Source organism: Lujinxingia vulgaris (assembly GCF_007997005.1).
In the GTDB taxonomy this organism is placed as follows: Bacteria; Myxococcota_A; Bradymonadia; order Bradymonadales; family Bradymonadaceae; genus Lujinxingia.
The window spans coordinates 1-57,671 of the sequence record NZ_VOSL01000010.1; the positions used below are offsets into that span (position 1 = coordinate 1).

A 57,671-nucleotide genomic window follows, 5' to 3' on the forward strand; every position below is an offset into this window, starting at 1 on the left:
ATCCTCTCAACCTCGATCGGACGACTGGCACCCGATCTTCTCATCCACGATCGAACGCCTGGCACCCGATCTTCTCATCCACGATCGAACGCCTGGCACCCGATCCTCTCAACCTCGATCGAACGCCTGGCACCCGATCCTCTCATCCACGATCGAACGACTGGCACCCGATCTTCTCATCCACGATCGAACGCCTGGCACCCGATCTTCTCATCCACGATCGAACGCCTGGCACCCGATCCTCTCAACCTCGATCGGACGACTGGCACCCGATCTTCCCATCCTCGATCGAACGCCTGGCACCCGATCTTCTCAACCTCGCTCGAACGCCTGGCACCCGATCTTCTCAGCACCCGACCGTCTCAATCAGGATCGAACCCCTGGCACCCCTTCCCCACCCTCAATACACCGCCTCAAACACCCACATCGCACGCCACTCTTGCAACGAACTCACCACCTCATCGATCGCCCCCTCTCTCCCCCGACGCTCCAGCAACGCCCCCAGACGCACCGTCTCCACAGGCCACGACGTCAGTAGCTCCACTCGACCCACATCCACCCGATCGGTGAGCGTCCAGTCCTCATCGATCGACGCCTGCAACCGGTCCGCTCCCCGCGTCGACCACACCCGATGCGAACGCCAGCCCGCCCCCAGATGCACCCGCGCCAGATCCACCTCCAGCCCCAACTCCTGGCTGAACCCCCACCCGAAATAATACCCCTCGGCCAGCACCCCGCGCTGCCCCGAAACATCCCCATCGGGCGCCACCACCGGGAGCGCCCGCGAATCGATCGCCGCAAAATCCGGCGTCACCCCGTAACTCAACCGCCAGCGCAGCCGCCCCCGCTCCCCCCAGTGCTCCGCCCGAACCCCGGGAAGATGCATGATCCCAAAGCGATCCAGCCCCTCATCATAACGATGCTGCTCATGACGGTACGCAAGCCCCGTGCTCACCAGGGCTCCCACCCCTCGCCCCCCCGAAGCGCCACGCGACAACGACTGCCCGTACCACCCCGCCAGCTCCACTCGCCCCAGAAACCCCCACCGATGCGTGCCCGACGCACCTCCGGCGAACTCCGCCCGCAGCTCCGAGGCCAGCACCCCCGCCTCCCAACCACCCGAGACCCCGGCACGGCGATAGCCCCCCAACCCCACAAGCTCCGAGCCCACCTCCAGATGCACATCCTGGCGCGCCCCCTCCGGCGTTCCCCCCTCCCAGCGCGCCTGCGGCGTCGACGCCGCCGCCCCCAGCCTCAACCTCAGCCGATGCCACTCCTCGACCGGCCATCCCCACCGATCCACATCCGCCGCCCGCACCGGCCTCCGACCATCAGCCCAGTCATGAAACTGCGACGGCGCCCCAAACACCCACGCCAACGCCTGATTGAGCCTCGTCGGAGAGCTGCGACGAAAAAACTCCCCAAGCTGGTAGTAGGCCTCGCCAAGAGGCACCCCGGCCACACCGGTCAACACCAGATCATTGAGACTGACGATCTCTTTATACTCAATGGCCGCCTCCCAGATCACCGTCGCCAACATCGCCGCGGCAAAGGACTGCCACAACGTCAGTTCATTGGCCCGCGCCAGCGTATAATACGCCCCCCCGGCCAGCGGGTGCAGCGGCGTATTGAGGTACATCGCGTTGGAATCCCACCGCCACCCCTCAAACCTCCAATGCCGCTCCCCCTGCGTGGCCAGCGTATAATCCCAGTCCGCCGAATTGATGTCCGTATTCAACCAGTACCAGGCCGTGCCCACCCCCAGCGCCAACCCCACCTCCAACGCCGCCCGATCGTAGCGCCTGGGACCGCGACCGGCCTCAACCTCCTCGGCTGGACTCTGCACCAGCCCCTCCTCAAAGCTGCGCGCCACCCACCCCAGATCTCCTCCCTGCCCCGGCTCCCGATACGCCGCGTAGAGCACCTCATCATCACGGTGGGTCGGGTCCCAGTCGACCACCTCCACCTGCAACGCCCCCGCCTCATCGCGCTCCAGCCGAAGATGGTAGCGATACCTCCCCGAACGCCTCGCCAGCACCACCCCCTGGTCACGCTTGCTCACAAAACGCCCCGGCAGCGCCACACACCCGTCGGCCACCGTCGAGCGCAGCTCCCAGCAGGTGCGCACACTCCACCCCGGCTCCCGTGTCAGATCGCGCACCGAAACGAAGAGCCGCGCCCGCTCTTCAGCGCTCGCCACCGCCTCAACCTCGGCCCCGACCTCCTCGGCAACAAGCAACGTCGCCGCGCCCTCCCCCACCCCGTCGTCAACCTCCTGGGCGGCCGCCTCCCCTCCTCCCAGCACCAGCCCCCCGACCAGCGCGGCCCACACCACCGACCAACGCCTCTCCCCTCGCTTCACCGCAACGCTACTGCACGCGAACATCACCACTCCCAACACCATCCGGCGGCGCTCGCGCGCTCACTTCACACACATCCCATCACGAACTACGCGCCCACATGCACCACAAGCTCACGCTGCATCGGACCGTCGCGATGCTCCCACAAAAAAATCCCCTGCCAGCGCCCCAGCACCAGCGCCCCGTCCACAATCGGTATCCCCAGACTCGTCGACGTCAGCGCCGCTTTAATATGCGAAGGCATATCATCCGGCCCCTCGGCCGTATGCGTGTACAGCGCGTCATTCTCCGGCACCAGACGCTTCAACCACGCCTCCAGATCCCGCCGCGCCGACGGGTCCGCGTTCTCCTGAATCGTCAAACTCGCCGAAGTATGCCGGATAAACACCGTACATATCCCCTCCTCAACCTGCGCGCTGGCCACCGCCCGCATCACCTCGGCGGTCACCTCATAGAGCCCCTGGCCCCGCGTCTCATGCACCCATCTCGCAATCATGTTCGCTCCTTATTCACCATCTCCATCATCACCACTCCGACGCGCCGCCCCCCTGCAAACGCCCGACTCCCGTTTATCTTCCCGAGACGGATCGAACGCCTGGCACCCGCTCTTCTCAACCTCGTCCGTATGCCTGTCACCCGATCCTGCACCCGATCCTTTCAACGACGATCGAACGCCTGGCACCCGCTCTTCTCAACCTCGTCCGTATGCCTGGCACCCGATCCTTTCAACGACGATCGAATGCCTGGCACCCGATCACGAGCACCCAATCCTTTCAGCAACGATCGAACGCCTGGCACCCGATCTCCCCCCTCGAAACTCGCGCCCGGACAACCTACCTCCCACGCTCGCGCGTCAACGCCCCCAGCCGCTGATACACCCTCTCATCCTCCAACATCGCCTCGCTCATCCTCCAGTTCCAGTTATCCTCCGCCTTCCCCGGCACGTTCATCCGCGCCTCACTGCCCAGCTCAAAAAGATCCTGCACCGGCACCACCACCAGATCGGCCTTTGAGGCCCACAGTCGCTCGATCATCGCCCACACAATCCCCTCATCCCCGTGCGAGAGGTAGGTGCGCACCCCATGCTTACCCAGCTCATCGAGCCCCTCATACCATCCCTGCGTCGTATCGTTATCGTGAGTGCCCGTATACGCGGCGCAATGCCGCGGGTAGGTATGCGGCAAGAAGGGATGATCCTCGCTGCCATCAAACCCGAACTGCATCACCCGCATCCCCATCAACCCCAGATCGTCGCGCAGATCGCGCACCTTATCGGTGATGATCCCCAGATCTTCGGCCACCATCGGCACCTCCCCCAGCTCGGCCTCAATCGCCTCAAACACCGCCCGGCCCGGCCCCTTCTCCCAACGCCCCTCCACCGCCGTGGGTGCCTCGGCCGGGATCCGCCAGTACGACTCGAACCCCCGAAAATGATCGATACGCACCGCGTCCACCATCGTCATCACCTGCCGCACTCGCCATACCCACCAATCGTAGTCGCGCTCGGCCAGCCGATCCCACGCGTAGAGCGGATTGCCCCAACGCTGCCCCGTCTTCGAAAAATAGTCCGGCGGAACCCCGGCCACCGCCTCGGCCTCCCCTTCCGCGTTAAGCTCAAAAAGATCGCGCTCGGCCCAGACCTCCGCGCTATCCATCGCCACGAAAATCGGAACATCCCCGAGCACCCGCACACCGCGATCGGCCGCATAACGCCTCAACCTCGCCCATTGATCGGCAAAGACCCACTGCTCAAAGCGTACCTGCTCCATCGCCCTGCTCAGCCCCCGCTGCGCCTCGGCAATCGCCTCCGGCTCGCGCCGCACAAGCGGCGCCGGCCACTGCTGCCAACCCCGCCCCTCATGGCGATGTTTGAGCGCCGTGTAGAGCGCAAAATCCTCCAGCCACGCCGCGTTTCGCTTTGAAAACGCCTGAAACGCCGCCCCCGACGCCCCCCCCGCCTCCTTCCACCCCTCACAGGCCTGCACCAGCAGCTCGCGCTTCGCCTCGCGGATCACCTCCACATCAAAGCGCTCCGTCGATCCCGCCGCGCACACCCGCCGGTACACGTTGAGATCCGCACCCGAGAGCCACCCCGCCTCCACCAGCTGCTCCCCGTCGATCACCATCGGATTGCCCGCAAACGCCGAGCTCGCCGAATACGGCGAACCCCCATGACCCGGCGGGTTAAGAGGCAACACCTGCCACCAGCGCTGCCCCCCCTCGGCCAGCCGCTCCACCCACCGCCTGGCATACCTCCCCAGACACCCCACCCCGTCGGGCCCCGGCAAACTCGTCGGATGCAACAACACCCCCGAAGATCGCTCCCACGCTCCCATCATCGCTCCCATTTTAAAGTCATCACACCGCCAGACGCCCCCTCCCCTCCCACACGCCACACATCGAGCGCGAAAACTAGTTCCCATTCGACATTGGCAAACATCTCCCCCCTCTTTTCTTCCATACCTTCCCCCCCTGCCTTACCCTCCCACCTCAGCCTGTTGCCCGCCAGCCGACGTCGTTCTGGCGGAATGAAACCCACGCCCTCCGGGGGTTTTGACCTCGACCCCGATGGCCACCTCCCCCGATGGAGCGTAGTGCTTCTCATCGTCGCCCTCGTCACCGAGCTCCCATGATCCGCAACCTCCCAACGATCACCCTCGCGCTGGCCGCGCTCCTGACCCTGGCGCTCCCGCTCCCCGCTTACGCCCAGTCCCGCGGCGACGCCCCACCCACCGAGCTTGCGCAATCCACCCCGCGCGAGGCCGGCTCCAGCGCACACTTCCGCGTCATTGAGCGATTCCCCGAACGCGACCCGGCCCCCCCTCAGATCCCGGCCATCGCCCCCTCAAGCCCCTTTGCGCCCATCATCGAAGACGTCGAGCGCGAGAGCTGGGCCTCCGCTCACCGCAAACTCCAGAACCCCGAACTTCGGCCCCTGCTCAACGACGACGCCTCGTTGCGCTTTCTGGCCGCGACCGTCGCCATGCAGGCCGGCCACCCCGCACAGGCGCTGACGATCCTCAACGATCTCGATCCCGCCCGCGATCTTCCCATCCTCGCCGACTACGCCTCCCTGCTCAAAGCCCGCGCTGCTCTGGCCTTAGAAGACGCCCACACCGCCACACTCGCTGCGGCCACCGTCGACGATAAGAGCCTGCTCTACCCCGACGCCCTCACCCTCCTGGCCGACGCCCTCCAGATGGCCGGCCAGCCCGAAGATCACGCCCGCGCCGTCGAAGTCCTCGAGCTCTTCCTCAACGCCTACCCCCGCCACAGCCAGGCCGCTGCAGCCCGCGAGCAGCTCGCCACGCTCCTCGAAGAGTCCAACCCCACCCGCGCCGCCGAGCTCTACCTCAATATCCGCCAGGAGCGCCCCTTAAGCCCGGCCGCCACCCGCGCCACACAACGACTTCGCGCCCTCGACGCCCACCTCACCGAGGCCCGGCGACGCCTCCTCGATGACGCCACCCCCGAGCGCGCCCTGACCCTGGCCCGCGCACGCTTCGATCGCCACCAGAGCGAGCGCGTCATCAACGACTTAAGCAACGCCCTTCAGCAGTGGCCCGACGCCGCCGACGAGCGCTGCGAGGCGCTCTATCTTGTCGGTCGCTCCCACACCAAACTGCGCCAGCACACCGCCGGCACCCCCGTCTACGACCGTATCTTAGAAACCTGCCCCGACACCGACTGGGAGCTTCGCGCCCTCTACCTGGGCGGCCGCGGCCGCTGGAACGCAGGCGATCGCCAGGGTGCCTTAAAGCTCTTTGAGCGCATCTGGCAAGAATATGCCGACCACTCCTACGCCGATGACGCCATGTACTTCGCCGCCCGCATCCTCCGCTCCGAAGATCGCCCCGAGGAGGCTCGCGCACGCCTGCGCGACCAGCTTCAACGCTACCCCGAGGGCGACATGGCCAAAGACGCCCACTGGCTGCTCTTACGCGAATACTTCGACCGCGGCGACTTCCAGGCCATCATCGACCACGTCGACAACCTCGATAAAACCGGCGAAGACGACCTCTACACAAAGGGGCGCCTGCACTACTTCCGCGCCCGCGCCCTGCTGCAATCCGGCAAAAAAGACGAGGCCGCCGCATCCTTTATCCGGGTCGCCCACGACCACCCCATGAGCTACTACGCCCTGCTCAGCTTCAACCAGCTCGCCAGGCTCCAGGGCAGCACCGAGGGCCTGGACATCTGCGCCACCGTCGGGCCGGCCTGCGAAGATCACCTCCCGACAAACCTTCAGGCCACCCCCGTCGAACTTCCCGACGAGCTTGAGCGCGACACAGGCTTTCAAAAAGCCTCTCAGCTCCTCACCCTCGGCCTGACCTCGCTTGCCCAGCGCGAGCTCACCGCCCTTCGCACTCGCCACGCCTCCACCCCCTCCACCCTCTGGGCCCTGGCCTCCCTGCTCGACGCCGCCCACGCCTACCCCATCTCCCACGACCTGGCCCGCCGACACATCCACGGCTGGATGGACGCCTACCCCACCGCAGAAACGCGCCGACACTGGTCCATCGCCTACCCCACCCCCTTCAAAGACACCCTGACCCGCTACGCCGAGCAGCGCGATCTGAACCCCGCCATCATCTACGCCATCATGCGCGAAGAGAGCGGCTTTAACCCCCGCATCGAAAGCTGGGCCAACGCCCGCGGCCTCCTCCAACTCATCGAGCCCACCGCCCGCCGCATCGCCCAACGAGACGGCCTCGAAGACTTCTCCTTCGATCTTCTCTTTGACCCTACCCTTAACATCCGCCTGGGCTCAGCCTACATGCACGAGCTCGCCAGCCAGACCGCCTCCCACCCCGCGCTCATCATCGCCGGCTACAACGGCGGCTTCGGCAACGTCTCCTCCTGGCTCGACGACTTTGGCCACGAAGATCTCGATCTTTTTGTCGAAAACATCCCCTTCGGCCAGACCCGCGACTACACCAAACGCGTCCTGATGAGTTTTTGGATCTACAGCTACCTCTACGGCGACGCCCGCGTCCCCGCCCTCCCCTTCACACTCCCCTCCCCCTGAACCGCACGGGTGCCAGGCACTCGTGCATATCTCAGACACACGGGTGCCCGCCGATTCTATTACCGCGCACCACCATACCCGAGCGCTTCCAGGGCGGCGATGGCAAGGAGTGAGGGATGAAGCTGTAGCAACGCTACCGCGAATCCCTCACGACGCAGCCAGCGTCGTTCTGGGGCGCTCGGCACAGGTGCCAGGCGTTCGATCATCGGGAGTCCGATCATCATTGAATACGATCAGGTGCCGAAAATGAACGGGTGCCAGGCCTCCGAGCTTCGCGAAAATAATCAATTGCAATTGCTCGGGTGCCAGGCCTCCGAGCTTCGCGAAAATTATTCGGGTGCCAGGACATTGTTAAAACACTCCCCTCCTCCCCCTTATCGCCCCACCAATTAAACCTCCTCATTGATTCGTGTTTTTTGTGATGCTAACACTTGTCGGCCCGCCTTCGCCCCCAGAGGCCCCCGATGATGTTGCGCAACACCCTCCCTCCCTGCCTGGCTTTTTTGGTCCTCTTCGTGGCCTGCGTTCAGCCCGAGGCCGGCACGCTCCCTCCGGATATGCCCGATGTCGATCTCGAGGACGCAGCCGAAGACGCCTCCGAGCCCGAAGACACCTCCGAGCCCGAAGATACCGCAGAGCCCGAAGACACCTCCGAGCCCGACGATACCGCTGAGCCCGAAGACCTGCCCGAGCCCTGGCCCTGCGACCCCGACCTCGATCTCAACGATCGACGCTACCGCCACCTCAACGGCTTAAGCGACGCGCAGATCCAGCGCGGTCTTCTCAACATGGTCTCCGGCCACCGCGCCCTCTACTACTCCACCGCGCGCCAGCACCTGATGAACGACATCGAGCCTCACGACGACGGCACCATCGAATGCGCCTACACCGGCCGCATCGCTGAGCCCGATGGCTCGACCACCCCCGAGGGTTTCAACACCGAGCACGTCTGGCCCCAGAGCCGCGGCGCCGATCAGGAGCCCCCCCGCAGCGACATCCACCACCTCCTCGCCGTCGATGGCGGCGTCAACTCCGCGCGCAGCAACCACCCCTACGGCACCACCTCATGCTCCGGCAACAGCTGCCCCTGGCACGAAAACGGCTCCGAGCGCGGCCCCTCCACAGACGGCCGCGACCCGGTCTTCGAGGTCCGCCAGGAGTTCCGCGGAAACGTCGCCCGCGCTATGTTCTACTTCGCGCTCCGCTACGAGATGCCCATCGAGGCCCGCGAAGAAGCCGTGTTGCGCCAGTGGCACTGCGAAGATCCTCCCGACGACTACGAGCGCGGCCGAAATGATCTCATCCAGATGCTCCAGTCCAACCGCAACCCCTTCGTCGATCGGCCCGACTTTGTCGATAACTTCGACGACTTCTAGTTCCCCCCCATCAGCCCACCGGGGCGACTCCACGGCAACGCGGCAGCAGCGCGACGCCACATGATGCGTCGCGGTGAGCTTTTGTCTGGCCCCCGGTTCTCTCTAACATCTTCCCGCATGTCATCAGGCCCCCTATGCGTCATCTCTCCTCCATCGGCACGCTCACCCTCCTCGTCGCCCTGCTCGGCGCCTGCGGCGATAACGGCCCGCGACGCGGCGAACCCACCGACACCGGCATCATCGACATCATCGACGTCGGCGACACCGACGCTCTCGACACCGACATCGAGGTTCCTGATGCGGACGCCGACGATCTCGACGCCGACGCCAATGCACCCGACGCCGATGCCGACGAGCGCGACACCGACGTTGAAGAGCCCGACGCTGACGCCGATGACCTCGACGCCGATCAGCCCGACGCTGACGCTGACGAACCCGACGCCGATCTGCCCGATGCCGACGCCGATGAACCGGACGCCGATGAACCGGACGCCGACGCCGACGAACCCGACGCCGATGCCGATGAACCGGACGCCGACGCCGACGAACCCGACGCCGACGCCGATCTGCCCGACGAGGGCTGGAGCTGCCACCCCGACGCCCCCCTCGACCAGACCCGCTACACCCACCTCGAAGGCGCCTCCGACCAGACCTTAAAAAACGGCCTCTTCCTGCTCGTCGACGGCCACACCTTCTACGATTACTCCGGCGCCCGCGACTTCATGTACGCCACAGTCGACGGCATCGACACCCAACCCGACGGCTTCATTCACTGCCCCTACACCGGCCGCCTGGCCACCGCCGACGGCTCCCGCACCCCCGACGGCTTCAACACCGAGCACTCCTGGCCCCGCTCCGACGGCGCCCAGAATCCGCCCCCCGAGAGCGACATCCACCACCTCTACCCCACCTGGATGGCCTCCAACTCCGCGCGCGCAAGCCACGAGTTCGGCAACACCAACTGCACCTCCAACTGCTCCTGGCAGGAGGGCGGCTCCAAACTCGGTCCGGGAACCGACGGCCGCTCCCCGGTCTTTGAAGTCCGCATCGAGAACCGCGGCGACATCGCCCGCGCTCACTTCTACTTCTCGGTCCGCTACGGCCTGCCCATCTCCGCGCAGGAGGAAGTCGTCCTGCGCCAGTGGCATTGCGAGGATCCCCCCGACGCCTGGGAGCGCCTGCGCAACGACCGCGTCGAGCTCGTGCAACAAAACCGCAACCCCTTCATCGACCGCCCCGACTTCGTCGACCACATCGCCGACTTCTAACATCGTCGGCTCCAGTACAACATCGAAGGCCTGGCACCCACCTCGGTGCCAGGCCTTCGATCTTCTTGATCATCATGATCGAACGCCTGGCACCCGATCATTTCGATCACACCCATGATCGAACGCCTGGCACCCGATCGTGACATCACCGGATCAACGCACCACACCATTGCCCGGGGTGGACATGATTTCCGGCGATGACTATCGTTCCTGCCCACAATGACATGTTCGACGCGTTGTCGATCCTTGAATCAAAAACCATCCTGGTACGAGACTGCCCATGCGCTCTTTGCTCGCTTCGCCTCTTCGCCGCGCCCTGGCCATCTTCCTGATCGCCGCGCTCCTCATCCCCACCGGCTGCCAACGCACCCCCGAAGACCTGGAAGTCTGGCGCACCGCCAAAGGCGGCACCGAGCAGCTGACCACCTGGGCCGAGAGCGAAGAGGAGCCCCTGGAGGTGCGCGTTCGCGCCGTGCAGATCCTCATCGAGGAGGGTGAGCACGCCCGCATCCCCCGCACCCTCGACCGCGTCGAAGATGAAGCTGCCCGCCAGGCCATGGCCGACGGCGCCATCCCCACCATCGAGACGATGTGGGCCGCCAACGACATCCCCGAGCTCACCGAAGAGATGAAGGAGCAGGGCGCCGAGCTCGTTATCGGCGACTCCAAGTCCACCCGCGCCAAAGACGCCGCTTACATGCTCTACCCCTACTTAAGCGAGGGCGCGCAGCAGAAAGCCCAGGCCATCCTCAAAGCCTGGCTTGAAAAAGACCTCGAGCTACGCGACCAGCTCGGCGACGCCACCGTCGCCCAGATCGTCCCCCTGGCCGGCGACGGCGCCGTCGAACTCGTCGCCCCCTGGCTCAAAGAGACCTTCCAGCCCGGCCGTATCGCCGCCGCCATGCGCGAGTTCGTCCCCGAAGAAGATCAGGGCCCCCTCGACGCCGCCCTGGCCGAGCGCGCCCGCGAAGAGCACCCCGAGCTCAAACGCGATCTTCCCCAGGCCATCTTCAACGCCAATACCGCCGAGGCCGCCCCCTACTTTGAGTTCGCCATCTTCGACGAAAACACCTCCACCGAGCACATCCAGGCCGCCATGGAGGCCCTGGCCCGCGTCAAAGGCAAAGACGCCACCGAGACCTACCAGAAGATCATCACCGAGCGCCCCGGCCTGATGCGCTGGGTCGCCGCCAACTACATCATCGACACGCAGAAGCGTGAGAGCCTCCCGCTCATCGCCTCCGCCCTGCCCACCACCACCGAGGGCTGGGACATCCCCCGCGAAGACAGCTTTGAAGCGGCCACCTCCCAGGTCTGCAACCTCTACAAAGGCACCATGGAGCGCGAGAAAGTCACCGACTTTGAGCCCATCATCAAAGAACTCCTCGCCATGGAGAGCTGGCCCGCCCAGACCCTGGGCGTGGTCTGCGCCGGTGTCACCAACGCCACCTCCCTTCAGCCCGATGTCGCCGCCCTGAGTGGCGAACGCCAACGCCTCCCCGGCTGGAGCAGCCGCACCACCCTGGGCCAGCTCGCCAGCCAGATCGCCTCCGCGCTCGAAGAGACCTGATCCCCATCACATCACCCCCGCCTCCCCGGAGGCCCCCGAAGGCCTGGCACCCATCTCGGTGCCAGGCCTTCGCGCATGTCCGGCTTCTCATCCCCTCACCCGGCACCCGATCTTGAGCAACAGGTTCGTACGCCTGGCACCCGATCTTGAGCAACATGTTCGAACGCCTGGCACCCGATCGTAGCCAACATGTTCGAACGCCTGGCACCCGTTCCTGGCTGGCTGTTCGAACGCCTGGCACCCGATCTTGAGGAACATGTTCGAATGCCTGGCACCCGATCTTGAGCAGCACCCGATCTTGAGCAACAGGTTCGAACGCCTGGCACCCGATCTTGAGCAACAGGTTCGAACGCCTGGCACCCGATCTTGAGCAACAGGTTCGAACGCCTGGCACCCGATCTTGAGCAACAGGTTCGAATGCCTGGCACCCGATCGTCTCGAACCTCCACACCATCTCCTCACGCGATTTGTCCTCGTGCGCGGATGCGTTAAACTCGCCATCGCACCACCCCCGATCCCCCTCGCCACGCGAGCGCCATGCTCTTCGCCGTCATCAAATCCCTGCTCGGCCGCCGCCCCTCCGGCGACGCCGCCGAACCGCGGCTCGACGAGCTGAGCGACGAAGAACTGATGACCCGCTACGCCGGTGGCAACCAGCAGGCCTTTGCGCTGCTCGTTACCCGCCACCAGGGCCCCCTCTACAACTTTATTCTGCGCAGCTGCCGCCAGCCTCCCCTGGCCGACGAACTCCTCCAGGAGACCTTCCTGCGCATCATCAAGAGCGCCGGCTCCTATTCACCCGACGCAAAATTCACCACCTGGGCCTACACCATCGCCCGCAACCTCTGCATCGACCACGCCAGAAAGCACAACCGCGCCCACACCCTCTCCTTGCAAAACAGTCTGGGCGACGATGAAGGGGCGACCCACCAGGACGCCCTCGTCGACGAACACGCTCGCTCGGCCTCCGTCGACCACGACCGCCTCATCTTCCGCGACCGTCTCGACCAGGCTTTGGCTAACCTCCCCGAAGATCAGCGCGAGGTCTTTATCCTGCGCGAGATCTCCGGACTGAAGTTTCGCGAGATCGCCGACATGCTCGACTGCCCCGTACCCACCATCAAAAGCCGCATGCGTTATGCCCTTCAAACCCTGCGCGGCGAACTCGCCGACTTCGCCTCCCGCAGCTTTGACGCCGACGAAGCCTCCGAGATGTTGCCCTGACGGACCCGCCGACACGGGAATTAGATCTTTTCAACACCCCTTGCGTTTACAGAATCAGAACCCGCCCTCACCGGGCGCTAACCCAACGACTTCTCCCTCACGGACCTTCTTGCGATGAGCGCGCACGCCCCCGACGACAAACTCCTCGACCTCCTCTACGGCGAACTTCCGCCCGAAGAGGCCCGAGCGCTGCGCGCCGAGCTCGACGCCGACCCCGAACGGCGAGCGACCTATGAGGAGCTGCGCGCGTCGCGGGAGCTTATCGCTCAGCACACCTCCCAGCCTGCCCGCGTCCCCTCCGCGCTGACCGACCGCATCCTGGAAGACGCCCGCACCCACGCGCCCTCCCCCACCCGCTCCGCTCCCGACCCTCGCCAGTCCCTCTGGCGTCGCGCCTGGCACAGCCCGGGCTTTCGCCAGAGCCTCGTCGCCGCCGCGCTGCTCGTCGGCGTCGCCGGAATCCTGCGCGCCCTGCAACTCGACACCGCCCCCCGCTCCCACGATCCCCTGGCCGAGCACGGCATGGCCGCCCCCGTCTCCTTTGAGACCTCCACCCCCGAGCCCACTGAAAGCGCCGAAAGCGCCGAACAGGAAGCGACGCCTGCCGACGACGAAGTCGCCCCCCCCGCCGAGCACGCAACCTCCGAAGGCGCCACCTCTGAAGCCGCCGACGCCATCAAAGCCGAATCGCCGGCCTCCACCCGCGCGAAAAGCGCTGGGCCTCAACAGGCCCGCGAAGGCGCCGCATCGATCGTCACCACCGATCAGCCCCCGGCGCGCGCAGCCGAACCACGTCCTGGCCGCGAACCCCGCGCCAGCCGCCGCGCCGAAGCCTCCGACACCTCCATGACCGACCTCTCCACCGGCAGCGCCCCTCGTGCCCGCCAACGCGCCGCGTCTGCACCCACGGCCGCCGGCCGCGGCCTCAGAAGCGGTGCTGGCATCGGTGGCAACGGGGGCATCGGCGCAAACACCGCCCCGGAAGCCCCCCGCGAGCATGACGACGCCTTCGCCCGCGCAGAGGACCGACGCGACGCCGCACCGATGCGCGAGCGCGCCGAAGCCCCCTCGGAGGAACTCGCCCCCCTGGCAACCTCCGAAGGCACAGCTCTTAAACGGCGCGCCGCTTCTCCCTCCGCGGCCAACGCGCTCGCCGATGGCGAGGCCGCCCCGTCGAGCGCCGAAGCCGAGGTCGCCGATGAGCTCGCCGCGCCCCCTCTCTCCCCGCTGCAACGCGCCCGACAGGCCCGCGCCAACAACGACGCCGACGCCACACTCACACTGGCCACCAGCGCCCTCTCCTCAGAACGCAGCCCCCGCGCACGCGCCGAAGCCTACGCCCTCATCGCCTGGGCCCACACGCAACTCGGTGACGACGAAGCCGCGCAACAGGCCCTCGACCAGCAAGCCTCGATCCTTCGCGAACTCGACGCATCCACCCCCTGATCGAACGCCTGGCACCCGATCCTCTCAGGCGCGATCGAACGCCTGGCACCCGATCCTCTCAGGCGCGATCGAACGCCTGGCACCCGATCCGCTCAGTCGTGTTCGAACGCCCGGCACCCGATCCGCTCAGTCGTGTTCGAACGCCTGGCACCCGATCCTCTCAGGCGCGATCGAACGCCTGGCACCCGATCTTCCACAACAGGTTCGAACGCCTGGCACCCGATCGCCTCCCTCCTCCCCGCACAAAAAAACCCCGATGCCACAACGGGCATCGGGGTTTCGCTACCTTCTAACTTCAAGAATCACGCTCCCTCCCGGGAGCAGGTGATTACTTGAGTTCGACGGTGGCGCCGACTTCTTCAAGGGCAGCCTTGACCTTCTCGGCCTCATCCTTCTCCACGCCTTCTTTGACGGTCGAGGGCGCGCCTTCGACCAGATCCTTGGCGTCCTTAAGACCCAGACCGGTGAGCTCGCGGACGGCCTTGATGACCTTGATCTTCTGGTCGCCGAAGCTGGCCAGAACGACGTCGAATTCGGTCTGCTCAGCGGCAGCTTCCGCACCACCCGGGCCGGCAGCCATCATCACCGGAGCAGCAGCGGCGGCGCTCACGCCCCACTTCTCTTCCAGCTCTTCGACAAGACCGGCAAGGTCCATCACGCTCATGTTGCTAAGAAACTCAACGACTTGCTCTTTGGTGACATCAGCCATGGTGTTCTCTCCTTAAGTGCTCGCCAGCACGCGAGCTTTTCTGGTGTGTTTCGTAATGGGTGAAGAGGTCGTCCCTCTCCGATCAGGCGCTCTGCTCGATGTCCTGCTTGCGGGCCGTAAGAACCTGCAAGAAGGAGGTCGGCGCGGCGTTGAGCGTGCGAACAAACTTGGTGGGCACCGCCGTGAACAGGCTGAGCACTTTCGCGCGCAGCTCGTCTTTGGTCGGCATATCCGCCAGACGCTTGACGCCATCAATATCCAGCGCCGTACCGTCCAGGTAGCCACCACGCACCTCATAGGCGTCGTGATCCTTGGCAAAGTCTTTGATCACTCGGGCCGGGCTGACTGCATCCTCCGCGCTGAACGCGATGGCCACAGGACCCACAAACATGCCCGAGATCACTTCCATGTCGGTGCCCGAGATCGCCAGCTTCGCCAGCGTATTCTTGACCACCCGGTACTGAACGCCCTCGGCGCGGAACTTCGAACGAAGTTCGTTGACCGTGTTCACGTCCATACCCACATGACTCGCCAGGATGACGGACTTCGCCTGCTCGAGATCGGAGCGGATCGACGCGATTTCTTGTTCTTTTTCCGCGCGATTCATCGCATCTCCTTAAAGTCTCGCTTCGAACTCCCGCCCGCTTGCCGCGATCCGGAAATTCGACGCCATCCAACAACAAAACCCTCGGCACCGAAGGTGCGGAGGGTCTCAGTCAACGTCATCCAGTCTGCCGGCAAACACACCGGCACTGCAATCGGTCGCATCTGACAATCTCCGCGGGACATTAAGAGCGCGCTACGCGCTCACCTGCTTCTTCGATGTCGAAAGCAACTCTATGTCTTCGCTCCGCGCAAACTCGCACAGACGGAGCGTTATCGCCGGGGTGACCCGACTGACGGCGCTCTTCGTAGTCGAGCCCGAAGGCCCCGTCAAGCACCATGTCCTGCTTTGTATAAAAAAGACGCCGGCCCACCGTGGGCCGGCGCCTTTTCATCGATCTTAGAGCATGTCGCGGGCAAACGAGGTGTCCAGCTTGACCGAGGGGCTCATCGTCGAGCTCAGCGCGATGCTCTTGAAGTACGGCGCCTTCGAGCTGGCCGGCTTCAGAGACGCAAGCATCTTGAGCAGCGCCACGACGTTCTCCTGGAGCTTGTCCGCATCAAAGCTGGTGCGGCCCACGCCGATGTGGATGATGCCGCCCTTGTCCACGCGGAACTCCACGCGACCGGCTTTGAGCTCTTTGACGATCTTGGCCACGTCGAAGGTCACCGTGCCGGCCTTCGGGTTGGGCATAAGACCACGCGGCCCGAGCACACGACCGATACGACCGACCTGGCCCATCATGTCCGGGGTGGCCACGGTGACGTCCCAGTCGGTCCAGCCGCCGTTGATCTTCTCGATCAGCTCGTCGCTTCCCACAAAGTCCGCGCCGGCTTCTTCGGCCTCTTTGGCCTTCTCGCCCTTGGCGAAGACCAGCACGCGGGTGTCTTTGCCGATACCGTGGGGCAGCGACACAGCACCACGAACCATCTGGTCGGCGTGACGGGGGTTGACGTTAAGGTTGATCGCCGCGTCGACCGACTCGTCGAACTTCGCAAACGACATCTCTTTGACCAGCGAGACGGCTTCTTCGAGCTCGTAACGCTTCAGGTTATCGACCTTCGCCGACGCCGCTGCGTACTTCTTTCCGCGCTTAGCCATTATCCACCTCCATACCGATCACATCCACACCCATCGAACGACACGTCCCGGCCACCGTACGCGCGGCCGCGTCAATGTCATCGGTCGTCAGGTCGGGGAGCTTGATCTCCGCGATCTTCTTGACCTGCTCATAGGTGAGCTGACCCACCTTATCGCGGTTCGGCACGCCGGAGCCCGAGGGAATCCCCAGCTCCTTGAGCACCAGCACCGCCGCCGGCGGGGTCTTGGTGATGAAGTCGAACGAGCGGTCGCCGTACACCGTGATCACAACCGGAATGATCATCCCGGGCTGATCCTGAGTCCGCGCGTTAAACGCCTTGCAGAACTCCATGATGTTAACGCCGTGCTGGCCCAACGCCGGACCGACGGGCGGCGAGGGGTTCGCCTTGCCCGCAGGTACCTGCAGCTTGATCTGTCCTACGACTTTCTTAGCCATGATTCTCCTCTTCTCCGCCCGTCTTCTGCGGACGTGCAGTCAGCGTCTGCCTCTCATCAGGTGACCTCACCCGACGTGGCAGACTCCTGCCATAAAAAATCCCCGACCCTTCTGCCTGGCCACAATGGCCACAGCCGGTGCGGGGAGCGCTCAACTACAACAAAAAAAGCGCCGGATCAAGGACCCGACGCTTCTTTCTTTCATCGTCGTGCGACTTACTCGTCGGCGACCGATTCGACCTGGTTGAAGTCGAACTCCACCGCGGTCGGGCGACCGAAGATCTCCACGAAGACCCGCAGCTTCTCCTTCTCCTCCATGACCTCTTCGATGTTGCCGGTGAAGTCCTTGAAGTTGCCCTCGATCACGCGGATCTTATCGCCCTTCTGGAAGTTGTAGGTCGGGCCGGTCGACATCTTGCCTTCTTCGATCCGCTCGGTGATCTTGCGGAACTCCGCCTCCGGCACCGGCGTGGGCTTGCGCTGATTGCCGCCCACAAAGCCCACGATCTTCGGCGTGTTCTTAACCACGTGCCAGGCCCTGTCGCTGAGCACCATCTTCACAAAGATGTAGCCCGCGTAGAACTTCTTGGTACGCTCGCGACGCTTGCCGTTTTTGACCTCCACGACCGTCTCAGTCGGAATGAAGATCTCGCCGATATCGTCCTCGACCCCTTCCGAGCGAATGCGCTCCTCGAGGGCGAGCTTCGCCTTATTCTCGTATCCGGAGTAGGTCTGGACGATGTACCACTCTTTGGTGTCCGAAGATGCCATGCGTGTTCGTCCTTAAATGCCGATCGTGAGGATGTAGTCGGTAACGCGCTTCCAGATCTGGTCCGATCCCCAGAGGAAGAAGCTCAGAATGATGCTGAAGATAATCACCACCACCGTCGAGCGCTGGGTATCTTTCCAGCTCGGCCAGGTGACTTTCTTAAGCTCAATGATCACTTCGGTCAGGAAGGGATCGACCTTCGGGTGACGCTTCATCCACATGATCAGACCGATCACCGACGCGATCGCCAGCGTCGTGGTCAGCGTCAGAATCGGCGGGATCACCGTAAACTCGGACAGCGCGTCAAACGACGCCCAGATCCATTTGAAGGTCTTGTCGAAAATGACGAACGCCACCACCGCAGTGGAGATATACGTCAGCGTGACCAGGCGCGAAACGTCCATAATTGCTCTCGTTTGGCGCGCTTTCTTAGCCTGCTCATCGCTTTGATGAGCTGCCGGCGCCGGGAACAAAGACGGGGCTCTCGTAATGAGGCCCCGCGCGTAACATCCCGATTCCTTCGGGAAGCAGGCCAGGAGGGACTCGAACCCCCGACCGTCGGATTTGGAATCCGATGCTCTACCAACTGAGCTACTGGCCTAAACCGCGCTACAGGATAGAACAGGGCGCATGGGGCGCCCTGTTCTTCATCGTTGCTGGTAACGATGGCCCATTGCGGGTCTATATCGCGCCTCCCGAAGATACTCCGGGAGGCGCGTTATCATCTTATTCGATGATCTTGGTGACGACGCCGGCGCCGACGGTACGGCTACCTTCGCGAACCGCGAAGCGCAGACCTTCTTCCATGGCGATCGGGGTGATCAGGTTGGCGGTAACCGTGATTCGGTCGCCAGGCATGACCATCTCAACGCCTTCTTCCAGGATGATCTCACCGGTAACGTCGGTGGTGCGGAAGTAGAACTGCGGGCGGTAACCGGCGAAGAAGGGAGTGTGACGCCCACCTTCTTCTTTGGTCAGCACGTAGATCTCGGCGGCGAACTTGGTGTGCGGGGTCACGCTGCCCGGCTTGGCCAGAACCTGGCCGCGCTTGACATCTTCCTTCTTGATACCGCGAAGGAGGCAACCCACGTTGTCGCCAGCCTGACCGGCGTCGAGGAACTTGCGGAACATTTCGACGGCGGTAACAACCGTCTTCTCCGGCTTGTCCTGAAGGCCGACGATTTCAGCTTCGTCGCCAGGCTTGACCACGCCACGCTCGATGCGACCGGTAACGACCGTACCGCGACCCGAAATCGAGAACACGTCTTCGATCGGCATCAGGAAGGTCTTGTCGGTGTCACGCTCGGGCAGCGGAATGTAGCGGTCGACTTCTTCCATCAGCTTGAGGATGGCGTCGGCACCGTAGGGGCCCGACTCGCCTTCCAGCGCCTGCAGCGCCGAACCGATCACGATGGGGATGTCGTCGCCGGGGAAGTCGTACTTGCTCAGAAGCTCGCGAACTTCCATTTCGACCAGCTCAAGCAGGTCCTCATCGTCGACCATGTCGGCCTTGTTGAGGAACACCACCATCGCCGGCACACCGACCTGACCGGCCAGAAGGATGTGCTCGCGGGTCTGCGGCATGGGGCCGTCAGCGGCCGAAACCACCAGAATCGCGCCGTCCATCTGCGCCGCGCCGGTGATCATGTTCTTGACGTAGTCAGCGTGACCCGGGCAGTCGACGTGAGCGTAGTGACGGTTGGCCGTCTCGTACTCAACGTGAGCGGTCGAGATCGTGATACCACGCTCGCGCTCTTCCGGGGCCTTATCGATTTCGTCGAACGCCATACCTTTACCGCCAGACGCCTCGGAGAGCACTCGGGTGATCGCCGCGGTCAAGGTGGTTTTCCCGTGATCGACGTGACCGATGGTCCCGACGTTCACGTGGGGTTTCGTGCGCTCGAATTTCTCCTTGGCCATGATTCTCAACTCCTCTGGCGGTTTGGACGCCAAATGTACGTTTGGACAAATGCTTGGGTTGGACGGGCAGCGCCTGGTCACTTTGGACCGCACGACGTTGCCACCTGACAACATCGCTGAGCCCCTGTCTCCAGGGGCTCATGCGTCCAGTGGCTTTGCCGTAAGCCCTCGATCGGATTCGAACCGATGACCCCTTCCTTACCATGGAAGTGCTCTACCTGCTGAGCTACGAGGGCATGAACGCTCATCAACGTCGCTGCATCGTTGACTCGCTATGTTTGAGAGCGGGAGACGGGACTCGAACCCGCAACCCTCAGCTTGGAAGGCTGATGCTCTACCAATTGAGCTACTCCCGCGCTGACTGACCCGGTTTTTCGTTTCGGTCAGAACGTCTCTCATGGTGGGGGCAGGATTCGAACCTGCGAAGGCTGAGCCGCCAGATTTACAGTCTGGTCCCTTTGACCGCTCGGGAACCCCACCGGGCGCGATTCCTACTATGTGACTTCGAGAGCCGAGTCAACCTCATTTCTCGAAAAAGCTGGCGACGGGACTCGAACCTGCAACCTACTGCTTACAAGGCAGTTGCTCTACCAATTGAGCTACGCCAGCAAACGCTGTCGGTTACTTCGATGACCGCGTCGTGCTTTGTGCGGCCCCGTCAGCAGGGGCAGATAGATATAGCTCCCTCAGAAGAGTGTCAAGCGAAAAGCGACCGCTTTTTTCGCTCGGCGTAAATTCCTTCATTTCGGCATCATTCCTAGCGATCGCGCACGATCATAGAGCCCGATCGCCGCCGCTACCGACACATTTAGACTCTCCACACCCTCGCGTAGCGGGATGGTGACGCGAAAATCGCACTCTTTGGCCACATTGGGCCGTATCCCGCGATGCTCACCGCCCATCACCAGAGCGGCCCGCAGCGACCAATCCTGCTCCCACATGGGCTGCCCCCCTTCAGCGAGTGTGCCAATCGCCCAGAAGTTCGCCTCTTTGAGCTCTCGCAGCGCCCGAGCAATGTTGGTGACCTGCACCACAGGCACATGAAAGGCCATGCCGGCTGAGGCTCGCACCACCGCCGCGCTGACGCCGGCCGCACGATCTTTGGCCACGATCACCGCGTCGACATCAAAGGCCGCCGCGCTGCGCAGGATCGCGCCCAGGTTGCCCGCGTCCTGAACCTGCTCCAGCACAAGCACACACGCCGGGCTGCGCTCACCAATGCGCTCAATCACCTCACCGAGGCTCGCATAAGGGAAGGATCCAACGCGCGCGGCGATCCGCTGATGGTTCCCCTCACACAGCGCATCCATCTCCTCAGCGCTCACCGTACGCACGCTCAGCCGGCGATTCTCGGCCACCTGCGCGATCTTCTCAAACTTCGGATCGCCGAGTTGACCGACGACATAGAGCTCCTCCACCGAACGGGGAGCCCGCGCCAGCACCTCCTCGACCGGGTGCACACCAAAGACAATCATTGAATCTCCTCCAGCCAGCTCAGCACCGACTCGCACACCGCATCGACCGCCGCGCCCGGATCGGGAGCCTGATAGATCGGGCGACCGATCACCAGGTACGTACTCCCGGAGGCCATCGCGCGCCCGGGCGTCATCGTGCGCGCCTGATCATCACCGGCGATATGCACATCTTCCAGGCGGATGCCCGGGGTCACCAGCACCGGATTTTGTCCCACGCGGGCTCGCAACCCCTCGGCCTCATGCGCCGAGCAGACCACGCCGTCCACCCCTGATTTCAACGCCAGCGCGCCGAGCTTCTCCGCCCAGTCGGTCACCCCCATACCAACGCCCACCGAGGGCAGCTCCCGGGACTTCAAGCTGGTCAGGGCGCTCACCGCCACCACCAGCGGTGGGTCTTCAGGCCGACCGCGCTCCGCGCCCCGCACCGCCTGACGCAACATCGCCTCACCGCCGCTGGCGTGCACCGTCAGCATAAACACCCCGGGGTGCTCCGCCGCAGCCGCACACGCATCGCTGACGACGCTGGGGATATCGTGGAACTTCAGGTCCAGAAAGACCTTCGCGCCCCGGGCTTTCAACGCATTGAGGATCTCCGGGCCATAGCGCGTAAACAGACGCATCCCCACCTTGTAGCGCGCGACGCGATCGCCAAGTGTGTCGACGAGCCCCACCGCTTCATCCAGCGTATCGAAGTCCAGCGCCACTACGACGCGCTCGCGGACAAGCTCGGCGGCCCGAGCTCCCAGATCATTCATCGCTGCCCTCGCGCGTCCTCGATCAACGCTTTGATCCGATCCACAACCTCACTCAGGGGGACCATCTCGTTCTCGGATTGATGGCGCATCTTCAGCTCCGCCTCGCCATTCTCCACACCGCGGCCGCCCAGCGTCACGCGCACCGGAATCCCGATCAGGTCGGCATCCTTGAACTTGTTGCCTGCCCGAAGATCGCGATCGTCGAGGACCACCTCCACGCCGGCAGCCTGAAGCTCGCTGTAGATGCGCTCCGCCTCCGAAACCACAAGCTCATTCTTGAGGTGCAGCGGGCAGATCACCACCTGATACGGCGCCACCGCCATCGGGAAGATGATGCCGTCGTCATCGTGATTCTGCTCGATCACCGCCGCCAGGATCCGCGTCACGCCGATCCCGTAGCAGCCCATCTGCATCGGCCGATGATCGCCGTTTTCGTCGAGCACGTTGGCGTTCATTGCTTTGGAGTACTTGTCGCCCAGGAAGAAGACGTGGCCCACCTCAATGCCGCGATGCGCCTCCAGCGTCCCTCCACAGCGACCGCAGATATCGCCCGCGCCCGCCTGACGAAGATCCACAAAGGCGCTGACCTCAAAGTCGCGACCGTGGTTGACGTTGACGTGGTGCTTGTCCTTGAGGTTCGCACCGACGATGAAGTCGACCATCGGCTCCACCGCCAGATCCGCGAGGATCTCGACGCCTTCAACCCCCACCGGCCCGGCAAAGCCCACCGGCGCCTTGGTCAACGCCTCAACTTCAGCGTCGCTGGCCAAACGCAACTCCTGAACGTCGCGGCCAAGCTCCCCGTTGAGATAGGCTTTAAGTTTGAGCTCGTTGACCTGATGATCACCCCGCGTCAGCACGATCAACGCGGTCTCATCGGCCATATACACAAGCGTCTTGACGATGAGCTGGGCCGGCCGCTTCAGATAGGTCGAGACCTCCTCGATCGTACGCGCCTTCGGGGTGCGCAGGGTCGCCAGCTCCGAGCCACTCGGCTCGCCGGCCTCGGCGACCTCCAGGCGAATCTCGGCCTTCTCCACGTTGGCCGCGTAGCCGCACTCGGTGCAGCTGACGATCTCGTCTTCGCCCGTCTCCGCCAGCACCTGGAACTCGTGCGAGCGACTCCCGCCGATGTTACCCGTGTCGGCCTCCACCGCGCGGTACTCCAGCCCCAGCCGCTTAAAGATGCGATGGTAGGCGTCAAACATCACATCGTAGCTCTCCAGCGCTCCCGCCTCATCCACATCAAAGGAGTAGGCGTCTTTCATGATGAACTCCCTGCCCCGCATCAACCCGAAGCGGGGGCGAGTCTCATCGCGAAATTTGGTCTGAATCTGATAGACGTTGAGCGGGAGCTGCTTGTAGCTCTTCACATCGCCGCGGATCATATCGGTGACGACCTCCTCATGGGTCGGCCCGAAACAGAACTCCGCACCTTTACGATCGCGAAAACGCAAGAGCTCCGCGCCGTAATGCGTCCAGCGTCCCGACTCCTGCCACAGCTCCGCTGGCTGCACCGCAGGGAGATGAACCTCCTGAGCGCCGGCGCGATCCATCTCCTCGCGCACGATCTGCTCGATCTTGCGCACGCTTCGCCAGCCCAGCGGCAGAAAGTCATAGATCCCTCGCGCCAGCATGCGGATAAACCCGCCGCGGACCAGGAGCTGATGGCTGACAACCTCGGCATCCGCCGGATCTTCTTTTCGAGTAGGGACAAACATCGTGGAGAGTCGCATAAGCTCCGTTCCATCTTCTGCAGTTGTGTTGGGCCAGTACGGGCGCACCGGTGGCGCGAGCAGGCGCATATAAACGCCTGCCGCCGCGTCGTGTCAATCACGCCCGCCCCGCTTCACCGCACTACAACGCGCCCGTCGACGGGCGCGCTCACTTAGAGAATCGCAATCCCCAGCGCCATCAACCCGAAGAAGGCGATCAGCGCAAACACTGTCAGTACCACCCCCGCTACCTGCACATACCCCAGCAGCATGCCCACCGTGGCCACCGTCAGACCGGCCGAAGGAGCCTCCCCACGCTGAATCTTTCCACGCTCAATATGCCCGCAGATCACCGCCGCGATCGCCGCAGCCACCGGCAAGAGCGTCCACGCCCCCACCCCGCAGAAGAGCGCCGCCCATGCCATCTGCGAGGGCTTATTCTCCGGCGTTCCCTGCTCCGGGCGAGGAGGATGATGGGGCGGCGGCGAATGGTGAGGTGTCTGTGTCATAAACGCAAATCCGGTCGATTTCGAGGCGATCGTCGGTGTCGGACAGCCCCCATGGCCCCCGACCCGTCTCATCGGCTTCAGCCACCACTATAACGAATGGCGCACTGACTTTCATTCGTCCTACCCTGAGGTGTCGCTCGAAAAGTTTGAGCACCCCTGATCAAACGTCTAGTCAGATTCGTATTCGTGCTAAATATTTGATGCTCCGACGACGTTAAACCGGTCCGATCACTTCGCCGAACTCCTCTTCTTTCGGTGCCTATGCCTTCCTCTGAGCCTCGCCCAACACAGGATGTGCCCGCCGTGTCGACCTCGGATGCGACGCCGCCAGCAAAGCACAAAGGCCGCGTGACGTTGGTTCGCGCGCTGGCGCTCAGCTTCGTGCTGCACGCCCTGGCCGCGCTGCCGGTGCTCTTCGCCGACGCCGCCCCCGAGGCGGGCCTGGATAGCGAGTGGATCGGGCGCTTTGCTGAGCTTGAGGGCATCGGTCACGGCAGCGAAAGCTTCGACCCGCAGCGCGAAACCGACTGGGAGGAGCCGCAGATGCACAGCGCGTTGCTCGCTGAGGAGGAGCCATCCGAACCCGAGCCCCCCGTCGAGGAGCCCGAGCCCGAACTCGATGAAGAGGAGCCCCCGGTTGAGGAAGCACCGGAGGCTCAGGCTCCAGAGGAGCCCGCCGAGCCCCAACCTCAAGACGATCGCCCCGCCCCCCCCTCTCCCACTCCCGAAGAGACAGAACCGAAAGACGAGGATCGCAACGCATCACGCGATGCGTCGGCGCCTCCCGAAGAGCCCGCCCCCCCGGCAACCGTTGACACGCCGGCGGTACCCGCCATCGACCGCTCCAGCCCGAGCAACCTCCCCGACATGCGCCACTACGGGCCGGGCAACGCCCGCATGACCGCCCTGGTGCGTCTCGATCGCCTGCGCGGCGCGCCCTACCAGCACCAAGCCTCGCAGCTGATTCAGGCCGTTCCCGACTACCGCATCCTGCTCGAGACCACCGGCCTCGATCCGATCACCGAGCTCGACGCTATCTTTATGGCGTCGGCCAACCCCAACCATCTCCACGAGACCTTTCTGGCGGTGCGCCACCGCTACGACGATCGCCAGCTGCGCGAACTTCTCGACGGTCGCTTCGCCGAGCCGCCTCCCTGGAGCGAAGGCCGACGCCCCTCCCGCGCGCTCGTCCCGGACACCGGCCGCTACCGCGATCCTCGTCAGGTCGTGCTCGCCGCACAAGGCCTGGCTCTGGTCGGAAAGCCCGGCTGGTTCGGCCACTTCGACCGACGCATTGATGCCACCTCCGAAGTCGCTGCAGGTAACGAGCTCCCCGAGAACTTCCGCCTCCTCGACGGCCTGCGTCGTATTGAAGAGGTCGCCGAAGATCAGAATACCATCGCGCTGATCAGCGCCTCCGGCCTCGTCTACTACGCTCCCGGCATCGGCACTCTGCCGCGCTTTGAGGCGGTGCGTCTGAGCCTCTCGCACCCGGCCAACCCGCGCCTGACCATCGACCTGCGCTTCCGCGACGCGTCGCAGGCCGCCTCATTCGCCGAGAGCTGCCCCTCCCTTCAGCGCCGCATCATCGGCGGCATCCCCGCCGCGCGCATGTTCGGCATCGCCGCGCTGATCGAACGCCTGGAGTGCGCCCACTCCGAAGACTATGTCACCGTCACCGGCCAGTACTCCGCCCGCGAGCTCACCACCATCCTGCAATTCGCCACCCCCTTTGTCCCACGCCCCCCCTCGCTCACCGGGCTCCCCCAGGCTCCCCCTCCACCCGTTCCCCCGGAGGCATCCCCCGCTACTCACCACGAGGAGAGTGACGCCGGGGGCGACACCGACCCCACGCCCACATCGCCTTCTGACGACGCCACCCCGCGGGACGAGTGAGGATCGAACGCCTGGCACCCGATCCTCTCGCACCCGATCTTCTCATTCGCGATCGAACGCCTGGCACCCGATCCTCTCATTCGCGATCGAACGCCTGGCACCCGATCTTCTCATTCGCGATCGAACGCCTGGCACCCGATCCTCTCATTCGCGATCGAACGCCTGGCACCCGATCGCACCTTTGCCACATCCCCTGCCCGCACGGTATATCCCCAGCCACGAAGACATCATCCCCCCACACGCCCCCTCGACCTTTCGGAGCGACCATGCCCACCCCCGGCCTTACTGACCACGATCGCGGTGACGCGCGCCGCGTCGCGGATCTTCTTCGAGAGCGCTGGAGCCTGGATGCCGAACTGCGGCCTTTTCAGGCCTTCGCCTACGACTCCCATGCCGCAGACTGGCCGCATCTGCACCTGGAAGATGTGACGGGCATCCCTTTCTTAGACGGAGTCGTGGGCATCGAGCAGTACCAGCACCGCGCCCGGGTGCGTGCGCAACACGGCGACCTCTTCGCCGCCGGCACCACCCCGGCTCCCGGCTACGAAGACTACTGCCAGCAACGCCTGGCCCTGGGTGCTCCCGAGCTCATTCTGGCAACCGACGAAGATCCTCGCGCCATCGCGCAGGCCTGCAACACCCCGGACGTCCTCGATCGCCTCGCGGACCACGCCCGCCACGCCGGCGGTCTGGTCATTCACCCCTACATGGCCATTGCTTCAGTCTGGGAGCTCGCCGACGCGCTTCGCGCCCGCACCGACTCGCCCTGCGCGGTGCTCGGCCCGCCTCCGCCCACCCTGTGGATCGCCAACGACAAGAGCCACCTCTCCACGCTCGTTGAAGAGCTCCTGGGCCCGGAGTGGATCGTCGAGACTGCGCGCGCAAAAGACGCCCCTGCCATCGCGCAGGCGCTCTCCGATCTGGCCACGCGCTGCGACTGGGTTGGTCTCAAACGCACCCGCTGCGCCTCGGCCATGGGCAACCTTGTGCTCGACGCCCGCGAGCTGCGCGCGGCCTCACCAGATGAGCTGCGCACCCTGGTGGAAACCTTCCTCACCCGCACCCAGTGGTGCGAGGGCGAAGACGTGCTCATCGTCGAGTGGCTTCAAACCGATCTCTCCCCCTCCACTCAGGTCTGGATCCCGCCAGCCTCCCAGGGGGCCCCTCGCCTCGACGGCGTCTACGAACAACTTCTCGAAGGCCCCGAGAAGATGTTTTTGGGAAGCCGCCCCTCCACCCTGCCCGATGCCCTCAACGCAAAGATGGGGCAGGCCTCCCTCAAGGTCTGTGACGCGCTCCAGCAGCTGGGCTACGTCGGCCGCTGCTCCTTCGACTTCATCGTCTCCGGCGATCCGCTTAGCCCCGATGCCCACCCGCGCATCACCGAGTGCAACGGCCGCTGGGGGGGCACCTCCACCCCGATGCACCTGGTCGACAGGCTCTTCCCCGCGCGCCGCCCTCACTACGTGGCCACCGACTTCTACCTGCCCCCCTCCCATCAGGGCATGACCTTCCCCGAGCTCTGCGAGCAGCTCGGCGACGATCTCTACGACGCGTCCACCGGCACCGGCCGCTACATCCTCTACAACGTCGGCCCCCTGGCCGAGCGTGGAAAGTTCGACATCATCGCCCTGGGAAAGACCCCGGCCATCGCTCGCCAGAACCTCGAAGATCACCTCCCCCAACGCCTCGAACTCTGATGTTCGAACGCCTGACACCCGATCTTCTAAACCATGATCGAACGCCTGGCACCCGATCTTCTAAACCGCGATCGAACGCCTGGCACCCGATCGGCTCCACCGTGTTCGAACGCCTGGCACCCGATCGGCTCCACCGTGTTCGAACGCCTGGCACCCGATCTTCTCACCCATGTTCGAACGCCTGGCACCCGATCGGTTCCAGCACCCGATCTTCTAAACCGCGATCGAACGCCTGGCACCCGATCTTCTCAAACACGATCGAACGCCTGGCACCCGATCGAGGCCTTACCACTCCCAGGTGATCGCCTGCGGGCCCCCAACCTCGCTGACGCCTGGCTGGGAGCCCAGCCGTCCGTGTTCGGCGCTTCCCCAGCAGAACAAGCGCCGTGTTTCATCCTCGATGGCGCAGCTATGGGAGTCTCCCGCCGAGACCTTTTCCCACGCCCACCCGGCGGCGATGCGCGTGACCGGCGCGACGCTTGCGCTTACATGACCGCTGACCTGATCGTGCTCGTTGCTTCCCCAGCACCGCAGCACCTTGCGCGTATCGATCGCGCAGATATGTCCGCGTCCGCCGCTGAGCACCGCCACCTCGGAGACACCGGTCAACGTGCGAACCTCCGTCGACGCCACCGCCTCTTCGCCGGGCACCATCCCCCAGCACCGCACATCGCCAGCGGCGCTCACACCACAGCTGTAGCGCTCCCCGGCCACAAGCTGCGTCACTCCCGCGGCGCCGCTTAGCTGGCGAACCTCTCCCAGGTCCCCCTCCGCCTCCAGGTAGCCGACCGCCCCATGGGCGCGATCCCCAAAACACCAGACCTCACCACCGGCCACCGCGCAGCTGTGCTGCGCGCCCACCGCCACATCCGCAGCCCAGCTGCCCTCGACCGCCTCGATCTCCACGACCACCCCGTCGGCGATCGCGCTGGCCGGCCCGATCTGCCCGGCCTCACCCGCGCCCCAGCAGTAGAGCTTCCCCTCTCGCCAGCCGCAGCTATGCTGCGCGCCTACCGCTACCCCCTGCCAGTCCGAGCGCTGCCCCACCCGCGTCACCCCGCGCTCACTTCCCCCCTGCGGGGAGACCTGGTGGGCCTCGTTCGCCCCCCAACAGTACAGCTGACCATCGAGGTTGACCGCGCAGGTATGCGCCTCACCGGCGGCCACCTGGGCCCACTCTCCCTCCACACGTTGCGCGCGCCAGGTCGTGTCGTACGCACCTGCGCCCAGCTGACCCGAGGTGTTGTCTCCCCAGCATAAGAGCGCACCGGTCTCCAGAATCCCGCAGCTATGCCGCCCCCCTGCGCTGACCTGCGACCAACGCGGAGCCTCAACCTCAAATCGCGACGCGTAGCTCTCACACGCCCCACTCTGCGGATCGCACCCCTCGACCTGCACCAGATAACGCCCCGGCCCGGGCACCTCCACCGCCGCCCTCCCGGGCGACGCGCACTCCCACTCCAGCGCACGGCCACAGCTGGCCAGCTCGCAGCCCTCCTCCAGCGCCCACATCCCGCAACTCAGCTCACAGTTGGGAACCTCACAGGCGATCGTGAGCTCCCCGACCTCTCGAAAAAAGCGCGACGCGCCGAGATCCCCCTCCACCACAAGCCCGATCGGCGGCCCCACCTCGAAACTCCACCAGACCTCGTCACTGATCGCCTCTCCCTTTAAGGCGCGCACCGCCAGCACATGCTCCCCCTCCTCCAGCGCGTCCCAGACATAGGTCGATCCGCAGCTCTCAAAGGTCTGAGCGTCGCGTGCGCACTGCAGCGCGCAGACTTCGGGCTCACAGGCCAGCTCAAAATGCGCCGCGCCTCCCGCCGCCGCGATCTCAGGACCATCGAGGATCATCGCTCGCAACGCCCCCGGCTCCTCGCCGCCATCAGCTCCCAGCTGCAGCGCCGCCTCCCCATCGACCATCAGCACGCAGCCGGCCAGCACCGACACAAGCCCCATCATCCCCCAGATCCGCAGCACACCACCCCACGCAAGACTTCTCCGCATGGCTCACCTCTCCTAAAGCGTGATCCAGCGCGTCTACAGCCTCAACGTCGTCGCGCGCCCTCCAGTTATGTCACTTCGATGCGATGAAGCTAACACATGCGCTCAGCGCCTGCCAGCACCTCGCATCGGCCCTGACGCTCAACGCTCTGGAGGCTCCTGGTTGACCTCCACCAGCGCCCGGTAGAGCTCTTCACCCTCGGCCTCGGCAAGCTCGGCGAGCACCCCACCGAGCTCCAGCTGATCCTCGATCAAAGGCGCGAGCTCTTCGACCTCCCAGGCCCCGGCGAGCTTGATGCCATTGATGAAAAAGGTCGGCGTGCCCTGCACCCCGGCGTTGTACCCGGCCTCCACGTCGGCCTGAATCCTCGCGGTGACCGCATCGCTGCGCATCCGCTCGTAAAGATCATCGCCCTCATAGCCGGCCTCACGCGCCATCGCTTCCAGACTCGCGTCGCTCAGGTCGCCCTCAGCCTCAAAGAGAAGATCGTGCATCTTCCAGAAGTCCCCGCCATCTTCGACCACCACCGAGGCCGCTGCAGCGTGGCCGGCGCGCGCGTGACTCGGAAGCGGATAATGCTTGTACACAAGCCTCAGCCCCGCCTCCCCGTACTGCTCCACCAGCGCGTCCCAGGTGTGGCGCGCGCGCTCGCAGAACCCGCACTGAAAGTCCGAGAACACCACCACCGTCACCCGCGCATCCTCCGCCGACGCCCCCTTCACCGCCGACTCGCCAACCGGAATGTACGCGACCTCAAACCCTTGAGCGACGGCCTCCTCTTCAACTTCGGCGACCTCCTGCCAGTCCACGGGCTGATAATTCTCCAACGTACGACGCCAGCTCACCGCCTCAGCGGCCACTCCGGCGTCCAGAAGCTCCCCGGCCGCCTCCAACTCCCCGTCGACCACCGCCATCCACTCCGAAGGCTCCACCGCCCCGACCACCCGCACCCCGTTCACAAAATACGTGGGCGTGCCCTGCACCCCCACCCGCTCGCCAATAGCGCGGTCCCGGGCGATCACCTGCTCGGTGTACGCGCCGTCGCGATCCTCACGCCAGCGCGCCACATCCAGCCCCACCTCGGCGGCCATCGCCTCGAGCCTGCGCTCTCCGAACTCCCCTTGAGCTTCATAGATCTTCTCCAGGTACTCCCAGAACTTCCCCTGAGCCTGCGCGGCCACAAGCGCGCGATGCGCCCCCTCAAGCTCCGCATCCTCGCTCAGCGGCCAGAAGCGGTAGAGCACCCGCACGCCCTCCCGCGCCTCCATCATCGCCTTGAGCGTCTGGTGCCCTCGCGCACAATACCCGCATCGAAGATCGGCAAAGACCTGCACCGTCACCGGGGCATCGGCCTCCCCCCACGCCGGCGCCCCTTCGGTCGGAAGCGGAATCATCGCATCGACCGACTCCCCGGCCGCACGCGCCCGCTCCATCACCTCGTAGCGCCGCGCCTGCTCGGCCGCCTGCGGGGAGGCGCAGTACGTCAAAAAGCGCTGCCCCTCCTGGCTGACGCATTGCTCCACGCTCAGCTCCACGGTGGCCCCACCCCCGGAGGCGCATCCCACACCCAGCACCACCGTCCCCAGCAGCGCGCACATCCCCGACCTCATCATCCACATCCTATGCCGCATCGTGTACTCCCTGGCGTCATCATCATTACGCTTCACACATCCCTCAGATCGGTGGCGAGCCCATCGCCCAGGGCACCACCAGGAGCACCACCACCGCCCCCAGAAAATACAGGCCACGCACCGCTCGAAGTCGCCGATCACGCTGCGCCCGCTCCTCCCGCAGCTGCGCCGCCCCGGCGAGCGCATCATCGATCTTATAATAACGCGGCAGCGCCCGCTGCGGCCACGCCAGAAAGGAGCCCACCAGCAAAACCACCGCCGGCGTCGGGCCCTCCTGCAGCCATCCTTGCCAGCTCCCCGCAAGCCCCACCGCCACAAAGAGCGCGTAGCCCACCGCGCTCAGCCGCACCCGCCAGCGCATCACGCGATCAAAGCGTTTGAGTTCGTCATTCACACCGTCTCCCTTGCGCAAAAACCCCGATCGCCCGCACCCGGCGCGATCGTCTCGCTGACCTCAACCGCTCCGCCAGCGTTTGCCTTCCCTACCACCCGCGCTTGGCCCGCCGCCACCAATACGGTAAAAACCTGTAGCTCTTCGCCCCCCACTGCACTTATTGAGGATTTTATGGGCGCGCCTTCGATGAAAACTCTCCTCGCACTTCCTCTTCTCGCCGCACTCGCGCTCAGCTCCGGCTGTAGCCTCACCCTGGATCTGAACCAATGCACCTCCGACAGTGACTGCGCCGGTGACCAGACCTGCTCGGCCGAGGGCCTCTGCGCCGCCCCGGGCGAAGACGAAGGCCGCCAGCTCACCGGCGGCCCGTGTCAACGCCTCGAAGGCGAGCCCGAGAGCAACAACCCCTTTCTAATGGGCGTGGTCCTGCAGCTCTCCGGCAGCGGCGCCGGCTTCGGCACGCCGATGCTCGAGTCGATCCTGATGGCGACCAACAACATCAACGGCTTCGGCGGCATCGCCGGCCGCCGCATCGGCCTGGTCGTCTGCGACACCCAGGGCAGCAACGCCACCGCCCGAGAGGCCGCCGAACACCTGGTCGACAACGCCGGGGTCAGCGCCATCATCGGCTTTAACTCCAGCCAGACCATCAGCATCAGCCAGGACATCACCGTCCCCAACGACGTGCTGCTGATGAGCCCCTCGGCCACCACCCAGACCATCAGCGGGCTGGCAGATAACGATCTTGTCTTCCGCACTGCGCCCAATGACGAGTTCCAGGCCGAGGCCTTTGCCGAGCTCCTCTCCCACACGCTCGAGACAACACTCCCCGATGCCGGCGTCGCCGAACCCAAGCTCGCCATCATGGTCCGCCGCGACGACAGCTACGCCGAAGGGTTGAGTGAGACCATCATTCCCATGCTCCCCACCGCCATCACATCCGGCGGCGAGGATCGTTTCACGGTCAACAACTACACCAACTCCGGGGTCGGTGAGCCGGTCGACTACACCGGCGATGTCGCTGTGGTCGCCAGCCAGAGCACCCCGCCCGATGTCGTGGCCATCTTCGGCAGCGCCGAGGCCTGGGAGCTGATCTCCTACTTTGAGATCGCGCTGGAGAACCAGCCCCTCTACTTCGGCGTCGACGCCATGAAGAACGCCCAGCTCGCCGGCCAGGCCAACACCAACCTGGAAGGTCGCATCTGGGGCACCGGCCCCCGCAACATCGGTGACGCAGGCTACGTGCCTTACCTGACCTTCCGCACCCAGTTTGAGTCCCGCATCGAAGACGATCCCGACAAATACCAGTTTGTCGCCAACGCCTTCGATGCCGTCTATGCGCTGGCCTTTGCCGCGGCCGCCGAAGGCTTTACCGGCCCCGAACTCGCCCAGGGCCTGCGCCGCTTAAGTGAAGGCCCCGAGATCACCCCGCGCGCCGCTGAAGCCCAGCAGGCCATCAACACCCTCTCGGCCGGCGGCTCGGTGACCTACCTGGGGGCCAGCGGCCCGATGTTCTTCGATCAAAATGGAGATCCACAACCCACACCGATCTCGCTATGGTGTTTCCAAGACGCTTCCGTTCCTGAAGAGGGCGAGATCTACTCGGAGACCCGAGCGTTCACGCCCCTGACCTGCTCCGAACCCGAAGGCTGAGGTTTTTGCTCGGCCTACGCCCTGTTGAGGCACCCTCGATGAACCTGCTGCACCGGCTTATTGGATCGTCCGTACTGGCCACCGCGCTGCTCTCCGGAGCGCTCGCTTTAAGCGGGTGCAGCCTGCTCATTGAGACCGAGACCTGCCAGTCCAACGCCGACTGCAACGGGGGAACCTGCTCCGCCGACAACATCTGCGTCGACGACGACGCCGCGCTCTGCTCCGAGGAGCAGCCCTGCCCCGAAGGTCAGCTCTGCGACGAAGCCGGCCAGTGCGTCTCCACCGAAGGGCTGCTCGCGCCGCCTTGCGAGCTGAGCTCCGGCAACATCACCGCCGACAACGCCTTCAACCTCGGGGTGCTCCTGCCCCTCTCGGGCCCCGAAGAGGGTTTTGGCCGGCCGCTGCTCGACGCGATCCGTCTGGCCCAGTCCGACTTCAACGGCATCGGCGGCGTGCTCAACCGCCCTGTCGGCTTGATCATCTGCGACACCCAGGGCCTCGACGATGAGGCGCTCGCCGGTGCCCGCCACCTGGTCGAAGAGGCCGGCGTGGAAGCTATCATCGGCCCCGACTACTCCAGCCAGACCATCGACATCGCCACCAGCCTGACCATCGACAACGAGGTCGTGCTCATCAGCCCCTCGGCCACCGCCGCCACCATCAGCGGGCTCAGCGATAACGACCTGGTCTGGCGCACCTCCGCCTCCGATGTCATTCAGGGCATCGCGCTGGGCGAACTTCTCACCTTCATGCTCAACGACGTCGTGGAAGCGGAAGCGCCCAAACTGGCCCTGCTCACCCGCCGCGACGACACCTACGCCGACGGCCTGCAGAGCGCGCTCATCGCCCAACTTCCCGCCGAGATCACCGGCGGCGATGACACCCGCTTTGCGCCCTACAACTACGCCAACGCCAGCGCCGGCCAGACCGGCGATGACTACTTCGACACCGTCGGCGACGTCATCGCCGACGCCGCCTCCAGTGGCGAGCCCGACGTGGTGGTGATCCTGGGCTCCTCGGAGGCCTGGGAGATCGCCGAAGCGCTCGACGAGGGCCTGGAAGGCGCGCCCCTCTACGTCTTCGTCGACGCCGCCCGCAACACCGACCAGGCCGAGGCCGCCCCCGAGTCGCTCCAGGGCCGCATCTGGGGCACCGCGCCGCAGAACATCGGCGCGGCCGACTACGCCCCCTACATCAGCTTCCGCCTCAAGTACCTCTCGGAGTACAACCGCGATCCCAACGACTTCCAGTTTGTCGCCAACGCCTTCGACGCCCTCTATGTCGTGGCGCTGGGCGCGGCCGCCGAAGGTTTCACAGGCCCCCAGATCGCCGAGGGCATGAAGCGCTTAAGCTCCGGCAACACCGTCGACCCGGGACAGAGCCAGGCGCAGAACGCCATCAACACCCTGCGCGGCGGCGGCTCCATCAACTTCCGCGGCGCCTCCGGCCCGCTGAACTTCGACGACAATGGCGACCCGCAAGCCAGCCCCATCGCCCTGTGGTGCTTCGACTCCAACCGCCTCCCGGAGAGCGGCGTCATCCTCAATGAGATGCTCGAATTTGTGCCCCAACGCTGCGGCGAAGAGCCCTTCGACGATGACCCCGTCGATGAGGGCGACGCCTCAGCCGACGTGGGTCCCGACGCCGAGCTCGACGCCGACCCGGATGTTGCTGACGACGACGCCGTCATTGAACCTTCCGACACCGAACTCTCGCGAGATACCGACTAAACCCGGAGCCCGTGATGACCTCTCCCACCTCCCCTGTTCACTTTGTCATCACGGGCTTTGAGCCCTTTGGCGACCACGCCTACAACCCCTCCTGGGACGCCGCCAGCACCATGGCAGAGACCCTCGGCGCGCGCGCCCATCTGCTCTCGGTGACCTACTCCAGCGCCGCGCAATTCGCTCGCGCCCACCTGGAGTCACGCGCCCCGGAGCCCGGATCGCGTATCCTCTTTGTGCACCTGGGACTTGCGGCGCGCCGCGACCATCTGGCCTTTGAAGAGCGCGCCCTCAACCGCCGCGACCACATCCCCGACAACGCCGAGCGCCCCCTCAACCCCTCGCTTCCGGCCGAGCAACCGCTGCGCGCCGACGATCTTCCCCGTCGCCACACCCAACTTCCGCTCGCGCGGCTTCGCGACCATTACGAAGCACTTCGCCAGGCCGAGCCCGATCTTCCCCCGAGCGCGCTCAGCCAGGATTGCGGCTCCTACGTCTGCAACGCGCTGCTTTACCACTCGCTGCGCGCCGCCGAGGCCGCCCGGGCCCGCGGCATCCACGCCGACGCCCTCTTCATCCACCTCCCGCCACTCTCCCCCGATCAAGCCCACCGCACCGGCCGCGGACTGGCGAAGTCCTTCGCCGCGCTCTTCGACGGCGACGTCAACGCTTAAGCCCCTGCGCCACCGCGACCTCCTCCAGGGTGCGGCGCAGCCACTTATGCGCCCCGCTGCGATGGGTGCGCGGGTGCCAGGCCATCGACACCGTGCCCCGCTCCAGCTCCACCGGCGGCTCAAAGATGCGCAGCGGCAGGTAACTCGCAAAACTCTCCGCCACGCTGCGCGAGGTTGTCAGCACATAATCGGTCGTCGCCACCAGGTGCGGCGCCACCATAAAATGCGGCACCACCACGGCCACCCGCCGTGAGCGCCCCCGCTCAGCCAGCGTCGCATCGACCACCCCCTCATCATCGCCGCGCGGTGAAACGAGGATGTGCGAGAGCTCGCAATAGGTGTCCAGATCCAGCGTCTTCCCCACCCCGGGATGCCCCCGGCGCACCACCGAGACCAGGTCGAGCTGAAAAAGATCTTTTCGATAGAGCGTCTCCGGCACATGCTCCGGCAGCCCCAGCGTCAGCACCAGATCGAGCGCTCCGGTGGCCAACCTCTCCACCGGCGAGCTCCCTCCGAGCTCGCGCACCCGCAGATCGACGCCCGGCGCCTCGCGCTCCAGGCGCTCGATCAGCGGCGGCAGCAACACAAACTGCGCATAATCATTGGTCGCCAGCCGGAAAACCCGCGCGCTGCTCGCCGGATCGAAATGCTCCGGCGGTGAGACCGCCACCTGCAGGGCCTCCAGCGCCTCTTTGAGCGGACCGGCCAGCTCCTGCGCGCGCTCGGTGGGCACCATCTGTCGTCCCGAGCGCACCAGCAGCTCATCGCCAAAGACCTCGCGCAGCCTCCCCAGCGTGTGGCTCATCGCCGACTGGCTCAAACCCACCTGGCGCGCCGCCTCACTGACACTTCCCACCGTCAGCAGCACATCGAGCGCCACCAGCAGGTTCATGTCCACGTCTTTTAAATGAATCTGGTTCATAGCAATAACGTATATTATGCATTTGAAAGATAAAAGCCTGTGCGCAGACTTGGGGATGTCGCAGCGAACCCGCTGCACAACAACTCATTCAACTCCTTCAAAAATGCCCTACAGGAGTCACACCATGGCCAACGCCACCTGGAACTTCGACATCTCCCACTCCGACGTCACCTTCAAAGTGCGCCACATGATGTTTGCCAAGGTCACCGGTCGTTTCACCGACTGGACCGGCACCCTGGAGTTCGATCCGGAGAACCCCTCCACCGCCAAAACCACCGTCTCGATTCAGGCGGCGAGCATCGATACCTCCAACGAAGACCGCGACAACCACCTGCGCTCCGGCGACTTCTTCGACGCCGAGAAGTTCCCCACCCTCGAGTTCGAGAGCACCAACTTCAAGACCGAGGGCAAGAAGATCCTCATCGAAGGCAACCTGACCATCCGCGACGTCACCAAACCGGTGACCCTTGAGGCGGAGTTCCTCGGCAAAGCCGTCGATCCGTGGGGCAACGACCGCATCGGCTTCAACGCCTCGACGACCATCAACCGCAAAGAGTTCGGCCTGACCTGGAACCAGGCCCTTGAGGCCGGCGGTGTGCTCGTTGGCGAGAACGTCGAGATCGACATCAACGTCCAGGCCGTCAAAGCCGGCTAAGCGTTGCATTCACTCGCCGCCGCGCCTCCCGACTCTGCGATCCTACCTACACGCATCGGGCGCCGCGGCGGTGAGCGAGCAAAAAAAAGACCGCCGGAGAATCTCCGGCGGTCTTTTTTTAGCTGATTGCAGCCACTGCGCGATTGCTTAGTCGTCGCTTCCGGGACTCATCGCCCCGGCTCCCTAAAAGTCGACAAAGCTCTCAAGCTGCTTGGCGCGGCTGGGATGACGCAACTTCTTGAGCGCCTTGGCCTCGATCTGGCGGATACGCTCACGGGTGACGTTGAAGTCCTGACCGACCTCTTCAAGGGTGTGGTCAGACTTGCCGCCGATGCCAAAGCGCATGCGCAGCACCTTTTCCTCACGCGGGGTGAGCGTGGAGAGCACCTTGCGGGTCTGGTCGGAGAGGTTGGAGTTAACCACCGCCTCCGAGGGGTTGACCGCTTCTTCATCGGCGATGAAATCACCCAGCGAGCTGTCCTGCTCCTCGCCAATGGGCGTCTCCAGGCTGATGGGCTCCTTGGCGATCTTGAGGACCTTGCGGACCTTCTCCACCGGCATGTCCATCTTGTCGGCGATCTCGTCGGGCGTCGGCGGGCGTCCCAGGTCCTGGACCAGGTAGCGCTCGGTACGCGCGAGCTTGTTGATCGTCTCGATCATGTGCACCGGGATACGGATCGTGCGGGCCTGGTCGGCAATGGCACGCGTGATCGCCTGGCGAATCCACCAGGTGGCGTAGGTCGAGAATTTATAACCACGCTGGTACTCGAACTTATCGACCGCCTTCATCAGGCCGATGTTGCCCTCCTGAATCAGGTCCAGGAACTGTAGGCCACGGTTGGTGTATTTTTTGGCGATCGAGACCACCAGACGCAGGTTCGCCTCGACCAGCTCGGCCTTGGCGCGCTCGGCGATCTTCTCGCCAGCGAGCACCGCCTGGTAGGTGATGCGCAGGGAGTTGACCGACTGGCCGGCCTCGATCTCCACCGCACGCACACGCCGGCGAAGGCTGCGCATCTCCTGGTAGATCTCATTGAAGCGACCCGCGGTCATACGGCGACGCTCGAGCTGCGCGATGGCATCTTCGTCGTCGACGCGCAGACCCCTGGCGATCTCGGTGGCCTCCACGAAGGTAAAGCGCGTCAGGCGCTGGGCCCGCGCAAGCTCACTCTCGGCCTTATCAATGCGCAGGATCAGGCCCTTGAACTTGGCCACGATCTTGTCGGTGTGCTTCTTGGTCAGGCGCACGTTCTTCATCAACGCGAACATCTCGCGGCGATTGGCCTTGATCTCTTCGCGCAGCTTCTTGCGATCGACCAGCGAGATGCCACGGCGCGTGATCAGCTCTTCGCCCAGCGAACGGTTGCGCTTATGCAGCTGGCGCACCCGGTCGATCTGGTTGAGGAACCAGCGCATGCGCTCCTCCAGGCTCATCTCGATGACGTTGCCCTCTTCATCGCGGGGCAGATCCTCGGGGTTGGGCGCCTGCAGCACGCTGGTCAGCTTGACCTTGCCGGCCTGCACGCGGTTGCCCAGCAGGATCATCTCGCGCACCCCCACCGAGGTGCTCAGCACCACCGTCAGAATGGTCTTCTCGCCCTCCTCAATGCGCTTGGCGATCTCAACTTCGCCCTCACGCGTCAGAAGCGGCACCTGACCCATCTTGCGCAGGTACATGCGCACCGGGTCGGTCCCCTTGACGAACTCATCGCTGCCCTTGGTGGCCTTGGCCTTCTGCGCCTTGGTGTGCGGCACGTCGCTCTCGACCTCAACCGGCGGCTTGTATTGCGCCGGTTTGTCGACCATTTGAATCCCCAGCTCCACGAAGAGCATCATCATATCGTCGAGCTGCTCGCTGGAGAGGGTGCCGGCGGGCAGGGCGTTGTTGACCTCATCGTAGGTCAAAAACCCCTTTTCTTTCCCCATGTCGATGAGCTTTCGAACTTCCAGGCTGGTCGCTCGAGGGTTCGATTGGGCTGTGAACATCAAACTTCTCCTTGGTACGTGCCACTTCGACCGACGGATCGGGTCGGCGCTGTCGTCGCGTTTACTCCCCCACCCCATGTCTTAGATGGTCGAGGAGGCCGGGGCAAGAAACTGCGCTTGAGGATGGTTATTCCGGGCGAACTCAAAGGATTTCGCTAAGTTATCAACGCCTTATCCTGATTTAGGGGGGTTAGGGTGGCCACTTTCATGTCTCATCCCGAGGCCGAGCTCGGAGAGCTCGCGTCAAGATCGAGGGCCTTTCGAAACTGGCGAACCTGCTCAAGCTGCTCGTTGATCTGCACAAAGCGCTCCCGCTCGCTGCGAAAGTCGACGTTGTTGAGCTCCCGCTGCAGATGCTCGTCCATGCGCACCGCCCAGGCCTTCTTGAGCGTCCGCACGCAGTCCCGATACCAACGCAGCGCCTCTTCCGGGCCGTAGAGGCGCTGACTTTCGACCTCGGCCAGAGCCGCGATCACCGTCTCACGCATCCCGCCCGGCGGGGTGGCCTCTAAGAGCAGCGGCCGGTTGATACCATCATGGGTTTGGTAGTGGTTTTGGACCACGCGCAGAAAGTCGGCAAGTTCTTGACTGGAAAGGAGTTTGTCAAGCTCTTCGCGAAAAAAGTCCGAGAGCCACTTCGGCTGATCGAGCAGGACCGCCAGCACGCCGTACTCCGCGCTGGGAAGCCGCGCGCCCTGGCCGGCCTTCAGCACGGCCTGACGCGCCTGGTCGCGCCGCTCGGGCGGACGCTTGAGATAATCTTTTAAAAGCGCCGGCTCGATCGCCAGGCGCCGGGCGACCTCCCGGGCGTAATGCTCCCAGGCGGCCGGCTCTTTAACCTGCGTGAGGATGGTACCCACCGATTCGAGCGCGCCCAGGCGCGCCTCGATGGTGGCGCCTTCCACCGGCTTGATCGCCCGGTCGAGCGCCCAGGCCACCAGCGGCTGCGCCGCCTCCATCCGCGCGCGCAGCGCGTCTGCGCCCTCGCGTCGCACGAAGGTGTCGGGATCGTCGGCCTCGTCAAAACGCACGACCAGCGCCTCCAACCCCGCGCTCTCTAACGCACCCAGACATCGCAACGTGGCCTCCTCGCCAGCAGAATCGCCATCAAACGCAATGATCACCCGGCGCGCAAAACGCCGCAGAAGACGCGCCTGCACCTCGGTCAGCGCGGTGCCCATCGGGGCCACCGTCACGCCGATGCCCGCGCCGTGCAGCGCGATCACGTCGAAGTTTCCCTCGACCACCAGCGCCTGTTCCTCCTTGCCCATGGCCGACTTCGCCACATCGAGCCCGTAGAGCTGCTCCCCCTTGGTATAAAAGGGCGTCTCCGGGGAGTTGATGTATTTAGCGCCGCCGCCGTCCGAAGCAAGGGCGCGCCCGCCAAAAGCCAGGGTATTTCCCCACACGTCGACCACCGGAAAGACCACGCGATGGCGAAAGCGGTCGTAATGGCCGCCGCGATCGTTGGCGATCGCAAGCCCCGCACGCTCAAGCCAGGCCGGCTTAAAGCCCTTCTTGCCCAGCGCCTCGATCGTGTTCTCCCAGCCATCGGGCGCATAGCCCAGCCCGAAGGTGCGCGCGGTCTCTTCATCAATGCCGCGCTCAGCAAGATAACGACGGGCGACCTCGCCGCGCGCCCCCCAGAGCTGCTCCTGATAGAAGTCGCGGGCGGCGTCCATGATCGCCAGGTAGATCTTTTTGCCCTCGCGGCGCTTACGCGCCGCCTCGGCCTGTTGCGGGCTCTCCTCGGGGATCTCAATGCCGGCGCGCTCCGCTAATGTGCGCACCGTCTCCGGGAAGTTCCACCCCTCGATCGACATTAAAAACTGGATGACGTTGCCGCCCTCGCTGCACCCGAAGCATTTGTAGATGCCCATCCCCGGGTGCACAAAAAAGCTCGGCGAGTTCTCGTCGTGGAAGGGGCAGAGCCCCTTGTAGTTGTTGCCGGCGCGCTTGAGCGAGACGTACTGCTGGACGGTCTGCAAGATGTCCGTGCGAGCGAGCACGTCTTCAATCACGGACTGCGGTATCAATCCCATGAAGTCTCATCGTGCGTGGAGAGGGGGAGGCGGAGGCGCCGAGAGCGGCGTCCTCGCGCCAACGAGGTTGGCTGCTGCGGGCGAGACAAGGGCGCTAAAAACAACCTCGCAGAGTGACCGCGGAGTCAGCGGAAGCACCAGCGCCGGTCGATCAGTGTACCAGCCGGCCATCCTCTGTCAAATTTTGTGGAGTATTATCGCTCCACCCCCGCGCGCCCGCAACGCGCGGGGGAAAGACCTCGCCCTCACTGCGTCACGCAGTAGGCCCCCGGAGAGAGCGAGGCGATATCATCGCGGCAGCGCTCGCCATCGCCGCAGTCCTCGCAGGGGCAGTTGAGGCAGTCGCGGGCCGGGCGCACGCTCCGGCACTCCGCCCCGGTCAGCCCCAGCGCGCAGACCTCGCTGGCCTCACAGACCGTGCCGCAGGGCTCCCCGCGCAGCGGACGTGGGCCGCAGTAGAGCGGGTCGACCTGCTGGAGCCCGGGCAAACAGCTGAGGCCTTCGCCCTGGGTGCACTCGATCCAGCCAAAGCCGCAGCCGCCGCTGCCGCAGGCGCCCTCTTTGCAGTGACCCAGCCCGCAGCTTGTGCCGCAGCCGCCGCAGTGGCGCGCGTCGGTCTCCAGATCCACGCACTCCCCGTCGCAGAGGGTGTAGCCGGGGCGGCAGGCGCACTGGCCCAGGTCGCAGTAGGCCCCGGCCGGGCAGACCTCGCCACAGCCGCCGCAGTTGTCGGCGTCGCGCAAGACCTCCTCGCAGGCGTTGTCGCCGCCGCAGGCCTCCATGGTGCCGGTGCAGCCGCACTGGCCGTTGTTGCACGTGCCAAACTCGGCGTCGCAGGCGTTGCCGCAGCTGCCACAATGGTTCGGGTCGGTGGCCAGGTTCACCTCCTGGCCCTCGCAGATCTCGAGGCCCGGGTCGGTGGCGTCTGGAACCTCGGCGTCTGGAACCTCGGCGTCGGGCTGGTCGGCATCGGGCTCGCCGACGTCGGGTTGGTCGGTATCTGGGACTTCGGCGTCGGCAACGCCGGAATCGGCATCCGGAGCGCCTGTGTCGGGGTCCCCCGGATCGGAAGGATCAACCTCCGCGTCGCCCTCATCGCGAGCATCGCCCGAGGCGGCGTCGCCCGGATCTTCCAGGTTCCAGCCGGTATCTTCGTCGGGCTGAAACTCTCCACTTTGAGGATCAAAGCTGCAGGCCGCAGCACCCAGCCCGAGCGCCATTATCGCCACGCCAATCATCCGCCACGTTACCATCATCGCCTCATTGCATTGCGCCACCGAAATGCAGCCCGGTCGCCCATCGTTTTGCCTCGCCAGCTACGGCCATCACGCAGCCCCGGCCCCCGTAACGTTAGCTGGCGCATCCCTGTCGTCATCGTCTTCCACTTTATGCGATCCCCCGGCGACTCGCCACTTGGCAAGAGCAAAGCCCCGGGTGTAGGTCTGCCCTCCCCCGCGACGCCTCACCATGAGACGTCCTCCCCGCATCCCACCTTGAAGCCGCACCGAGGCACCACCTTGAGCAGCACATCGACCGAGACCTACCTTCGCAAACCCTGGGGAAGCTCCGTTCGCATCGAAGACGATCTGTGGCGGCTGCGCTTGAAAAATCCGGTGGGAAGCCTGCTGGTCAACACCTTCGTTTACCGGCACCGCGACACGCTGGCCGTCATCGATCCGGGCTGGCCCTGGGAGGTGCAGCTTCTGGACGACGCGCTCAGCGATCTGGGATTCGGAGGCATCAAAGCCGTCACGCACTGGCTCTACACCCACAGCCACATCGATCATATGGGGGCGGCGGTGCTGCTGCAGCGCCGCAGTGAAGCGCCGCATATGGTCTGGCCCTGGGTGAAGCCCGAGCTGGAGCGCTGGCACCACTACCAGGATCGTGTCAACAACTGGACGCCCTGGGTGGAGGAGGCCTTTGCGGAGCCGCAGCGCTCCCACATCCTCAAAGAGCGGGTCGGTCGGAGCGCCGGGGGTGCGCGCATGCTCGAGCTCTTCGGGCCCGGCGCGCTCACGCACACCCGGAGCTACGAGGTTGGCGATACCCTGGAGGTTGGCGAGCTTCGCCTCGAGCTGCTGGATGCCCGCGGGCACGACCCGAGCCACCTGGCGCTGTGGGAGCCCACCCGACGCTGGCTCTTCTCCGGCGATCTTCTGCTGGCGATGCCCAGCCCCTTAAGCCGCGCGATGGGCGACGATCTCACCCTCTACGAAGAGAGCCTCAAACGCATCGCCCGGCTGCCCGCCGAGCTCTTACTGACCGGCCACGGCACCCACCAGCGCGGCGACGACATCGCCCGCGCCGTGGCGCGCTCCCGCGACCAGATCACCTCACTCGACCTTAACCTCCGCCAGGCGCTGGGCCCCGAGCCCACCGATCTCTACAGCCTGGTACTGAAGATGGTCGGTGGCAAAGCCCTGGAGCCCACCTCTCGCTGGTGGGTTCATATCGCCAACAGCGACACCCACCTCCAGCGCATGGTCGAGCGTGGCGAGGCCGAGCGCATCAACGATGAGCGCGGGCCGCTCTACCGCAGCCGCGGCTGAGTGATGTTTGAACGCCTGGCACCCGAGCGTTCCTACGACTTCGGCGACGCGATCGAATGCCTGGCACCCGATCTTTAGTCACAAGATCGAACGCCTGGCACCCGCGCGCTCCAACGACTTCGGCGACGCGATCGAATGCCTGGCACCCGTGCGTTGGCTAGAAGATCGAACGCCTGGCACCCGTGCGTTGGCTAGAAGATCGAACGCCTGGCACCCAAAGATTTCAACGACTTCGGCGACGCGATCGAACGCCTGGCACCCGAACGTTTCAGCACCCGCGCCTGATTGAAAAACGCGGGTGCCAGACGAAAACACTCACTCCACCGTCACGCTCTTGGCGAGGTTGCGGGGCTGGTCCACATCGGTGCCTTTGAAGTCGGCGATGTGGTAGGCGATCAGCTGCACGGCGACCACCGAGATCAGAGGCTGCACAAACTCAGCGGCCTCGGGCAGTCGAATGACCACATCGGCGAACTGCTCCAGGCGCTCGTCGCCCTCATCGCCGATGGCGATGATGCGGCCTCCGCGCGCACGCACCTCTTCGAGGTTGGAGGCCGTCTTCTCGTAGACCCGGTTTTTGGGGCAGAGCACCACCACCGGAAGCTGCTTATCGATCAGCGCGATCGGGCCATGCTTCATCTCGCCGGCGGCATAGCCCTCGGCGTGAATGTAACTGATCTCTTTGAGTTTGAGCGCCCCCTCGGCCGCGATCGGGAACTGGTTGCCCCGGCCCAGGTAGAGGAAGGAGTGCGCCTTGGAGAACTGCCGGGCAATGGCCTCATAAGGCTTCATATCACGCAGCATCACCTCCATCTCGGCGGGCACCTCGCGCAGCGCTTCGATGAGCTTGCGGGCGTCTTCGCTGGCGAGGGTGCCGCGCAGTCGGCCCAGGCAGATCGCCAACATCCCCATCGCCGCCAGCTGCGTGGTGAACGCCTTGGTGCTGGCCACGCCGATCTCGGGGCCGGCGTGGGTGTAGAGCACCCCGTCGCTCTCGCGAGCGATCGTCGACTCGATCACGTTGCAGACGCAGAGCGTGCGCGCGCCCAGCGCGCGCGCCTCCCGCAGCGCCGCGAGCGTGTCGGCGGTCTCACCGGACTGGCTTACGCCAATGACCACCGTGTTGGCGCTGACGATCGGGTCGCGGTAGCGGAACTCACTGGCCAGCTCCACCTCCACCGGGATGCGGGCGTGCTGCTCGATCATGTAGCGCCCCACCTGCGCGGCAAAGTAGCTGGTGCCGCACGCCACAAACACGATCTTGTCGATGGCCTTGACCGCATCTTCGTCCAGCGCGAGCTCGGGCAGGTTCACCTCCCCGCGCTCCACGCTCACGCGACCGCGCAGGGTGTCGATGATGCGCGCCGGCTGCTCGAAGATCTCCTTGAGCATAAAGTGCTTGTAGCCCTGCTTCTCCGCCGAGATCGGATCCCAGCTGATGGTCTTGACCGGCCGCTCCACAGGCGCACACGCCGCATCAAAGATCTCGATACCCTGGCGACTGAGCACCGCGGTGTCGCCATCTTCCAGAAAGATAAAGTCGCGGGTATGGCTGAGCACCGCCGGCACATCGGAGGCCGCAAACGCCCCGGAGCTTCCGCGCGCCACGACCATCGGCGAGGCGAAGCGGGCTACGACGAGCTCCTCGGGGTTCTCGCTGCGCATCACCAGCAGCGCGTACGAGCCCTCAATGCGCTCCAGCGCCTGGCAGGTGGCCTGATGAAGGCTGGTCGCGCCTTGCTCCAGCGCGTCATCGATCAGGTGCGCCACCACCTCGGTGTCCGTCTCACTGGAGAACTCCCGACCGCGGGCGCGCAGCTCATCTTTGAGCTCCAGGTAGTTTTCAATGATGCCGTTATGCGCCACCACCACCTGGCCGGCGCGATGCGGGTGGGCGTTCAGCTCGGTGGGCCGACCGTGGGTCGCCCAGCGCGTGTGCCCCAGCCCGATGCTGCCGTCAAAAGGCTCGCGACGATATGCCGCCTCCAGGCGCGCCAGCTTGCCTTCGGCGCGGCAAATCTGGACCTGCCCCTCATCATCGGCGATCGCGATGCCCGCCGAATCATAGCCGCGATACTCCAGCTTCCGCAGCCCGTTCAGCAGAATGTCGCTGCACGTCTGCTCCCCAACATACCCCACGATTCCACACATAGAGTCCTCGCTCTGTGATCCGCTCTCCGGACATCCCTGTCGTCGAACTGGCCGGCACCACTCGCCACAACCTGCGAGCACCCGACCTCCCCCGCGTTTCTAACGAACACGACCGAAACAACGCGGGGCGGCCTTACGACCGCCCCGCTTCTAACACAACTTCGAGGCACTTCTCACCTGCCAAGGTGACGCCCCGCCAAAATGCCGCTCAGGGCACCTCCAAAAGCTCCGTGGGCACCGTCTCAAAACGTACCCCGATGCTAAACGCGCGACCCTCATCGGTCTCAATATCGGCCAGCCCCGAGAGCCCGGCCAACCCGCTACAGAGGGTGTTATCGGCCAGGGTACGACACGCCGCCGACGCGGAGCTGCAGTTCTGTGCGTCGCTCGACGCCAGCGAACACTGGTAGCGATCGTTGGTGCCTGTTCCCACATACGTAAAGAGGAGCGGCGTATTCTGGATGCACTCACACTCCAGCGCCGCCTCATTCATCGACTCAAAGAAACGATCGCGCATCAACACCCCGGAGAGCTCGCCGTCCACCAGCGCAAAACCTCCGCCTGCCTGGAGGTTAGCTTGCGGATCTTCGACCACCTGCGCGCGAATGCTCACATCGGTCAGCTCCAGATCAATCGCCTCGATCATCCCGGGAAAGCGCGCGTTAAGGCTGCCGCCACTGGCGCGCAACACCCCGCCCTCATCGACCCGCGCTGAGGTGAAGCCAAAGCGCGGCGCACCGTCTTCATCATAGCTCTCAGCGCTCACATACACCGAGCCCTCCCCGGAGAGGTTGGTCTGAGGCGTCTCTTCCGAATAGTCGCCTTCGAGCACCTTCAGCTCCAGGCTGGCGTCGTAGGCGGTGTTGCCCCAGCTTTGAGCCTCCATCAAGTACATAAGCAGGCCGTTGTCGATGGCGAGTTGAATGTTGCCGTTGACGTCGCCTCCCAGCAGCGGCCCGAGCGTACCCACCACGTCGTTGCCCAGGTAGTTGTCGATCGCGTCATCCCCGTCGATGTCGGCGCAACACGTCTTATCGGTCACGATCTCAAACTTTGAGAAGTACGTCCCCGGTCCAAAAGGACCATCCGGGCAGGTCTCATCATCCGAAGGGTAGGCACACTCCACTGGAGGGTAATCGTCCTCATCGGGCCCCGGATCCGCGTCGGCATCCGGCTCCGCGGCGTCGGGCACATCCGCATCACCGGCGTCGGGTTCTGCCGCAGTGTCGGTATCCTCGCCCCCATCCGGGGTTGAGTCGCCGCCGGTGTCCCCGGCCTCGTCACCGCTATCGGCCACAACCTCGGTGTCAGGGGTGTCGGTGCCGCCGACGTCATCGCCGGAGCATCCGCCCGCAAACATCACACCGGCCGCCAACATCGCCAGCCCGATAAGGCTATGCTGCTTTTTCATCACCCGTTCCCTCATGCCCGAAACCCGTTCTTCATGCCCCGGCGGTGCGTCACGCGCGCGCCGGAGGCGATCGTCTGAAACCATCTGCGGATCATCGTCGTCGCGATATCCCGATGGTAGCCGCGGCCTCAAACACATTGCAAACGCCGCAGCGCGTCATCGCACCGCGGCGCCTTTCATCCTCACTCGACTTCAACTTCGCCGTGGGTAAGCACCGGCTGCCCCTTCTCGTTGAGCGTCTCCAGACCATATCGCCCCGGCTCCACCTCCCAGAGACGCGTCGTCAGCTGCTGGCCGCGAAAGACCGGCCGCGCAAAGCGCACCTTCATGCGCTTGAGCCGCTCGACGCGTCCGTCGGCCACGCCCTCCACCGCCGCGCGCGCCGCAAAGGCCATCGTGCACAGCCCGTGCAAGATCACATCCGGAAGTCCCGCTGCGCGGGCCACCTCCTCGTCGACGTGAATGGGGTTATGATCGCCCGAGGCCGCCGCGTAACGCCGCGGCTGATCCTCGGCCACCACCTGCTCCTGGCTGAAAACAACCTCCGGCGACTCCCGCTCCTCCTCGCCAGCGCGTGCCTTCTTCGAGTCGTTGCTCTTCTTCGGGCTCGTGCCATCGGAGGGCTTACGCACAAAGAGCGCGCTCGACGCCTCCACCACAACCTCCCCCTCCCGCATCAGGCGCTGACGCACCTCGATAAGCCACCCCGAGGACTTCTCCTCCACCGACGCGATCTCCGAGCGCGGCGACACAAGATCCCAGGGGCGCAGCACATCGTGGAAGATCATCTCCTGCTCCCCGTGCACCAGGCGCAGCATATCGGCGTTGAGCTCCTCATCCGTCATCGCCGCCTCCAGCGCACCGATGAGCGGCTGCACCGCAAAAAGCGGCGCGGCCACAAGCCCCCCCTCGGCCTCCTCGCTCAGGTAGCGCGCCTGGCGATCATCGACCGCCTCCGCATACGCGATCATCTCGGAAGGCTTAAGGTGACGCGCGGGCATCTTGAATTTTTTGCCCACAACCTCCCCGTTGGGGCCTTCGGCCCCCTGACCGCCCCCCTCCGATGCCGCGCTCGGGGACTGCGCATCCGCCGCGCCGCCTGCGGCGATCGCCCCGGCCGCCTGCAAATCAAAGAACGACGCGAACTTCATCAACGCCCCCATGGTGTCGGCTTTGATCTTCCCGGCCATAAAGGCCTTCTGCGCCGAGAGCTGGCCGGCGGCAAGCTCAATGAGCGTCTGGGCGCTGTCGAACTCCACCTTTGCGCTCACTTTGTCGGGTGCCCCCTCCACAAAGCTCGCTCTCCCTTCGTTGACGCGCAGCCCAAAGGTCCCGGCGCCGCGCACCTCAAAGACCAGCCCGGCGTCCCAGCTCGCGCCGGCCTCCCGGTCGAAGACCTGCGGGAGCGCCTCAAAGATCGCCCGCGCCCTTGCCGCATCTTCGCCAGCGGCCTCGCCACCGGTGCCGGCCGGCGCGGTGATGGCCTCAAAGTTCTCGCCAACCGCCTCCAGCGTCCAGGCCTGCTCCCGCTCCACCCCGGGCGTCGTCTCCATCACATACTCAAAATAGTGGCGCCCATGCGCCCCGAACACGCGCCCCGAGACCCCGGCGGCCTCCTCACTCGCGAGCCACATGACCAGCGGCGCGACGTCTTCCGCCGCATAGCTCTCGGGCACCATATCGAGCTCTTCGGTCATGCGGGTCTTGGCCACCGGCGCGATCGCGTTGCAGGTGACCTTGTAGCGCGCGCACTCCAGCGCCACCACGCGCGTCAGCCCGGCGATGCCGGCCTTGGCCGCGCCGTAGTTGGTCTGCCCGAAGTTTCCCTTAAGCCCCGCATACGACGAGGTGTTGATGATGCGCCCCCCCTGGCCGGCCTTGATCATCGCCTCCACGGCGAACTTCGTGACCAGGAAGGTCCCCTTAAGATGCACGTCGATGACCTGATCCCACATCGCCTCATTCATGCGCACAAGGGTCTTGTCGCGCAGGATGCCAGCGTTGTTGATCACAATATCCAGGCGACCAAAGCTCTCGATGGCGCGGGTCACCATCGCCTGCGCGTCGTCGGCGCTGGCGACCGAGCCGCGGTCGGCCACGGCCTTGCCGCCCAGCGCTTTGATCTCGTCGACGACCTTCTCGGCCAGGGCCTGCCCTTCATCTTCACCGTGGCGGCTTACGCCCAGGTCATTGACCACCACCGAAGCACCGCCCTTCGCCAGCGCCAGCGCATACGCGCGCCCCAACCCGCCCCCGGCGCCGGTGACCAACGCAACCTTTCCATCAAACGCACCCATCTTCACTCCTCTTGTAACCCTGCCCAAAGAAGGCATCCTCGACGTCGCTCAACGCCGCGCTAAGACGCACGCAAACACGCTCAAACGCGCTCGATCACCGTGGCCACCGCCTGCCCGAACCCGATGCAGAGCGTCGCCAGGCCCAGCTCCACATCGCGACGCTCCATCTCGTGCAGAAGCGTCGTCATCAGACGCGCCCCCGAACATCCCAGCGGGTGACCCAGCGCCATCGCGCCGCCGTTGACGTTGGTGCGCTCCAAAAGCGCCTCCATGCCATCGGCACCTCCCAGCTCTTTCGCCCAGGCCAGCACCACCGAGGCAAAAGCCTCATTGACCTCAAAAAGATCGATATCGCCCAGGCCGAGCCCCGCCTTCTTGAGCGCCTTCTCAGTCGCGGGGATCGGACCGGTGAGCATGATCGTCGGGTCGACCCCGGCCAGCGCCATCGAGCGCACCCGCGCACGGGGTTTCAGCCCCAGGCGCTCGCCAGCTTCCGCCGAGCCGATGAGCACCGCCGCCGCGCCGTCGGAGATCTGACTGGAGCTTGCCGCCGTGATTACGCCGTCTTTCTGAAAGGCCGGGCGCAACTTCGCGACCTTCTCATAGGTCGAGTCGGCCCGCGGCCCCTCGTCGTGCTCGAGGCCGAAAACCGGCGCGATCTCGCGCTCAAAACGCCCTTTTTCCATCGCCGCAAGCGCGCGACGGTGGCTCTCCACCGCCAGCTCATCGAGCATGATGCGGCTCAAGCCCCAGCGCTCCGCGATCAAGTCGGCGCTCACCCCCTGAGAGACAATGTCGAAACGATCGGTGAGAAGATCGCTTAAGGGGCCGCTGTCCGAGCCCATCGCCACCCGGCTCATCGACTCCACCCCGGCGCCCACCACCAGATCGTGGGCGCCGCTCATCACCGCCTGCGCCGCGAAGTTGATGGTCGTCAGACTCGAGCCACACATCCGGTTAACGGTGGTGCCGCAGACCGTGATCGGGAAGCCCGCCACCAGCGCGGCGTTGCGCGCGATGTTGAGTCCCTGCTCGCCGAGCTGGGTCACACAGCCCATGATCACATCTTCGATCTCCGCCGGATCGACGCCGGCGCGATCCACCAGGGCGCGCAACACCGCCGCGGCCAGCTCATCGGGGCGCACCTCCGCAAGCCCGCCCTTTCGACGCCCGATGGGGCTTCGCACCGCTTCATACACATAGGCTTCTGCCATCACCCAACTCCCTTTATCAACGTCGCCATTTTAGTGCCGCGCACACACGCAACTCACCCTCGCGCGCCGGGCCTCATCGCCGCTTTTTCAACGCCACACCATCTTCCCACGGGTCTGCCAGGCTCAGCCCGGCGGCCAGGAAAAGTCGCGTCCGCCCAGCACATGCACGTGCAGATGAAAGACCGTCTGCCCCACCTCCGCCCCGTTATTGACCACCAGCCGAAACCCGCTCTCCTCAAGGCCCTCCAGCCGCGCGACCTCTTTTGCGGCGAGCATCAGCTTGCCCAGCAGGAGCGCGTCGTCGTCTTCGGCGTGGCCCACGTTGACGATGGGCTTTTTGGGGATCACCAGCACGTGCACCGGCGCGGCCGGGTTGATGTCCCGAAACGCCAGCACCTCGTCGGTCTCATAGACCTTGTCGCAGGGGAGCTCCCCGCGAATGATTTTCGAAAAGATCGTCTCCTCGCTCACATCATCTCCTGACGCAGTTTATCAACGCTTCCATCCCCCGATCCTGCACACATGTTCCTCAGTGCCGCAAAACCATAGGCTCGCCGCGGCCCTTTGCCAAACCGGTTCACACTTTGTTTCAACGTGGCGGGCTCAGGCCTAACCCTCATCCTCCCGCTTCTTTTGCTTTTCCCCCTCCGCGGTGACGCGGGAAGGGCGCGGCCCCAGAAACGCGATCGCACCGGGCTGCACCGAAAACGCGAACTCCTGGCCGGGAAAACTCTCCCCATCGAGGTTCAGCGGCACCTCCTCCTCAAAACGAAGATGCGCCTCTTTGACCTGACGGTAGACGATGTCGTGGCAGTCGGTGGCCTCGGGCTGATTGACCAGCTCGCGCATCTGCCGAACCATCTCGGTGAGCCCCATCGCCGGCACGATCACCAGATCGAGCAGGCCATCGTCGACCTCAGCAGCCGGGCAGAAGTTCCAGCCACCGCCGGACTGCGGGCCGTTTCCCACAAAGATAAAGGCCGCCTCCCCCTCCCACTCCAGCCCCGGGGCGCGGGCCTGAAGCCGATGCACGGGCATATCAAAGGCCGCCGGGATGGCCTTGACGAAGTAGGCCAGACTTCCGGCCACATCTTTAAAGCCGCGGGAGGTCTCGGCGGTCACCGTCGCGCCCACTCCGGCGGTCGCCATATTGATAAAATGACGGTCGTTGATGCGCCCCACATCCACCGGCCAGGGCTCGCCACCAAGCCAGCTTGCAAGTTGAACGGCGCCCCCTTTGGGGTCGACGCCCAGCGCCGTCAAAAAGTCGTTGCCCGTCCCGTAGGGGAGCCCCGCCATCGCCGGGCGCTGCGCCTCATCAAGGGCCATCAGGGCGTTGGCGACCTCGTGCAGAGTGCCGTCGCCGCCGCAGGCCACCACCAGATCGGCCTTGTCTGCGGCAGCCTCTTGCACCGCGCGCGCGCCGTCACCCTTCTCCCAGGTGGGGCGCGGGCAGACCGTGTAGCCCGCATCACGGAGCACGCTCACCACCTCGCGCACATCCTCATCGGCCGCTGAGCTCGGATTGAGCACCAGGTATATCGTCGCGTCTTGTTTCATCATCGCGAACCTCATTCGGAGTCAGCGCGGAGCATCGGCGCGCTTATTGAAATGTTGCTCGTCTCGCTCTAACCTTCGCGCCGCACTCAACTTTCAAAGTTTTCGACGTTGTTTTTGTCGTCGCATCACCCGCGACGCCTACGGAGGATAGAATGAACCGTGCGCTTTTACGACGCGTTCGTCGGCAGATGCTGACGAGCCTGATGATCATCACGCTGAGCCTGAGTCTGGGCGCGTGCGGCTCCGATGACGGCGGTGCCAACACCCCCGACGCCGGCGATCTCCGCGACGTGGGCACCGACGCCGAAGATCCCGGCGACGCTGAAGATCCCGAAGACACCGAAGCTCCCGATGATACGGGCGATTGCGACGTCTGCACCCCGGGCACCTCGCGCTGCACCGACGAGGGCGCGCAGAGCTGCGTGAGCCTGCAGGGCTGCGCGCAGTGGGCCGACCCGGTGGCCTGTCAGGACGACGAGGTCTGCACCGGCGGGCGCTGCGCGGCCGGCTGCGAGGAGATCTGCGAGCTCGACGCCAGCGAATGCTCCGGCGAAGGCGTGCGCACCTGCGTTGAGAACGTCGACGGCTGCCCGGAGTGGTCTGCGGTTGAAGCCTGCGAAGACGATCTGATCTGCTCCGGCGGCCAGTGCCAGTCGAGCTGCGAGGATGCCTGCACCGAGGGCGAACTTCGCTGCGATGGCGAAGGCGCCTTCCAGGCCTGCGAGCAGCAGAGCACGGGATGCCTGGACTGGTCGGCCACCGAATCCTGCAGCGAAAACCTCACCTGTGACGAGGGCATCTGCATCGGCTGCACCGATGGCGAGGAGCGCTGCTCGGCCGACGCCACCGCAGTTGAAACCTGCCAGAGCGGTGAGTGGGTGGCGAGCCAGTCCTGCCCCTTAAGCTGCTCGGCCGGACAGTGCGACGACCAGGTCGCCTGCCAGCCCGGCGCTCGCCGATGCAACGGCCAGGTCGCCGAGCTTTGCAACGCCACGGGCACCGCCTACCTGCACGTAGCCACCTGCGCGGTGAGCTGCGACGCGGGGCTCTGCACCGGCGCCTGTGAGCCCGGCCAGCGGCGCTGCAACGGTCAGAACGTCGAGACCTGCAACACTGCCGGCACCGCCTGGGAAATTGCCGAAACCTGCGATGGAAGTTGCGACATCACCTCATCGACCTGTGCGCTCGATGAGCTCGACATCACCGCCGACACCAACCTCGATGGGCTGATCGTCGTCGACGGCCCCTTCATCGTGCGCCCCGGCGTCACCGTGACCAGCCCCAACGGTGACCTGACCATCCGCGCAAGCTCCATCCATGTGGAACTGGGCGGCTCGATTGTCCTCGCACCCACCGGCCAGAACCTCGCCGGCAAGGGCAATGACGGCTACTACTGCGGCTACCCCTCCTACGTGTACACCGATGGCACCGGCGGGGGCTACGGCACCCGCGGCCAGGCCGCGACCTGCCGCTCCGGCGGCTCAATTCACGGTGGAGAAGCGAACTCCGATGTCAGCGTCGGTAGCCCCGGTGGCAAGGGATACGGCAACAACGGCACCCCCGGTGGTCTGGGCGGCGGTCGCCTGAGCCTGGAAGCCAGCACCATTCTCATTGAAGGCAGCCTGCGTGCCGACGGTCAAAATGTTCTGGACGGCGCCACCTACCAGGGCGGCGCGGGCTCCGGCGGCGGCATTCGTCTGGCAGCCGATGACCTTATTGTCTCCGGTACCATCAGTACCGCGGGAGGCACCACCGACAGCGGCGGAGGCTCTGGTGGTGAGGGGCGCATCAAGCTCTTCTACGGCGACTCCATCGAGGTCACCGGCACCATCACCGGCGTCCTCACGCAAGACATCCTGCCTCCGCTGCAACTCTTCAGCTCGACGCACCCGGTCAGCGATCGCGTCTACAATGACGACTTTGAGACCATCGCGCTGAGCTGGGAGCGGCCCTTCCCCGGCCTCCAGGGCTACTACCACCGCCTCGATCGCGCGGCCTACACCCTGGTGGAGCCCTCCAACGGCCAGTTCACCGACCAGGATGTGATCACCTACACCCGCGACGACGTCTCCGCCGGGCGCAACTACCTGCACGTCACCTCCGTCGACAGTGGCTTTGAGGTCGGTGAGTCGCCCACGCACTTCACCGTGCGCCTGACCGACGGGCCGCCCACCCTCTCCAGCGACACCCACGCCAATCAGGCGCAGTTCTACAACAACGACGACGCCTTCATTCGCTGGTCCGATCGCCACGACGACAGCAACTTCACCGGCTACCGCTACGTCGTCGACCGTTATGGCGACACCGTCCCCACCCACGACGATCTGGCGCTGCCTGTCACCCAGAAACAAATCCTGCTGGCCGATCTGGAGCCCGGCATCTGGGCCTTCCACCTGGTCTCGGTCGACACGATGGGCTACCTCAACCGAAGCTCCTCCACCTACCTGCTGCGCATCGGCGACGATCCGGGCAAGGGCTCGATCAGTGGCATTGTGACCGACAGCGGCGGACAGCCTGTGGCGGGCGCCACCATCTCGCTCAACCGCGGGCTTATCAACGACACGGTGCCCGCGGTGCTCACCACCGCCAGCGGTACCTTTAACCTGCAGAATGTCCCGGCCGGGGAGTGGGAAGTCGGCGTCTACATCGAAGGCGCGACCGCCGGAACGTTCCACCTCACCCACACCCACGACATCGTGGTCCATGCCGATCAGACCACCAACGTCACCGTCAACATGCCCTGATCTCGGCCCCCTGACGTGGCGTCATACGCCTTCGTAAGACGCTCCACTCAAGCCCGACAGGCGCGAAAATCCTCCTTTGATTTTCGCGCCTGCTTTGCTTAACGTCGCACGCAATTGACGCAACGCAACATGCGCTCACCGCCGGGAAGCGCCCCCGAGCCGCCCCTGACCGATAAGTCAGCCGCAGGGTTGATCCTCACGCCCGCTTTTGCTTTGCTGACCTTACCTTGTTCCAGAATGCTGATTCCGCCCCACCCAAAAGGAGCCTCTATGCGCTACAACGTTGGCCGAAAGACTGGCTGGTTCGCGCTGCTGATAAGCGCGCTGCTCATGGCCAGCGCCTGCAACGTCGGCGACACCGCCAACCGTCAACCCACCCCCGATGACCAGGTTGAGGAAGACACCGGTAACGACCCCGAGGAAGACACCGGTAACGATCCGAACCCCGAGGAAGACACCGGTAACGACCCCGATCCCGAAGAAGACACCGGTAACGACCCCGAACCGGCAGCTCCCGTGGGCTCAATCGTGCAGCAGAGCTCCGGCGCCCAGAAAGCCAGCTCGGAGAGTTACCAACTTCGCCTCAACCTCGGCGCTCCGACCCCAGCTCCCGCAGAGAGCGCAAGCTACAAAGCCCGACCGGCCACCGCCGCCGGCAACTGATGTCAATGACTGAACCTTAATGACCCTATCGAGCGTCGGCACATGCCTCACAGACCACGCTCGAGAGAACCCGAGGAGCCCACACCATGAACACCTCTAAACTGCTTACCAGCCTCGCCGCAGCCCTGGCCGCCACTGCCCTGGCGCTGCCCTCGGCGCTCGCGGAGACGCCCGCCCTCTACCCCGTCCAGGGCTACCTCACCGACACCGATGGTGAGCCCATCGACGGTGAGCTCGACATCCGCTTTCGCCTCTACGATGAGTCCGAAAACGACGTCTTCACCGAGCTCGCCACGGTGAACATCGACAACGGCGCCTTCACCCACTACGTCGGCTCGGTGGAGACCCTCGACGCCGAACTTTTCGCGCAGTACACCGAGCTCTCGCTCGGCATCAAAGTCGGTACCGACAGCGAGATGAGCCCGCGCATGGCCCTGGGCTCGGTGCCTTACGCCGCGCGCGCGACCACCGCCGCCATCGCTGACGTCGCCGTGGCCCTCGACGGCTTCAACCCCGTGGACTTCGTCCCCCGCGACGAGGCGGGCTCCATCACCGCCGGCATGCTCGCTGCGGGCGCGGTGGATGTGGACGCCGTCGATGGCGCGCTGCCCATCTACCGCGTGACCAACGGCTACTGCGATGTGCGTCCGGGAACGTTGTCATTTAACACGAAGTGTTATGCCAACCAGAAGCATGTTGGTTCGTGCAACAATTCATGTGCCGCTGGACAAGTCCAGGTTCGCGGATGCGACGGTCGATGCACCTGTCAGACAAGCTTCATTATTCTTCCCTGCCCAGGTTGCCCCAGCCCCCCTCCCAACCCCTGGCCCTCAGTACCTCAGTGCGACAACACCCTGGTCGGCCACATCCTACCCCAGTGATGCCTTGCGCCTCACTGCTGCATCAAGCTAAGGCGCTGCTACGCGCCTGAACCCTGCAGCCCGCACTCCGAAACCCGCCCAGGCCCATCCTGTGGCGGGTTTTGGAGTTCTTGGGATAGGTTGCCTTCCCGCATGTCCGAACGCCTGGCACCCGTGCAACGTCTGAAAAAGATCGAACGCCTGGCACCCGATCATCGCGATTTGTCCGAACGCCTGGCACCCGATCATCGCGATTTGTCCGAACGCCTGGCACCCGATCATCGCGACATGTTCGAACGCCTGGCACCCGATCACCGCCTCCCCCCCTCATTGTCATATTCACGACCTGAGGCTTAAGGCAGCGCCCGCATCGCGTCCTCAAAAGGACGCACCCGGTTGCCATAAAAATAGATCACCTCGAGCTTCTGCAGCATCACCCCGTCCGCCCAGCTCTTAACCACCTCGGGCACGTGGTACATGCGCAGGTACTCCAGCCCCTCATAAACCACCCGGTCGGGGGCCGCCTCGTGCAGAAATGGCGAGAGCTGCACTTTGCCATTGCGCTCCAGGATCTTGAGGCGAGCGAGCGCATCCTCCACCCCGGCGTGCACCTCCTCCCAGGGCAAGATCTCTTCGGCGCCAAAACGCACCAGCCGGTAGACATCCCAGCCC

44 protein-coding genes and 5 tRNA genes (1 of these 49 running past the window's edge) are annotated in these 57,671 nt (G+C 64.8%); 16 read left to right on the forward strand and 33 right to left on the reverse strand.

From position 1 onward, the window contains the following. Window positions 1–400: 400 nt before the first annotated feature. The 3 genes from FRC96_RS22575 to malQ form a co-directional block, all read right to left on the reverse strand. A complete protein-coding gene (locus FRC96_RS22575; RefSeq protein WP_146972317.1) occupies window positions 401–2,386 on the reverse strand; it encodes a DUF3943 domain-containing protein in 1,986 nt (661 codons plus the stop codon). A gap of 62 nt (window positions 2,387–2,448) precedes the next feature. Further along, complete coding sequence (locus FRC96_RS01710) at window positions 2,449–2,856, reverse strand: secondary thiamine-phosphate synthase enzyme YjbQ (protein ID WP_146972318.1); 408 nt, start codon at window positions 2,854–2,856, stop codon at window positions 2,449–2,451. Between the two features lie 337 nt (window positions 2,857–3,193). Next, a complete protein-coding gene (malQ, locus tag FRC96_RS01715; protein ID WP_230469766.1) occupies window positions 3,194–4,696 on the reverse strand; it encodes a 4-alpha-glucanotransferase in 1,503 nt (500 codons plus the stop codon). 293 nt (window positions 4,697–4,989) lie between these two features. On the opposite strand from malQ, the gene FRC96_RS01720 reads away from it, so the two are divergent. The 6 genes from FRC96_RS01720 (at window position 4,990) to FRC96_RS01745 (ending at window position 14,273) form a co-directional block, all read left to right on the forward strand. Then, entirely contained in the window at window positions 4,990–7,389 is a 2,400-nt protein-coding gene (locus FRC96_RS01720; protein ID WP_146972320.1) for a transglycosylase SLT domain-containing protein, read from the forward strand. A gap of 464 nt (window positions 7,390–7,853) precedes the next feature. Next, complete coding sequence (locus FRC96_RS01725; RefSeq protein WP_146972321.1) at window positions 7,854–8,765, forward strand: endonuclease; 912 nt, start codon at window positions 7,854–7,856, stop codon at window positions 8,763–8,765. 134 nt (window positions 8,766–8,899) lie between these two features. Next, entirely contained in the window at window positions 8,900–10,033 is a 1,134-nt protein-coding gene (locus FRC96_RS22580; RefSeq protein ID WP_146972322.1) for an endonuclease I family protein, read from the forward strand. A gap of 280 nt (window positions 10,034–10,313) precedes the next feature. Next, the gene (locus tag FRC96_RS01735; RefSeq protein ID WP_146972323.1) at window positions 10,314–11,603 is read left to right on the forward strand and encodes a hypothetical protein; all 1,290 of its coding nucleotides are present in this window, start codon (window positions 10,314–10,316) and stop codon (window positions 11,601–11,603) included. A 537-nt stretch (window positions 11,604–12,140) separates the two neighbouring features. Next, on the forward strand, window positions 12,141–12,827 hold the full coding sequence (locus FRC96_RS01740) for an RNA polymerase sigma factor (RefSeq protein WP_146972324.1): 687 nt from the start codon (window positions 12,141–12,143) through the stop codon (window positions 12,825–12,827). A 114-nt stretch (window positions 12,828–12,941) separates the two neighbouring features. Further along, on the forward strand, window positions 12,942–14,273 hold the full coding sequence (locus FRC96_RS01745) for a hypothetical protein (RefSeq protein WP_146972325.1): 1,332 nt from the start codon (window positions 12,942–12,944) through the stop codon (window positions 14,271–14,273). Window positions 14,274–14,601: 328 nt separating this feature from the next. On the opposite strand, the gene rplL is transcribed toward FRC96_RS01745, so the two are convergent. The 16 genes from rplL to FRC96_RS01825 form a co-directional block, all read right to left on the reverse strand. Beyond that, window positions 14,602–14,982 (reverse strand): 50S ribosomal protein L7/L12, encoded by a 381-nt coding sequence (gene rplL / locus FRC96_RS01750; protein WP_146972326.1) that lies wholly within the window; start codon window positions 14,980–14,982, stop codon window positions 14,602–14,604. Window positions 14,983–15,064: 82 nt separating this feature from the next. Then, window positions 15,065–15,589: a 50S ribosomal protein L10 gene (gene rplJ, locus FRC96_RS01755; protein WP_146972327.1), complete on the reverse strand. Its 525-nt coding sequence runs from the start codon at window positions 15,587–15,589 to the stop codon at window positions 15,065–15,067. 396 nt (window positions 15,590–15,985) lie between these two features. Further along, entirely contained in the window at window positions 15,986–16,687 is a 702-nt protein-coding gene (gene rplA / locus FRC96_RS01760; RefSeq protein WP_146972328.1) for a 50S ribosomal protein L1, read from the reverse strand. Next, window positions 16,680–17,123: a 50S ribosomal protein L11 gene (rplK, locus tag FRC96_RS01765; RefSeq protein ID WP_115607580.1), complete on the reverse strand. Its 444-nt coding sequence runs from the start codon at window positions 17,121–17,123 to the stop codon at window positions 16,680–16,682. Before rplK ends, rplA begins: the two co-directional genes overlap by 8 nt. A gap of 215 nt (window positions 17,124–17,338) precedes the next feature. Beyond that, the gene (gene nusG, locus FRC96_RS01770) at window positions 17,339–17,893 is read right to left on the reverse strand and encodes a transcription termination/antitermination protein NusG (RefSeq protein ID WP_146972329.1); all 555 of its coding nucleotides are present in this window, start codon (window positions 17,891–17,893) and stop codon (window positions 17,339–17,341) included. A 12-nt stretch (window positions 17,894–17,905) separates the two neighbouring features. Beyond that, window positions 17,906–18,295, reverse strand: a complete 390-nt coding sequence (gene secE / locus FRC96_RS01775) for a preprotein translocase subunit SecE (protein ID WP_146972330.1) — start codon at window positions 18,293–18,295, stop codon at window positions 17,906–17,908. A gap of 124 nt (window positions 18,296–18,419) precedes the next feature. Next, window positions 18,420–18,492, reverse strand: a tRNA-Trp gene (locus FRC96_RS01780). Window positions 18,493–18,617: 125 nt separating this feature from the next. Continuing rightward, on the reverse strand, window positions 18,618–19,811 hold the full coding sequence (gene tuf / locus FRC96_RS01785; RefSeq protein WP_146972331.1) for an elongation factor Tu: 1,194 nt from the start codon (window positions 19,809–19,811) through the stop codon (window positions 18,618–18,620). Window positions 19,812–19,974: 163 nt separating this feature from the next. Then, a tRNA-Thr gene (locus tag FRC96_RS01790) sits at window positions 19,975–20,047 on the reverse strand. A gap of 47 nt (window positions 20,048–20,094) precedes the next feature. Next, window positions 20,095–20,167: transfer RNA gene (locus FRC96_RS01795), tRNA-Gly, on the reverse strand. A gap of 42 nt (window positions 20,168–20,209) precedes the next feature. Then, window positions 20,210–20,291: transfer RNA gene (locus FRC96_RS01800), tRNA-Tyr, on the reverse strand. A gap of 56 nt (window positions 20,292–20,347) precedes the next feature. After that, window positions 20,348–20,420 (reverse strand) — tRNA-Thr (locus tag FRC96_RS01805). A gap of 131 nt (window positions 20,421–20,551) precedes the next feature. Then, window positions 20,552–21,286, reverse strand: coding sequence for a 23S rRNA (guanosine(2251)-2'-O)-methyltransferase RlmB (rlmB, locus tag FRC96_RS01810; protein ID WP_146972332.1), 735 nt, complete (start codon window positions 21,284–21,286; stop codon window positions 20,552–20,554). Then, entirely contained in the window at window positions 21,283–22,041 is a 759-nt protein-coding gene (gene pyrF, locus FRC96_RS01815; protein WP_146972333.1) for an orotidine-5'-phosphate decarboxylase, read from the reverse strand. The genes rlmB and pyrF overlap by 4 nt, the downstream gene beginning before the upstream one ends. Next, window positions 22,038–23,777, reverse strand: a complete 1,740-nt coding sequence (locus tag FRC96_RS01820) for a proline--tRNA ligase (RefSeq protein ID WP_146972334.1) — start codon at window positions 23,775–23,777, stop codon at window positions 22,038–22,040. Before FRC96_RS01820 ends, pyrF begins: the two co-directional genes overlap by 4 nt. Window positions 23,778–23,929: 152 nt before the next feature. Then, window positions 23,930–24,265 (reverse strand): DUF4190 domain-containing protein, encoded by a 336-nt coding sequence (locus FRC96_RS01825; protein ID WP_230469767.1) that lies wholly within the window; start codon window positions 24,263–24,265, stop codon window positions 23,930–23,932. Window positions 24,266–24,568: 303 nt separating this feature from the next. Here FRC96_RS01825 and FRC96_RS21650 point away from each other — a divergent pair, with 303 nt between their 5' ends. Together FRC96_RS21650 and FRC96_RS01835 are read left to right on the forward strand one after the other, a co-directional pair. Further along, complete coding sequence (locus FRC96_RS21650; protein WP_230469768.1) at window positions 24,569–26,161, forward strand: hypothetical protein; 1,593 nt, start codon at window positions 24,569–24,571, stop codon at window positions 26,159–26,161. Window positions 26,162–26,427: 266 nt separating this feature from the next. After that, on the forward strand, window positions 26,428–27,861 hold the full coding sequence (locus FRC96_RS01835) for a hypothetical protein (RefSeq protein WP_146972336.1): 1,434 nt from the start codon (window positions 26,428–26,430) through the stop codon (window positions 27,859–27,861). Between the two features lie 285 nt (window positions 27,862–28,146). Here the strand turns inward: FRC96_RS01835 and FRC96_RS01840 are convergent, their stop codons facing one another. The 3 genes from FRC96_RS01840 to FRC96_RS21655 form a co-directional block, all read right to left on the reverse strand. Further along, window positions 28,147–29,868, reverse strand: a complete 1,722-nt coding sequence (locus FRC96_RS01840) for an RCC1 domain-containing protein (protein WP_146972337.1) — start codon at window positions 29,866–29,868, stop codon at window positions 28,147–28,149. Window positions 29,869–30,006: 138 nt separating this feature from the next. Beyond that, window positions 30,007–31,533 carry a DsbA family protein gene (locus FRC96_RS01845; protein WP_230469769.1) on the reverse strand — a complete coding sequence of 509 codons (1,527 nt, stop codon included), beginning with the start codon at window positions 31,531–31,533 and terminating at the stop codon, window positions 30,007–30,009. Between the two features lie 7 nt (window positions 31,534–31,540). Continuing rightward, window positions 31,541–31,891 (reverse strand): hypothetical protein, encoded by a 351-nt coding sequence (locus FRC96_RS21655; RefSeq protein WP_230469770.1) that lies wholly within the window; start codon window positions 31,889–31,891, stop codon window positions 31,541–31,543. A 186-nt stretch (window positions 31,892–32,077) separates the two neighbouring features. On the opposite strand from FRC96_RS21655, the gene FRC96_RS01850 reads away from it, so the two are divergent. Genes FRC96_RS01850 through FRC96_RS01860 form a run of 3 tightly spaced genes read left to right on the forward strand, consistent with a single transcriptional unit; the run spans window position 32,078 to window position 35,942 of the window. Next, window positions 32,078–33,544, forward strand: a complete 1,467-nt coding sequence (locus tag FRC96_RS01850) for an ABC transporter substrate-binding protein (RefSeq protein WP_230469771.1) — start codon at window positions 32,078–32,080, stop codon at window positions 33,542–33,544. A 38-nt stretch (window positions 33,545–33,582) separates the two neighbouring features. Then, window positions 33,583–35,274, forward strand: a complete 1,692-nt coding sequence (locus FRC96_RS01855; RefSeq protein WP_146972340.1) for an ABC transporter substrate-binding protein — start codon at window positions 33,583–33,585, stop codon at window positions 35,272–35,274. A 14-nt stretch (window positions 35,275–35,288) separates the two neighbouring features. Beyond that, window positions 35,289–35,942 (forward strand): hypothetical protein, encoded by a 654-nt coding sequence (locus FRC96_RS01860; protein ID WP_146972341.1) that lies wholly within the window; start codon window positions 35,289–35,291, stop codon window positions 35,940–35,942. Here the strand turns inward: FRC96_RS01860 and FRC96_RS01865 are convergent. After that, a complete protein-coding gene (locus FRC96_RS01865; RefSeq protein WP_146972342.1) occupies window positions 35,932–36,864 on the reverse strand; it encodes a LysR family transcriptional regulator in 933 nt (310 codons plus the stop codon). The two genes, FRC96_RS01860 and FRC96_RS01865, sit on opposite strands and share 11 nt — an antisense overlap. Window positions 36,865–36,988: 124 nt before the next feature. On the opposite strand from FRC96_RS01865, the gene FRC96_RS01870 reads away from it, so the two are divergent. Continuing rightward, window positions 36,989–37,519 (forward strand): YceI family protein, encoded by a 531-nt coding sequence (locus FRC96_RS01870; RefSeq protein ID WP_146972343.1) that lies wholly within the window; start codon window positions 36,989–36,991, stop codon window positions 37,517–37,519. 183 nt (window positions 37,520–37,702) lie between these two features. On the opposite strand, the gene rpoD is transcribed toward FRC96_RS01870, so the two are convergent. From rpoD to FRC96_RS01885, 3 genes are all read right to left on the reverse strand, one after another. Then, window positions 37,703–39,505, reverse strand: a complete 1,803-nt coding sequence (gene rpoD / locus FRC96_RS01875; RefSeq protein WP_283808877.1) for an RNA polymerase sigma factor RpoD — start codon at window positions 39,503–39,505, stop codon at window positions 37,703–37,705. A gap of 212 nt (window positions 39,506–39,717) precedes the next feature. After that, a complete protein-coding gene (gene dnaG, locus FRC96_RS01880) occupies window positions 39,718–41,547 on the reverse strand; it encodes a DNA primase (protein ID WP_146972345.1) in 1,830 nt (609 codons plus the stop codon). 245 nt (window positions 41,548–41,792) lie between these two features. Continuing rightward, a complete protein-coding gene (locus FRC96_RS01885) occupies window positions 41,793–42,803 on the reverse strand; it encodes a hypothetical protein (RefSeq protein WP_230469779.1) in 1,011 nt (336 codons plus the stop codon). A gap of 261 nt (window positions 42,804–43,064) precedes the next feature. On the opposite strand from FRC96_RS01885, the gene FRC96_RS01890 reads away from it, so the two are divergent. Beyond that, the gene (locus FRC96_RS01890) at window positions 43,065–44,099 is read left to right on the forward strand and encodes an MBL fold metallo-hydrolase (RefSeq protein WP_230469772.1); all 1,035 of its coding nucleotides are present in this window, start codon (window positions 43,065–43,067) and stop codon (window positions 44,097–44,099) included. 315 nt (window positions 44,100–44,414) lie between these two features. Here the strand turns inward: FRC96_RS01890 and glmS are convergent, their stop codons facing one another. The 6 genes from glmS to FRC96_RS01925 all read right to left on the reverse strand — a co-directional run bounded on the left by glmS (window position 44,415) and on the right by FRC96_RS01925 (window position 52,735). Continuing rightward, a complete protein-coding gene (gene glmS / locus FRC96_RS01895; RefSeq protein ID WP_146972348.1) occupies window positions 44,415–46,250 on the reverse strand; it encodes a glutamine--fructose-6-phosphate transaminase (isomerizing) in 1,836 nt (611 codons plus the stop codon). A gap of 208 nt (window positions 46,251–46,458) precedes the next feature. Continuing rightward, window positions 46,459–47,661 carry a hypothetical protein gene (locus FRC96_RS01900; RefSeq protein ID WP_146972349.1) on the reverse strand — a complete coding sequence of 401 codons (1,203 nt, stop codon included), beginning with the start codon at window positions 47,659–47,661 and terminating at the stop codon, window positions 46,459–46,461. Between the two features lie 182 nt (window positions 47,662–47,843). Further along, the gene (locus FRC96_RS21660) at window positions 47,844–49,958 is read right to left on the reverse strand and encodes an SDR family NAD(P)-dependent oxidoreductase (protein ID WP_230469773.1); all 2,115 of its coding nucleotides are present in this window, start codon (window positions 49,956–49,958) and stop codon (window positions 47,844–47,846) included. A gap of 80 nt (window positions 49,959–50,038) precedes the next feature. Next, window positions 50,039–51,172, reverse strand: a complete 1,134-nt coding sequence (locus tag FRC96_RS01915; protein ID WP_146972351.1) for a thiolase family protein — start codon at window positions 51,170–51,172, stop codon at window positions 50,039–50,041. A gap of 123 nt (window positions 51,173–51,295) precedes the next feature. Continuing rightward, complete coding sequence (locus FRC96_RS01920) at window positions 51,296–51,643, reverse strand: histidine triad nucleotide-binding protein (protein WP_146972352.1); 348 nt, start codon at window positions 51,641–51,643, stop codon at window positions 51,296–51,298. Between the two features lie 138 nt (window positions 51,644–51,781). Continuing rightward, on the reverse strand, window positions 51,782–52,735 hold the full coding sequence (locus FRC96_RS01925; protein WP_230469774.1) for a YegS/Rv2252/BmrU family lipid kinase: 954 nt from the start codon (window positions 52,733–52,735) through the stop codon (window positions 51,782–51,784). A 149-nt stretch (window positions 52,736–52,884) separates the two neighbouring features. Between FRC96_RS01925 and FRC96_RS01930 the strand changes: the two genes are divergently transcribed. The 3 genes from FRC96_RS01930 (at window position 52,885) to FRC96_RS01940 (ending at window position 57,020) form a co-directional block, all read left to right on the forward strand. Then, window positions 52,885–55,476, forward strand: a complete 2,592-nt coding sequence (locus FRC96_RS01930) for a carboxypeptidase-like regulatory domain-containing protein (protein ID WP_146972354.1) — start codon at window positions 52,885–52,887, stop codon at window positions 55,474–55,476. 270 nt (window positions 55,477–55,746) lie between these two features. Beyond that, window positions 55,747–56,139, forward strand: a complete 393-nt coding sequence (locus FRC96_RS01935; protein WP_146972355.1) for a hypothetical protein — start codon at window positions 55,747–55,749, stop codon at window positions 56,137–56,139. 86 nt (window positions 56,140–56,225) lie between these two features. Further along, the gene (locus FRC96_RS01940; RefSeq protein ID WP_146972356.1) at window positions 56,226–57,020 is read left to right on the forward strand and encodes a hypothetical protein; all 795 of its coding nucleotides are present in this window, start codon (window positions 56,226–56,228) and stop codon (window positions 57,018–57,020) included. 332 nt (window positions 57,021–57,352) lie between these two features. Here the strand turns inward: FRC96_RS01940 and FRC96_RS01945 are convergent, their stop codons facing one another. Then, window positions 57,353–57,671, reverse strand: the 3' end of a protein-coding gene (locus FRC96_RS01945) for a 1-acyl-sn-glycerol-3-phosphate acyltransferase (RefSeq protein WP_230469775.1). It continues 1,358 nt past the right edge of the window; 319 of the gene's 1,677 nt are visible here — the last part of the coding sequence; its start codon lies beyond the right edge, outside the window; its stop codon occupies window positions 57,353–57,355.

Excerpts from the sequence above, each read along its gene's own strand:
- rpoD (WP_283808877.1), bottom strand. The coding sequence starts at position 39,505 with ATGTTCACAGCCCAATCGAACCCTCGAGCGACCAGCCTGGAAGTTCGA.
- FRC96_RS01930 (WP_146972354.1), top strand. The coding sequence starts at position 52,885 with ATGAACCGTGCGCTTTTACGACGCGTTCGTCGGCAGATGCTGACGAGC.
- FRC96_RS01835 (WP_146972336.1), top strand. The coding sequence starts at position 26,428 with ATGCCCACCCCCGGCCTTACTGACCACGATCGCGGTGACGCGCGCCGC.
- nusG (WP_146972329.1), bottom strand. The coding sequence starts at position 17,893 with ATGGCATCTTCGGACACCAAAGAGTGGTACATCGTCCAGACCTACTCC.
- glmS (WP_146972348.1), bottom strand. The coding sequence starts at position 46,250 with ATGTGTGGAATCGTGGGGTATGTTGGGGAGCAGACGTGCAGCGACATT.
- FRC96_RS01745 (WP_146972325.1), top strand. The coding sequence starts at position 12,942 with ATGAGCGCGCACGCCCCCGACGACAAACTCCTCGACCTCCTCTACGGC.
- FRC96_RS01925 (WP_230469774.1), bottom strand. The coding sequence starts at position 52,735 with ATGATGAAACAAGACGCGACGATATACCTGGTGCTCAATCCGAGCTCA.
- FRC96_RS22575 (WP_146972317.1), bottom strand. The coding sequence starts at position 2,386 with ATGTTCGCGTGCAGTAGCGTTGCGGTGAAGCGAGGGGAGAGGCGTTGG.
- FRC96_RS01870 (WP_146972343.1), top strand. The coding sequence starts at position 36,989 with ATGGCCAACGCCACCTGGAACTTCGACATCTCCCACTCCGACGTCACC.
- FRC96_RS01915 (WP_146972351.1), bottom strand. The coding sequence starts at position 51,172 with ATGGCAGAAGCCTATGTGTATGAAGCGGTGCGAAGCCCCATCGGGCGT.
- rplJ (WP_146972327.1), bottom strand. The coding sequence starts at position 15,589 with ATGAATCGCGCGGAAAAAGAACAAGAAATCGCGTCGATCCGCTCCGAT.
- pyrF (WP_146972333.1), bottom strand. The coding sequence starts at position 22,041 with ATGAATGATCTGGGAGCTCGGGCCGCCGAGCTTGTCCGCGAGCGCGTC.
- FRC96_RS01720 (WP_146972320.1), top strand. The coding sequence starts at position 4,990 with ATGATCCGCAACCTCCCAACGATCACCCTCGCGCTGGCCGCGCTCCTG.
- secE (WP_146972330.1), bottom strand. The coding sequence starts at position 18,295 with ATGGACGTTTCGCGCCTGGTCACGCTGACGTATATCTCCACTGCGGTG.
- FRC96_RS22580 (WP_146972322.1), top strand. The coding sequence starts at position 8,900 with ATGCGTCATCTCTCCTCCATCGGCACGCTCACCCTCCTCGTCGCCCTG.
- rplK (WP_115607580.1), bottom strand. The coding sequence starts at position 17,123 with ATGGCTAAGAAAGTCGTAGGACAGATCAAGCTGCAGGTACCTGCGGGC.
- rplA (WP_146972328.1), bottom strand. The coding sequence starts at position 16,687 with ATGGCTAAGCGCGGAAAGAAGTACGCAGCGGCGTCGGCGAAGGTCGAT.
- FRC96_RS01740 (WP_146972324.1), top strand. The coding sequence starts at position 12,141 with ATGCTCTTCGCCGTCATCAAATCCCTGCTCGGCCGCCGCCCCTCCGGC.
- FRC96_RS01840 (WP_146972337.1), bottom strand. The coding sequence starts at position 29,868 with ATGCGGAGAAGTCTTGCGTGGGGTGGTGTGCTGCGGATCTGGGGGATG.
- FRC96_RS01735 (WP_146972323.1), top strand. The coding sequence starts at position 10,314 with ATGCGCTCTTTGCTCGCTTCGCCTCTTCGCCGCGCCCTGGCCATCTTC.
- FRC96_RS01935 (WP_146972355.1), top strand. The coding sequence starts at position 55,747 with ATGCGCTACAACGTTGGCCGAAAGACTGGCTGGTTCGCGCTGCTGATA.
- malQ (WP_230469766.1), bottom strand. The coding sequence starts at position 4,696 with ATGGGAGCGTGGGAGCGATCTTCGGGGGTGTTGTTGCATCCGACGAGT.
- rlmB (WP_146972332.1), bottom strand. The coding sequence starts at position 21,286 with ATGATTGTCTTTGGTGTGCACCCGGTCGAGGAGGTGCTGGCGCGGGCT.
- FRC96_RS01710 (WP_146972318.1), bottom strand. The coding sequence starts at position 2,856 with ATGATTGCGAGATGGGTGCATGAGACGCGGGGCCAGGGGCTCTATGAG.
- FRC96_RS01865 (WP_146972342.1), bottom strand. The coding sequence starts at position 36,864 with ATGAACCAGATTCATTTAAAAGACGTGGACATGAACCTGCTGGTGGCG.
- FRC96_RS01860 (WP_146972341.1), top strand. The coding sequence starts at position 35,289 with ATGACCTCTCCCACCTCCCCTGTTCACTTTGTCATCACGGGCTTTGAG.
- FRC96_RS01725 (WP_146972321.1), top strand. The coding sequence starts at position 7,854 with ATGATGTTGCGCAACACCCTCCCTCCCTGCCTGGCTTTTTTGGTCCTC.
- FRC96_RS01855 (WP_146972340.1), top strand. The coding sequence starts at position 33,583 with ATGAACCTGCTGCACCGGCTTATTGGATCGTCCGTACTGGCCACCGCG.
- rplL (WP_146972326.1), bottom strand. The coding sequence starts at position 14,982 with ATGGCTGATGTCACCAAAGAGCAAGTCGTTGAGTTTCTTAGCAACATG.
- FRC96_RS01885 (WP_230469779.1), bottom strand. The coding sequence starts at position 42,803 with ATGATGGTAACGTGGCGGATGATTGGCGTGGCGATAATGGCGCTCGGG.
- FRC96_RS21660 (WP_230469773.1), bottom strand. The coding sequence starts at position 49,958 with ATGGGTGCGTTTGATGGAAAGGTTGCGTTGGTCACCGGCGCCGGGGGC.
- FRC96_RS01820 (WP_146972334.1), bottom strand. The coding sequence starts at position 23,777 with ATGCGACTCTCCACGATGTTTGTCCCTACTCGAAAAGAAGATCCGGCG.
- FRC96_RS01940 (WP_146972356.1), top strand. The coding sequence starts at position 56,226 with ATGAACACCTCTAAACTGCTTACCAGCCTCGCCGCAGCCCTGGCCGCC.
- dnaG (WP_146972345.1), bottom strand. The coding sequence starts at position 41,547 with ATGGGATTGATACCGCAGTCCGTGATTGAAGACGTGCTCGCTCGCACG.
- FRC96_RS01825 (WP_230469767.1), bottom strand. The coding sequence starts at position 24,265 with ATGACACAGACACCTCACCATTCGCCGCCGCCCCATCATCCTCCTCGC.
- FRC96_RS01900 (WP_146972349.1), bottom strand. The coding sequence starts at position 47,661 with ATGAAAAAGCAGCATAGCCTTATCGGGCTGGCGATGTTGGCGGCCGGT.
- tuf (WP_146972331.1), bottom strand. The coding sequence starts at position 19,811 with ATGGCCAAGGAGAAATTCGAGCGCACGAAACCCCACGTGAACGTCGGG.
- FRC96_RS01850 (WP_230469771.1), top strand. The coding sequence starts at position 32,078 with ATGAAAACTCTCCTCGCACTTCCTCTTCTCGCCGCACTCGCGCTCAGC.